50 protein-coding genes (2 of these 50 cut by a window edge) are annotated in these 57,671 nt (G+C 67.1%); 28 read left to right on the top strand and 22 right to left on the bottom strand.

Features of this window, described 5'->3' with window-relative positions:
- Nucleotides 1–263, top strand: the 3' portion of a protein-coding gene (locus ACQP2D_RS34805) for a diacylglycerol kinase family protein (protein ID WP_433680175.1). Its footprint begins 697 nt before the window's first position; only the last 263 of its 960 coding nucleotides appear in the window; its start codon lies off the left edge, out of view; it ends in the stop codon at nucleotides 261–263.
- 24 nt (nucleotides 264–287) lie between these two features.
- Here the strand turns inward: ACQP2D_RS34805 and ACQP2D_RS34800 are convergent, their stop codons facing one another.
- Nucleotides 288–968, bottom strand: a complete 681-nt coding sequence (locus ACQP2D_RS34800) for an AAA family ATPase (RefSeq protein WP_433680174.1) — start codon at nucleotides 966–968, stop codon at nucleotides 288–290.
- Nucleotides 969–1,339: 371 nt separating this feature from the next.
- Between ACQP2D_RS34800 and ACQP2D_RS34795 the strand changes: the two genes are divergently transcribed.
- From ACQP2D_RS34795 to proB, 9 genes are all read left to right on the top strand, one after another.
- Nucleotides 1,340–4,018, top strand: a complete 2,679-nt coding sequence (locus tag ACQP2D_RS34795; RefSeq protein WP_433680173.1) for a valine--tRNA ligase — start codon at nucleotides 1,340–1,342, stop codon at nucleotides 4,016–4,018.
- Nucleotides 4,015–5,475: a bifunctional tetrahydrofolate synthase/dihydrofolate synthase gene (folC, locus tag ACQP2D_RS34790; protein ID WP_433680172.1), complete on the top strand. Its 1,461-nt coding sequence runs from the start codon at nucleotides 4,015–4,017 to the stop codon at nucleotides 5,473–5,475. The genes ACQP2D_RS34795 and folC overlap by 4 nt, the downstream gene beginning before the upstream one ends.
- A gap of 319 nt (nucleotides 5,476–5,794) precedes the next feature.
- Nucleotides 5,795–6,136, top strand: coding sequence for a DUF4233 domain-containing protein (locus tag ACQP2D_RS34785; RefSeq protein WP_433685853.1), 342 nt, complete (start codon nucleotides 5,795–5,797; stop codon nucleotides 6,134–6,136).
- Between the two features lie 44 nt (nucleotides 6,137–6,180).
- The gene (gene ndk / locus ACQP2D_RS34780; RefSeq protein WP_433680171.1) at nucleotides 6,181–6,597 is read left to right on the top strand and encodes a nucleoside-diphosphate kinase; all 417 of its coding nucleotides are present in this window, start codon (nucleotides 6,181–6,183) and stop codon (nucleotides 6,595–6,597) included.
- A 485-nt stretch (nucleotides 6,598–7,082) separates the two neighbouring features.
- A complete protein-coding gene (locus ACQP2D_RS34775) occupies nucleotides 7,083–10,286 on the top strand; it encodes a translation initiation factor IF-2 N-terminal domain-containing protein (protein ID WP_433680170.1) in 3,204 nt (1,067 codons plus the stop codon).
- Between the two features lie 343 nt (nucleotides 10,287–10,629).
- The gene (rplU, locus tag ACQP2D_RS34770; protein WP_040687720.1) at nucleotides 10,630–10,941 is read left to right on the top strand and encodes a 50S ribosomal protein L21; all 312 of its coding nucleotides are present in this window, start codon (nucleotides 10,630–10,632) and stop codon (nucleotides 10,939–10,941) included.
- Between the two features lie 40 nt (nucleotides 10,942–10,981).
- A complete protein-coding gene (gene rpmA / locus ACQP2D_RS34765) occupies nucleotides 10,982–11,248 on the top strand; it encodes a 50S ribosomal protein L27 (RefSeq protein WP_062992747.1) in 267 nt (88 codons plus the stop codon).
- Between the two features lie 119 nt (nucleotides 11,249–11,367).
- A complete protein-coding gene (obgE, locus tag ACQP2D_RS34760) occupies nucleotides 11,368–12,822 on the top strand; it encodes a GTPase ObgE (protein ID WP_433680169.1) in 1,455 nt (484 codons plus the stop codon).
- 321 nt (nucleotides 12,823–13,143) lie between these two features.
- Entirely contained in the window at nucleotides 13,144–14,259 is a 1,116-nt protein-coding gene (gene proB, locus ACQP2D_RS34755; protein ID WP_433685852.1) for a glutamate 5-kinase, read from the top strand.
- A 964-nt stretch (nucleotides 14,260–15,223) separates the two neighbouring features.
- Here the strand turns inward: proB and ACQP2D_RS34750 are convergent.
- Complete coding sequence (locus tag ACQP2D_RS34750) at nucleotides 15,224–16,543, bottom strand: hypothetical protein (RefSeq protein ID WP_433680168.1); 1,320 nt, start codon at nucleotides 16,541–16,543, stop codon at nucleotides 15,224–15,226.
- Between the two features lie 74 nt (nucleotides 16,544–16,617).
- Between ACQP2D_RS34750 and ACQP2D_RS34745 the strand changes: the two genes are divergently transcribed.
- Complete coding sequence (locus tag ACQP2D_RS34745; protein WP_433680167.1) at nucleotides 16,618–17,031, top strand: hypothetical protein; 414 nt, start codon at nucleotides 16,618–16,620, stop codon at nucleotides 17,029–17,031.
- Between the two features lie 52 nt (nucleotides 17,032–17,083).
- Here the strand turns inward: ACQP2D_RS34745 and ACQP2D_RS34740 are convergent, their stop codons facing one another.
- Both ACQP2D_RS34740 and ACQP2D_RS34735 read right to left on the bottom strand, forming a co-directional pair.
- Nucleotides 17,084–17,458, bottom strand: coding sequence for a hypothetical protein (locus ACQP2D_RS34740; RefSeq protein ID WP_433680166.1), 375 nt, complete (start codon nucleotides 17,456–17,458; stop codon nucleotides 17,084–17,086).
- A gap of 83 nt (nucleotides 17,459–17,541) precedes the next feature.
- Nucleotides 17,542–18,255, bottom strand: a complete 714-nt coding sequence (locus tag ACQP2D_RS34735; RefSeq protein ID WP_433680165.1) for an ESX secretion-associated protein EspG — start codon at nucleotides 18,253–18,255, stop codon at nucleotides 17,542–17,544.
- Nucleotides 18,256–18,508: 253 nt separating this feature from the next.
- Between ACQP2D_RS34735 and ACQP2D_RS34730 the strand changes: the two genes are divergently transcribed.
- The 10 genes from ACQP2D_RS34730 to ACQP2D_RS34685 all read left to right on the top strand — a co-directional run bounded on the left by ACQP2D_RS34730 (nucleotide 18,509) and on the right by ACQP2D_RS34685 (nucleotide 33,075).
- Nucleotides 18,509–21,238: a phosphoenolpyruvate synthase gene (locus ACQP2D_RS34730; protein WP_433680164.1), complete on the top strand. Its 2,730-nt coding sequence runs from the start codon at nucleotides 18,509–18,511 to the stop codon at nucleotides 21,236–21,238.
- Entirely contained in the window at nucleotides 21,228–24,629 is a 3,402-nt protein-coding gene (locus ACQP2D_RS34725; protein ID WP_433680163.1) for an AMP-binding protein, read from the top strand. The genes ACQP2D_RS34730 and ACQP2D_RS34725 overlap by 11 nt, the downstream gene beginning before the upstream one ends.
- Nucleotides 24,626–24,943: an acyl carrier protein gene (locus ACQP2D_RS34720; protein ID WP_433680162.1), complete on the top strand. Its 318-nt coding sequence runs from the start codon at nucleotides 24,626–24,628 to the stop codon at nucleotides 24,941–24,943. Before ACQP2D_RS34725 ends, ACQP2D_RS34720 begins: the two co-directional genes overlap by 4 nt.
- Entirely contained in the window at nucleotides 24,940–26,031 is a 1,092-nt protein-coding gene (locus tag ACQP2D_RS34715; protein WP_433680161.1) for an SDR family oxidoreductase, read from the top strand. Before ACQP2D_RS34720 ends, ACQP2D_RS34715 begins: the two co-directional genes overlap by 4 nt.
- The gene (locus ACQP2D_RS34710; RefSeq protein WP_433680160.1) at nucleotides 26,028–26,960 is read left to right on the top strand and encodes a nucleoside-diphosphate kinase; all 933 of its coding nucleotides are present in this window, start codon (nucleotides 26,028–26,030) and stop codon (nucleotides 26,958–26,960) included. The genes ACQP2D_RS34715 and ACQP2D_RS34710 overlap by 4 nt, the downstream gene beginning before the upstream one ends.
- Nucleotides 26,957–27,943, top strand: a complete 987-nt coding sequence (locus ACQP2D_RS34705) for a ScbA/BarX family gamma-butyrolactone biosynthesis protein (RefSeq protein ID WP_433680159.1) — start codon at nucleotides 26,957–26,959, stop codon at nucleotides 27,941–27,943. Before ACQP2D_RS34710 ends, ACQP2D_RS34705 begins: the two co-directional genes overlap by 4 nt.
- A complete protein-coding gene (locus ACQP2D_RS34700; protein ID WP_433680158.1) occupies nucleotides 27,943–28,575 on the top strand; it encodes a nitroreductase family protein in 633 nt (210 codons plus the stop codon). Before ACQP2D_RS34705 ends, ACQP2D_RS34700 begins: the two co-directional genes overlap by 1 nt.
- On the top strand, nucleotides 28,572–29,507 hold the full coding sequence (locus ACQP2D_RS34695) for a hypothetical protein (protein WP_433680157.1): 936 nt from the start codon (nucleotides 28,572–28,574) through the stop codon (nucleotides 29,505–29,507). Before ACQP2D_RS34700 ends, ACQP2D_RS34695 begins: the two co-directional genes overlap by 4 nt.
- Nucleotides 29,508–29,994: 487 nt before the next feature.
- A complete protein-coding gene (locus ACQP2D_RS34690; RefSeq protein ID WP_433680155.1) occupies nucleotides 29,995–30,279 on the top strand; it encodes a hypothetical protein in 285 nt (94 codons plus the stop codon).
- A gap of 57 nt (nucleotides 30,280–30,336) precedes the next feature.
- On the top strand, nucleotides 30,337–33,075 hold the full coding sequence (locus tag ACQP2D_RS34685; RefSeq protein ID WP_433680154.1) for an ATP-binding protein: 2,739 nt from the start codon (nucleotides 30,337–30,339) through the stop codon (nucleotides 33,073–33,075).
- Nucleotides 33,076–33,079: 4 nt separating this feature from the next.
- Here the strand turns inward: ACQP2D_RS34685 and ACQP2D_RS34680 are convergent, their stop codons facing one another.
- The gene (locus ACQP2D_RS34680; protein WP_433680153.1) at nucleotides 33,080–34,417 is read right to left on the bottom strand and encodes a cytochrome P450; all 1,338 of its coding nucleotides are present in this window, start codon (nucleotides 34,415–34,417) and stop codon (nucleotides 33,080–33,082) included.
- Nucleotides 34,418–34,613: 196 nt separating this feature from the next.
- On the opposite strand from ACQP2D_RS34680, the gene ACQP2D_RS34675 reads away from it, so the two are divergent.
- Nucleotides 34,614–34,781, top strand: coding sequence for a hypothetical protein (locus ACQP2D_RS34675; RefSeq protein WP_433680152.1), 168 nt, complete (start codon nucleotides 34,614–34,616; stop codon nucleotides 34,779–34,781).
- Nucleotides 34,782–34,880: 99 nt separating this feature from the next.
- Here the strand turns inward: ACQP2D_RS34675 and ACQP2D_RS34670 are convergent, their stop codons facing one another.
- The 7 genes from ACQP2D_RS34670 to ligD form a co-directional block, all read right to left on the bottom strand.
- Complete coding sequence (locus tag ACQP2D_RS34670) at nucleotides 34,881–35,651, bottom strand: MerR family transcriptional regulator (protein ID WP_433680151.1); 771 nt, start codon at nucleotides 35,649–35,651, stop codon at nucleotides 34,881–34,883.
- Between the two features lie 101 nt (nucleotides 35,652–35,752).
- Entirely contained in the window at nucleotides 35,753–37,270 is a 1,518-nt protein-coding gene (locus ACQP2D_RS34665; protein ID WP_433685851.1) for a flavin-containing monooxygenase, read from the bottom strand.
- Nucleotides 37,271–37,308: 38 nt separating this feature from the next.
- Complete coding sequence (locus ACQP2D_RS34660) at nucleotides 37,309–38,235, bottom strand: ferritin-like domain-containing protein (RefSeq protein ID WP_433680150.1); 927 nt, start codon at nucleotides 38,233–38,235, stop codon at nucleotides 37,309–37,311.
- Nucleotides 38,236–38,237: 2 nt separating this feature from the next.
- Nucleotides 38,238–39,143: an SDR family NAD(P)-dependent oxidoreductase gene (locus tag ACQP2D_RS34655; RefSeq protein ID WP_433680149.1), complete on the bottom strand. Its 906-nt coding sequence runs from the start codon at nucleotides 39,141–39,143 to the stop codon at nucleotides 38,238–38,240.
- A 1-nt stretch (nucleotide 39,144) separates the two neighbouring features.
- Entirely contained in the window at nucleotides 39,145–40,014 is an 870-nt protein-coding gene (locus ACQP2D_RS34650) for an alpha/beta hydrolase (RefSeq protein ID WP_433680148.1), read from the bottom strand.
- A 216-nt stretch (nucleotides 40,015–40,230) separates the two neighbouring features.
- The gene (locus ACQP2D_RS34645) at nucleotides 40,231–41,187 is read right to left on the bottom strand and encodes a D-isomer specific 2-hydroxyacid dehydrogenase family protein (protein ID WP_433680147.1); all 957 of its coding nucleotides are present in this window, start codon (nucleotides 41,185–41,187) and stop codon (nucleotides 40,231–40,233) included.
- An 89-nt stretch (nucleotides 41,188–41,276) separates the two neighbouring features.
- Nucleotides 41,277–42,236 carry a non-homologous end-joining DNA ligase gene (gene ligD / locus ACQP2D_RS34640; protein ID WP_433680146.1) on the bottom strand — a complete coding sequence of 320 codons (960 nt, stop codon included), beginning with the start codon at nucleotides 42,234–42,236 and terminating at the stop codon, nucleotides 41,277–41,279.
- 112 nt (nucleotides 42,237–42,348) lie between these two features.
- On the opposite strand from ligD, the gene ACQP2D_RS34635 reads away from it, so the two are divergent.
- The 4 genes from ACQP2D_RS34635 to ACQP2D_RS34620 all read left to right on the top strand — a co-directional run bounded on the left by ACQP2D_RS34635 (nucleotide 42,349) and on the right by ACQP2D_RS34620 (nucleotide 45,088).
- A complete protein-coding gene (locus ACQP2D_RS34635) occupies nucleotides 42,349–42,789 on the top strand; it encodes a MarR family winged helix-turn-helix transcriptional regulator (protein ID WP_354959475.1) in 441 nt (146 codons plus the stop codon).
- Nucleotides 42,786–44,192 (top strand): MFS transporter, encoded by a 1,407-nt coding sequence (locus ACQP2D_RS34630; protein WP_433680145.1) that lies wholly within the window; start codon nucleotides 42,786–42,788, stop codon nucleotides 44,190–44,192. The genes ACQP2D_RS34635 and ACQP2D_RS34630 overlap by 4 nt, the downstream gene beginning before the upstream one ends.
- Nucleotides 44,193–44,235: 43 nt before the next feature.
- Nucleotides 44,236–44,817 (top strand): hydrolase, encoded by a 582-nt coding sequence (locus tag ACQP2D_RS34625; protein WP_433680144.1) that lies wholly within the window; start codon nucleotides 44,236–44,238, stop codon nucleotides 44,815–44,817.
- Nucleotides 44,818–44,881: 64 nt separating this feature from the next.
- A complete protein-coding gene (locus ACQP2D_RS34620; RefSeq protein WP_354961144.1) occupies nucleotides 44,882–45,088 on the top strand; it encodes a hypothetical protein in 207 nt (68 codons plus the stop codon).
- A gap of 28 nt (nucleotides 45,089–45,116) precedes the next feature.
- Here the strand turns inward: ACQP2D_RS34620 and ACQP2D_RS34615 are convergent, their stop codons facing one another.
- Together ACQP2D_RS34615 and ACQP2D_RS34610 are read right to left on the bottom strand one after the other, a co-directional pair.
- On the bottom strand, nucleotides 45,117–45,263 hold the full coding sequence (locus tag ACQP2D_RS34615; RefSeq protein ID WP_433680143.1) for a hypothetical protein: 147 nt from the start codon (nucleotides 45,261–45,263) through the stop codon (nucleotides 45,117–45,119).
- Nucleotides 45,264–45,400: 137 nt separating this feature from the next.
- Nucleotides 45,401–47,566: a RecQ family ATP-dependent DNA helicase gene (locus ACQP2D_RS34610; RefSeq protein ID WP_433680142.1), complete on the bottom strand. Its 2,166-nt coding sequence runs from the start codon at nucleotides 47,564–47,566 to the stop codon at nucleotides 45,401–45,403.
- Between the two features lie 209 nt (nucleotides 47,567–47,775).
- Here ACQP2D_RS34610 and ACQP2D_RS34605 point away from each other — a divergent pair, with 209 nt between their 5' ends.
- Nucleotides 47,776–48,258 carry a hypothetical protein gene (locus ACQP2D_RS34605; protein WP_433680141.1) on the top strand — a complete coding sequence of 161 codons (483 nt, stop codon included), beginning with the start codon at nucleotides 47,776–47,778 and terminating at the stop codon, nucleotides 48,256–48,258.
- Between the two features lie 68 nt (nucleotides 48,259–48,326).
- Here the strand turns inward: ACQP2D_RS34605 and ACQP2D_RS34600 are convergent, their stop codons facing one another.
- Together ACQP2D_RS34600 and ACQP2D_RS34595 are read right to left on the bottom strand one after the other, a co-directional pair.
- The gene (locus ACQP2D_RS34600; protein ID WP_433680140.1) at nucleotides 48,327–49,550 is read right to left on the bottom strand and encodes an RtcB family protein; all 1,224 of its coding nucleotides are present in this window, start codon (nucleotides 49,548–49,550) and stop codon (nucleotides 48,327–48,329) included.
- Nucleotides 49,551–49,874: 324 nt separating this feature from the next.
- Nucleotides 49,875–50,327 (bottom strand): MarR family winged helix-turn-helix transcriptional regulator, encoded by a 453-nt coding sequence (locus tag ACQP2D_RS34595; RefSeq protein WP_433680139.1) that lies wholly within the window; start codon nucleotides 50,325–50,327, stop codon nucleotides 49,875–49,877.
- A 61-nt stretch (nucleotides 50,328–50,388) separates the two neighbouring features.
- Between ACQP2D_RS34595 and ACQP2D_RS34590 the strand changes: the two genes are divergently transcribed.
- The gene (locus ACQP2D_RS34590) at nucleotides 50,389–50,757 is read left to right on the top strand and encodes a VOC family protein (RefSeq protein WP_433680138.1); all 369 of its coding nucleotides are present in this window, start codon (nucleotides 50,389–50,391) and stop codon (nucleotides 50,755–50,757) included.
- Nucleotides 50,758–50,859: 102 nt separating this feature from the next.
- Here ACQP2D_RS34590 and ACQP2D_RS34585 read toward each other — a convergent pair whose 3' ends face one another.
- The 6 genes from ACQP2D_RS34585 to ACQP2D_RS34560 all read right to left on the bottom strand — a co-directional run.
- On the bottom strand, nucleotides 50,860–51,918 hold the full coding sequence (locus ACQP2D_RS34585; RefSeq protein ID WP_433680137.1) for an amidohydrolase family protein: 1,059 nt from the start codon (nucleotides 51,916–51,918) through the stop codon (nucleotides 50,860–50,862).
- Between the two features lies 1 nt (nucleotide 51,919).
- On the bottom strand, nucleotides 51,920–53,293 hold the full coding sequence (locus ACQP2D_RS34580) for a glutamine synthetase (protein WP_433680135.1): 1,374 nt from the start codon (nucleotides 53,291–53,293) through the stop codon (nucleotides 51,920–51,922).
- A 73-nt stretch (nucleotides 53,294–53,366) separates the two neighbouring features.
- Nucleotides 53,367–55,331: a hypothetical protein gene (locus ACQP2D_RS34575; RefSeq protein ID WP_433680134.1), complete on the bottom strand. Its 1,965-nt coding sequence runs from the start codon at nucleotides 55,329–55,331 to the stop codon at nucleotides 53,367–53,369.
- Nucleotide 55,332: 1 nt separating this feature from the next.
- Entirely contained in the window at nucleotides 55,333–57,198 is a 1,866-nt protein-coding gene (locus ACQP2D_RS34570; RefSeq protein ID WP_433680133.1) for an HSP90 family protein, read from the bottom strand.
- A gap of 54 nt (nucleotides 57,199–57,252) precedes the next feature.
- The gene (locus ACQP2D_RS34565; RefSeq protein WP_433680132.1) at nucleotides 57,253–57,564 is read right to left on the bottom strand and encodes an MmcQ/YjbR family DNA-binding protein; all 312 of its coding nucleotides are present in this window, start codon (nucleotides 57,562–57,564) and stop codon (nucleotides 57,253–57,255) included.
- A 38-nt stretch (nucleotides 57,565–57,602) separates the two neighbouring features.
- Nucleotides 57,603–57,671 carry the end of a vWA domain-containing protein gene (locus ACQP2D_RS34560; RefSeq protein ID WP_433680131.1) on the bottom strand. It continues 1,356 nt past the right edge of the window, so only the last 69 of its 1,425 coding nucleotides appear in the window; its start codon lies off the right edge, out of view; it ends in the stop codon at nucleotides 57,603–57,605.

The following is a 57,671-nucleotide window of genomic DNA, read 5'->3' as shown; positions in this document are numbered from 1 at the left end:
TGGTCTGTCCCGATGCGGTGATGGACGACGGTTTCTTGGACCTCACGGTGGTCGGCGCGGTTTCGCGACTGGATATGCTCCGCCTGCTGCCCGCGCTATCGGCCGGTAAGCGGATCGATCATCCGAAATCCAAGCAGTACCGGGTCGCGCAGGTCACGCTCACCGCCTCCGGCGCCCCGGCGACCGCCGACGGTGAGCCCGCCGGCGCGCTCCCGATCACATTGCGCGCGGTGCCCAGCGCACTGACCGTGCTGGTCCCATGATCACGAGAACGACGCCCGCGCTCGTCACGCCGCGAAGCTGACCCGACCCAGCCGGTCGACGGTGGTCCGATCGGCGATCACCATCGACGCGGGCGCTGGCCGCGGGAGATGTCCCGTGCCGATCGCGTGCATGAGGCGGTCCCACCGGCGGCAATGCAGTGTGAAGAAGAACGGATTGATCCGCCGCCCGCGTGCGTGCTGACCGGCGCGCGCCGTACCGGCGGGCACGTCGAGCAGGATGAAGTGCACTTCCCTGCCGTATCGCGCCGCCCACCGGCCGATCAAACGTCTGGCCCACCCGAAAGTGGCGCAATCGTGGATGACGACCGGTCCGGCGCCGTCCCGCAGCGCGGCTCTGATCCCGCGGTAATGCGCGATGTGCACCACCGGCCGCCACAACGGGTACGGCAGCCGACCGAGCCTGCGCCGCCAGCGATTTCGCGAATGGTTCGAGTCGAGTACCACCGAATCCGCTGGCCCGCGCGGCGGTCGCTCTGCATCGGCCGCGGCGCCGAAGAACAGCCGCAACGCCGTACTCTTACCTGCCCCCGGCACTCCGGCCACTACCAATGCCGCCGTCGCGGGATACCGCAACTCCTCGATGGTGCGTCCGCGCAGATCGTGTACGGAGTTCGGTGCGAAGACCCGCATCTCGGGTGGTCGCGGTTGTGAACCCGGATGGGGCGAATCGAACTTAGGGTCCACCTGTTCCAGGCTCCTCAGCCGACGCCGACGCCACAACCGGGAAAACCCTGATTTTCTCGCTGTGTATTTCCTGAGCGGAGTGGGCGGGCGAGGCTCGGTTCCGCCGCGCGGTGTCCGCCTTGCCATAAGGCCGCTGCCTGCGCGTTCAATGGCGACCTCGAATCGGCGGAGGCGCCAGTCGCGTCGCCCGCGCATGGCAAGCGTGATGAAGCTGAGAATTACTTGTGGATTCGGAGCTCGGGCCGTTTTGGGCGGTAAGCTCTCCAGGTGTAGGCGGAGTGTTCGGTGTCCCTCATCCACCGAAGACTCCGCCTTTTTCTGTGCGCTGGCCCTTTTAGGAGCTCAGCGGGCACCACCACTAGAATGCCGGGGTGACCAGCGCAGCCTCTGACAACCCGCGTAATCGTGCCGATGCCCTCCCCAAGAGCTGGAACCCCAGCGAGGTGGAGGCCGAGATGTACGAGCGCTGGGTAGCGGCTGGCTACTTCGGCGCCGACACCGCCAGCGCCAAGCCCGGCTACTCCATAGTGCTGCCGCCGCCGAACGTCACCGGCAGCCTGCACATGGGCCATGCGCTCGACCACACCCTGATGGACACCCTCTCGCGCCGCAAGCGCATGCAGGGCTATGAGGTGCTGTGGCTGCCCGGTATGGACCACGCGGGCATCGCCACCCAGACCATTGTGGAAAAGCAGCTCGCGGTGGACGGCAAGACCAAGGAAGACTTCGGCCGCGAACTGTTCATCGATAAGGTCTGGGACTGGAAGCGCGAATCCGGCGGCTCGATCCAGTGGCAGATGCGCGCGCTCGGCGACGGCGTCGACTGGAGCCGTGACCGGTTCACCATGGACGATGGGCTCTCGCGCGCCGTGCAGACCATCTTCAAGCGGCTGTATGACGCTGGCCTGATCTACCGCGCCGAGCGCCTGGTCAACTGGTCGCCGGAACTGCGCACCGCCATCTCCGATATCGAGGTCAAATTCGAGGATGTCGAAGGCGAACTGGTTTCACTGCGCTATGGCTCGCTCGACGATGATGAGCCCCATGTGATCGTGGCCACCACCCGGGTGGAGACGATGCTCGGCGATACCGCGGTCGCGGTGCATCCGGAGGATCCGCGCTATAAGGATCTGATCGGCACCACCCTCGAGCATCCGATCACCGGACGTCAGATCCCGATCATCGCCGACGATTACGTCGATCCCGAATTCGGCACCGGTGCGGTGAAGATCACTCCCGCACACGACCCCAACGACTTCGAGATGGGCCTGCGGCACAACCTGCCCATGCCGAACATCATGGACGAGCGCGGCCGGATCACCGGCACCGGAACCGAATTCGATGGTTTGGACCGGTTCGAGGCGCGGGTCAAGGTGCGCGAGCGGCTCGCCAGCGAAGGCCGGATCGCCGCCGAGAAGCGGCCCTACCTGCACAGCGTCGGACATTCCGAGCGCAGCGGCGAGGCGATCGAGCCGCGGCTTTCGATGCAGTGGTGGGTCAAGGTGGAATCGCTGGCCAAGGCGGCCGGTGACGCGGTTCGCAACGGCGACACCGTGATCCACCCGACCAGCCAGGAGCCGCGCTGGTTCGAATGGGTCGACAATATGCACGACTGGTGCATCTCCCGGCAGCTGTGGTGGGGCCACCGCATCCCGATCTGGTACGGCCCCGAGGGCGAGGTCGTCTGCGTCGGTCCGGATGAGACCGCGCCCGAGGGCTGGGTGCAGGATCCGGACGTGCTCGACACCTGGTTCTCCTCCGGCCTGTGGCCGTTCTCCACCATGGGCTGGCCGGACTCCACCGAGGAACTCCAGAAGTTCTATCCCACAAGCGTTCTCGTCACCGGCTACGACATCCTGTTCTTCTGGGTGGCCCGGATGATGATGTTCGGCACCTTCGTCTCCGACGATCACGTGCTCACCGCGGGCAAGGGCGGCGCGAAGCAGGTGCCGTTCAAGGATGTGTTCCTGCACGGCCTGATTCGCGACCAGTACGGCAAGAAGATGTCGAAGTCGCGCGGCAACGGTATCGACCCGCTGGACTGGATCAACGCCTACGGCGCGGACGCGCTGCGCTTCACCCTGGCGCGCGGCGCGCAGCCCGGCGGTGACCTCTCGGTCGGCGAATCGCACGCACTCGCCTCGCGCAGCTTCGTGACAAAGCTGTTCAACGCCACCAAGTTCGCGCTCATGAACGGTGCGAAGCCGGGCGTGCTGCCCGACCGCACCGAACTCACCGACGCCGATCGCTGGATCGTCGACCGGCTCGAACAGGTTCGCGCCGAGGTGGATTCGGCCTTCGACGCCTACGAGTTCGGTAAGGCCTGCGAGGCGCTGTACCACTTCGCCTGGGATGAACTGTGCGACTGGTACCTCGAGCTGTCCAAGGTGCAGTTCGCGGGCGACGGTGCGCGGGCCGAGTCGACCAGCATCGTGCTCGGCAATGTGCTCGACTCGGTGTTGCGGCTGTTGCACCCGGTCATCCCGTTCGTCACCGAAGCGCTGTGGCGGGCACTGACCGGCGGCGAATCGGTTGTCATCGCCACGTGGCCGGCCGCCACCGGTGTGGCCGCGGATGCGGCCGCCGCGCAACGGGTTTCGGACGGACAGCGGTTGATCACCGAGATCCGCCGCTTCCGCAGTGACCAGGGGCTGGCCGATAAGCAGAAGGTGGCGGCCAAGCTGATCGGTCTGGACGCCGCTGGCCTCACCGAACTGCACGATTCGGTGGCCAACCTGGCCCGGCTCACCGAGCCCGGCGCCGATTTCGCCGCGACGGCCTCGGTCGAGGTCCGGCTGAGCGGGGCCACCGTGACGGTGGAACTCGACACCTCCGGCGCGGTCGACCTGGATGCCGAACGCCGTCGTCTGGAGAAGGATCTCGCCGCGGCCGAGAAGGAACTGGCGACCACCGCGGCCAAACTCGGTAACGAGGCCTTCCTGGCCAAGGCGCCGGATCAGGTGGTCGACAAGATCAAGGGACGTCGCGATGTCGCCGAGACCGAGGTGGCCCGCATCGGTGCCCGGCTCGCGGAACTGGGTGGCAAGTGAACGACGAACCGGAGCGGCAGTACGCGGACGACGAGCACCCCAAGGCTCGCCTCGGCTCCGGGCCGTCGCCGGTGGATCTGGCCGAAATGGCATTGGTCGAGGCGGAATTGGACCAGCGCTGGCCGGAGACCAAGATCGAGCCGTCGCTGACCCGCATCGCCACGCTGATGGATCTGCTCGGCTCACCGCAGCAGAGCTATCCGGCCATCCACATCGCGGGCACCAACGGCAAGACCTCGGTGACCCGCATGATCGATGCGCTGCTCACCGCGCTGCACCGGCGCACCGGCCGGATCACCAGCCCGCATCTGCAGTTGGCCACCGAGCGGATCAGCATCGATAACGTGCCGATCACCCCGGCCAAGTACGTCGAGACCTACCGCGAACTGCTGCCGTATGTCGAGATGATCGACAAGCAGTCCGCCGCCGCCGACGGTCCGGCCATGAGCAAATTCGAGGTGCTCACCGGTATGGCCTATGCCGCCTTCGCGGAGGCGCCGGTGGATGTGGCGGTCGTCGAGACGGGGATGGGCGGCCGCTGGGACGCGACCAATGTCATCGACGGACAGGTCGCGGTGATCACCCCGATCGGCCTGGACCACACCGACTACCTCGGCGACGATCTCGCCTCGATCGCGGCGGAGAAGGCCGGAATCATCAAACGCGCGCCCGAGAGCCTGGTTCCGCGCGATACCGTCGTCATCATCGCCGAGCAGGCGCCGGAGGCCATGGAGGTGCTGCTGCGCCGGGCCGTCGAGGTCGACGCCGCGGTGGCGCGTGAGGGCTCGGAGTTCCGGGTGCTGGCCCGCCAGATCGCGGTCGGCGGCCAGCAGCTGGAATTGCAGGGCCTCGGTGGTGTCTACGACGAGATCTTCCTGCCGCTGCACGGTGAGCACCAAGCGCGCAATGCGGTGCTCGCACTGGCGGCGGTGGAGGCGTTCTTCGGTGCGGGTGCCGAGCGGCAGCTCGATATCACCGCCGTCCGTGCGGGTTTCGCCAGCGTCACCAGTCCGGGCCGGATGGAGCGCATGCGCAACGCCCCGACCATCTTCATCGACGCCGCGCACAATCCGGCGGGTGCGCAGGCGCTGGCCGCGACGCTGACCGCGGAATTCGATTTCCGCAAGCTGGTCGGCGTCGTCGCCGTGCTCGGCGACAAGGATGCGGCGGGCATTCTGGAGGCGCTGGAGCCGGTGCTGGACGAGATCGTGGTCACCAGCAATGGCTCGCCGCGCGCCATGGATATCGAGCGCCTCGCCGACCTCGCCGTACAGCGCTTCGGCGATGAGCGGGTGGTTACCGCCGAAACCCTGCCCGACGCGCTGGAAACGGCCATCGCCATTGCCGAGGAGGTCGGCGATGCGGGCGAAATGGTCTCGGGCGCGGGTGTGGTGGTGACCGGATCGGTGGTCACGGCGGGCGCGGCGCGCGCCCTGTTCGGGAAGAGCCCGGCATGAGCATCAGGCCCGGAGGAGGCAGCGCGCGTAACCACGCAGGGCCCCGCGAATGCCGCGATGAACACAGCATGAGCATCAGGCCCGGAGGAGGCAGCGCGCGTAACCACGCAGGGCCCCGCGAATGCCGCGATGAGCACAGCGTGGGCGTCGGGCCGGGGTCCGGATGGGGCAGCATGGGTGAGAACGTGGGGCCCGTGAATGCCGAGAAGGAGACAGCGTGAGCGAGACAACCGGCGACGCCGCCGAGCCCGAGGGGACCGACGGCGCACCGCAGGTCCCACCGCCCGCCACCGATCCGTGGAAGGGGCTGCGCGGTGTCATGGCGGGCACCTTGATCCTCGAGGCGATCACGGTGCTGCTCGCACTGCCCGTCGTGGCGTCCGTCGGCGGGGGAGTCGGCTGGTTCTCGGGCAGCTACCTCGTGATCCTCGCCCTGGTGATGATCGTCGGCGCCGGACTCCAACGCCGCCCGTGGGCCATCCCGTTCAACCTGGCCCTGCAGGTGCTGCTGATCCTCGGCGTCTTCGTCCATCTGTCGATCGGCGTCATGGGCGTCTTCTTCGCCGTGGTGTGGGGCTTCATCCTGGTCCTGCGTGCCGACGTCAAGCGCCGAATGGAACTCGGTCTGCTCCCCAGCCAGCGCATCGAAGGCTCTTCGTAGCTCCGGTTCGGTGACCGGGGGTAGTGCCCATTAGGCTGTGCGCCGTGACTGAGCAGACGTTGGTACTCATCAAACCGGACGGTGTGGCCCGTGGCCTCGTCGGTGAGGTGCTGGCCCGGATCGAGCGCAAGGGGCTGAAGATCGCCGCCCTGGAGCTGAAGCAGGTATCCGAAGCGGTGGCGCGTGGCCACTACGCCGAGCACGCCGAGAAGCCGTTCTTCGGCTCCTTGATCGAGTTCATCACCTCCGGCCCGGTCGTCGCGGCCATCCTGGAGGGCCCGCGCGCCATTGCCGCGTTCCGTCAGATCGCCGGCGGCACCGATCCGGTCGAGAAGGCCGTCCCGGGCAGCATTCGCGGTGACTTCGCGCTGGAGACCCAGGAGAACCTGGTGCACGGCTCGGATTCGCCGGAATCGGCCAAGCGGGAAATCGCGCTCTGGTTCCCGGAGTTCCCGGCCTGATCCAGAGCTACGCGTGAGCTGCGCGAACTGAGGGCACAGCCGGCGTCGCCGCGCGACAGAGCCGAGCGCAGCGAGGTGTAGTCGTGCGGCGATGGCAAGGCGTCGCCGCACTGTGTGGGATACTGGCATTGGTTACCGACGATGCCGACTGTTCGCGCAGGTACGCGAACGATCGGTGCCGGATGGTAACCGGATGACACTGCGGTTCGATGCCGATCATCGCTGCCACGAACAACTGGCCCGTTGCTGGGACCGGAGGTTCGCGTCGGCACGCTGGATGAGCGCTCGCACCGTGGAGTTCAGCCAATAGCCAGGCGCCGCGTGACCAGTTAGCCCGACCGACGAACAAAACATGGTGTTAACCGGGCATGCGGGGCGAGACCACTTGACCTTGCGCCAACCGCGTGAGGTGAACGGACAGTGCCCCCGCGTCGGCCGCGTCACTCCTGCCAGGAGGGACGCGCCCGGGGACCCGAGGAGACTTCGTGGCCGATCAAGAGCCGCTGGAAACAACATCACAGGATGCCGAACAATTGCCGGAGCGAATCCGAGTTCACGCGCTTGCCAAGCGGCTGGGGGTAACCAGCAAACGTATCCTGGCCAAGCTCGCCGAGTTGGGTGCCGATGCGCGTAGTGCGCAGTCGAACGTCGATCGAGCGGTAGCGGAATCGGTCCGCGAGGCGCTCGTCACCGTCGAGCCGGACGCCGAGGCGTCGCCGGACGCCGAGGCGTCGCCGCCGGATGCCGAGGTCGCGCCGGACCAACAGCCGGCTCCCGAGGAGCCCGGCCTCATCTTTTCCGCCTCGGACCAGGCGGTAGACCAGTCCGGATCGCTGCCATCGGGGGAGCAGCCCGCGGCGCACCAGCCGTCGGTGCAGTTGTTCACCCATTCGGTTCCGCAGCAGCCGCACGTCGCGACGCCGGTCGTCTTCGAGGCCGCCGCCGCGGTCTCCGCGCCGCTGTTCCTGCCGCCGGACGCCCAGGCGGCCGAAGAGGCGCGTAGACAGCGTCGGGCCGAGCGGGAGACCCGCCGGGCCGAGGAGCCGGTGGTCGAGGACGAGGTCGAGACCATCGAGGACGAACAGGAATCGACCGAACAGCAGGGCGATGCGGACCAGCCGCGGCGTCGGCGTCGCGGCCGTCGCGGCCGCGGTCGTGGTCGCGGTGAACAGCACAGCGAATCCGATACCGAAGGTGACGAGAGCGACGTCACCGAGGAGAGCACCGAGGACGAGCAGCCCGCCGCGCGCAAGACCGAGGCCGAGCCCACCGAAACCGCCGAGGACACCGAGGGCGAGGACGAGGAAGCCGGTCTGCCGGAGGGTTCGAGCCGCCGTCGCCGTCGCCGTCGGCGCCGCAAGGTGGCCGGCGAGGGCGCCGAGGCCGAGGTCGGTTCCGAGGACGATCCGCCCAACACCGTGGTGCACGAGCGCGAGCCGCGCAATAAGAGCCGCAGCCGCGCCACGGTCGACGAGGTGCAGGGCATCACCGGCTCCACCCGGCTCGAGGCCAAGCGGCAGCGTCGGCGCGACGGTCGCGAGGCCGGTCGCCGCCGCCCGCCGATCCTGACCGAGTCGGAGTTCCTGGCTCGCCGCGAGGCGGTGGACCGGGTGATGGTGGTGCGCGAGAAGACCTTCTCCGATCACCCGACCGCCACCCAGGTCGCGGTGCTCGAGGACAGCATCCTGGTCGAGCACTTCGTCACCAATACCGGCTCCGCGTCGATGGTCGGCAATGTCTACCTCGGCAAGGTGCAGAACGTACTGCCCTCGATGGAGGCCGCGTTCGTCGATATCGGCCGTGGCCGCAACGGCGTGCTCTACGCCGGTGAGGTGAACTGGGAGGCCGCCGGTCTCGGCGGTAAGGAGCGCAAGATCGAGCAGGCGCTCAAGCCGGGCGATCAGGTGCTGGTCCAGGTGAGCAAGGATCCGGTCGGGCACAAGGGTGCGCGGCTGACCACCCAGATCAGCCTGGCCGGACGCTTCCTGGTGTACGTGCCGGGTGGTTCGTCCACCGGCATCAGCCGCAAGCTGCCCGATACCGAGCGCAAGCGGCTCAAGGAGATCCTGCGCGATATCGTGCCCGCCGACGCCGGGGTGATCATCCGCACCGCATCGGAGGGTGTCAGCGAGGCCGAGCTGGCCCGCGACGTGGAGCGGCTACAAGCGACGTGGCGCACCATCGAGAAGGCCTCCGAGGCCAAGGACAGCGGCTCGCCCAAGACGCTGTACGAAGAGCCGGACCTGCTGGTCAAGGTCATCCGCGACCTGTTCAACGAGGACTTCTCCAAGCTGGTCATCGAGGGTGAGCGGTCCTGGAGCACCGTCGAGAGCTACATCCGCACGGTCGCACCCGACATGCTGGCCAGGGTCTCCCGGCACGAGAACAACGGTGTCGACGTATTCGAGACCTACCGGATCGATGAACAACTCGCCAAGGCGCTCGATCGCAAGGTGTGGCTGCCCTCGGGCGGCACCCTGGTGATCGACCGGACCGAGGCGATGACGGTCATCGACGTCAACACCGGCAAGTTCACCGGTGCGGGCGGCAGCAACCTGGAAGAGACGGTCACCCGCAACAATCTGGAGGCGGCCGAGGAGATCGTGCGCCAGATGCGGCTGCGCGATATCGGCGGCATGATCGTCGTCGACTTCATCGACATGGTGCTGGAGTCGAACCGGGATCTGGTGCTGCGGCGGCTGACCGAGGCATTGGGCCGCGACCGCACCCGCCATCAGGTCTCCGAGGTGACCTCGCTGGGCCTGGTGCAGATGACCCGCAAGAAGCTGGGCACCGGTCTGGTCGAAGCGTTCTCGTCGACCTGTGAGCATTGCCATGGCCGGGGCATCGTCGTGCACACCTATCCGGTGGAGCTCACCGCGACCGAGGATGCCGCGCGTGGTGGCCGGGAGACCGGATCGCGGCGGCGTCGTGGCCGGGACAAGAGTGCGGCGGCCACTGCGCCTGCCGCTGCCAGCAATGGCACCGGACCTGTCGCGGAGGCGGACGAGGCGGAGATCGCGGTCAAGCGGGCGCATCCGGTCGCGCTGGCAATGGCGGCACATCAGTCCGAGGAGGCCGCGCACGGCGAGGAGTCCGAGGCACCGGGTGAGGTCGCCGCGGCCGAAACCGTTGCGGCCGAGGCTGTCGCGACTGAGGCGGTTGTGACCGAAGCCGCTGCCGACGCTGTCTCGGCTGCTGGCGTGGTCGAGGAAGTCGTGGTCGACGAAGCCGTTGCGGCGCTGGCCGAGGAAGTCGCGGAAGCGGTAGCCGAGGAGGTTGCCGAAGCGTTGGCGGAGGAAGGCGCCAAGGCAGCGCCCGAGGAAGTCGTGGCCGCTGAGCCGGTTGTCGAGCCCGTCGCTACCACCGAGGCAGCGGCGCCCGTCGCGGTCACCGAGCCCGCGGCCGAGCAGGCTGTGACTGCAGCGGCATCCGCCGTCTCGGCCAACGGTGCGCCGGAACCGGCTGCGCCCCGTTCGGCCGGCCGCAGGCGCCGCGTGGCGCGTTCGGCTGCCGCACCGGCCGCGGATAGTGCGGGCGCGGTGTTCGTGCTGCCGACGGCTGATCAGGCATCCGCAACGCCCGTGGTGGATTACACGGCGGATGTGCCGGTCGTGGTGCCGACGCGCAAGCCGCGTCGCCGGGCCGTCGGTCGTCCCGCCGGACCGCCGGTGGACGACGCGAACTGATCGCACGATCGGATCCGAGCTCGGGACCCCCGCCGCACTTCGCGACGGGGGTCTCGTCGTCCGTCGGCCGAGTCCGACCGGCGGCGGGACCGTGACCTGGTGTGGGGCACCGGTTTGGTCGGCGTGGTATCCGTCCTGTAATCTTGGACAGTCGCTGCCCGGCGACAGCGCTCATCTGCGCTGTGTTCGTGACTCGGCTCGAAGCCGAGAGCCATCAGGTTGCTGAGGCGGCGGTGACTACCAGACCAGAGTGCTGTGGTTTCCAAGCGGAGTCATCCGGGCGGGAACACGCAGCCGCGCGAGCACGAGCCGCGCGCATGACAGGAAGAAGGGCAGCCGACCGATGGCAACGTACGCGATCGTCAAGACCGGCGGAAAGCAGTACAAGGTCGCGGTCGGTGACCTGGTGAAGGTCGAGAAGATCGAGGGTGCGCCGGGTTCGTCCGTGGCGCTGGCCCCGGTTCTCGTGGTGAACGGCGCCGAGCTGACCACCGATGCGGACAAGCTGGCCAAGGTCTCCGTGGCCGCTGAGGTCGTCGAGCACACCAAGGGCCCGAAGATCCGCATCCACAAGTTCAAGAACAAGACCGGCTACCACAAGCGTCAGGGTCACCGTCAGCCGCTGACGGTCCTCAAGGTCACCGGCATCAAGTAAGCCTCCGCGCTTTCTCGAATTACTTCACAGGAGTTCAGAAATGGCACATAAGAAGGGTGCATCCAGCTCGCGCAATGGTCGCGACTCGAATGCCCAGCGACTCGGCGTCAAGCGTTTCGGTGGCCAGACCGTTTCGGCGGGCGAGATCCTGGTTCGCCAGCGCGGCACGCACTTCCACCCCGGCGTGCTCGTCGGCCGTGGCGGCGACGACACCCTGTTCGCCTTGGCCGCGGGCAAGGTCGAATTCGGCACCAAGCGTGGCCGCAAGACCGTGAACATCGTTGTCCAGGAGCCGGTCGAGGCCTGAGCGCCTTAAGCCACTCCGGAAACAGCTGAGCGGGTCAGGGTGCATTCCCTGGCCCGCTTTTCGCGTTCTCGAAAGATCGCGTTCCTTCAGTACTGACCACCGAGGAGGATGATTCGGACATGTCCAAATTCATCGACCGTGTTGTATTGCACGTGCGTGCGGGCAAGGGTGGTCACGGCTGTGCCTCCGTGCGCCGGGAGAAGTTCATGCCGCTCGGCGGTCCGGACGGCGGCAATGGCGGACGCGGCGGGGATGTGGTCCTCGAGGTCGACCCGAATGTGCACACCCTGTTGGACTTCCACTTCCATCCGCACGCCAAGGCGAGCAACGGGAAACCCGGTGAGGGCAGCAACCGCGACGGTAAGCAGGGCACCGATCTGGTGCTGAAGGTGCCCGACGGCACCGTGGTGCTCGATGACGACGGCAAGGTGCTCGTCGACCTGGTCGGCGCGGGCAATAAGTTCATCGTCGCGCGCGGCGGACGCGGCGGGCTCGGTAATGCCGCGCTGGCCTCCAGGGCGCGTAAGGCTCCCGGTTTCGCGCTGCTGGGTGAGGACGGTGACGAGGGCGATCTCGTCCTCGAGTTGAAGTCCGTGGCCGATGTCGGCCTGGTCGGATACCCGTCGGCGGGTAAGTCCTCGCTGGTGTCGGTGCTCTCGGCGGCCAAACCGAAGATCGCGGACTACCCGTTCACCACGCTGGTGCCCAATCTCGGTGTGGTGTCCAGCGGTGAGACCACCTTCACCATCGCCGATGTGCCGGGTCTGATTCCCGGTGCGAGTGAGGGGCGTGGGCTCGGTCTGGATTTCCTGCGGCATCTCGAGCGCTGTGCGGTACTCGCGCACGTCGTCGACTGTGCGACATTGGAGCCGGGACGCGATCCGGTCTCCGATGTCGATGCGCTCGAGGCCGAACTGGCGGCCTACAAACCGGCATTGGATGCCGATACCGGGTTGGGTGATCTGGCCGATCGGCCGCGCGTGGTGATCCTCAACAAGGTCGACGTGCCCGATGCCGCCGAGTTGGCGGAGATGGTCACGGCCGAGTTCACCGCCCGTGGCTGGCCGGTCTTCGAGATCTCGGCGGTGAGCCGAGCCGGTCTGCGCCCCTTGACATTCGCACTCGCGGATATGGTCGAGCAGTATCGCGCGGCGCATCCGAAGGCCGCGCCGAAGCGTCCGGTGATCCGCCCGATCGCGGTGAACGAGACCGGTTTCAGCGTGATCGCCGATCCCGAAGAGCCGGGCGGTTTCATCGTGCGCGGCCCGCAACCTGAGCGCTGGGTGCGCCAGACCCAGTTCGACAACGACGAGGCCGTCGGCTACCTCGCCGACCGCTTGGCCCGTCTCGGTGTGGAAGAGGAACTGGTGAAGCAGGGTGCCGAGCCGGGAGCCCCGGTCACCATCGGTGACGTCACCTTCGAATGGGAGCCGCAGATCTCCGCGGGCGTCGATATGGTGCCCACTGGCCGCGGCACCGATATCCGCCTGGAGCAGAACGACCGGATCAGTGCCGCCGAACGCAAGCACGCCTCGCGGGTGCGGCGTGGTCTGGTCAAGGACGACGAGGAATAGCGTGGACGCCGTGGGCTTGTGGTGTGCGCCGAAGTCTGACACGGCGGTGCTCGGTCCGGGCTTGCGGCGGGTATCGGAATTCAATGGTGGCCCCCACGGTGCGGTGTTGCTCCGGAAGTTCAGCGCGGCGTCGAGTTCGGCTGTATCGGCGGACATGACCAGTTCGGTTGAATCAGCTGGTATGGCTGAGGCGTTCGGTGCGGCGGGGTCGGTTGAGTCGAGCGGTACGACCGGCACGGTTGAATCGATCAATACGGTGGGTTCTGTTGCGGTACAGGGAGTTCTGTTGCGATGCAGGTGAGTTCGGGGATCGCGGAGGCGATGTCGCAGTCCGGTCTGAGTGAGGCCAGGACGGCGATCGCGGCGGCGCGCAGTGTGGTGGTGAAGATCGGGTCGTCGGCGCTCACCAGTTTGAAGGGTGGGCTGGATACGGCGCGGCTGGATCGGCTCGCCGATGCGGTGGAGGCGCGGATGCGGGCCGGATCCGATGTGGTCGTGGTTTCCTCCGGTGCCATCGGTGCCGGTATCGCTCCGCTCGGATTGACAAGCCGCCCAAGGGATCTGGCGACCAAACAGGCCGCGGCGAGTGTCGGCCAGTTGGCGTTGGCGCATGCCTGGGGCACCTCGTTCGCGCGGTACGGGCGCACGGTCGGACAGGTGCTGTTGAGCGCCGACGACTTCTCCCGGCGCGAACACCATCGCAATGCGCAGCGCACCCTGGATCGGCTGCGCTCGCTCGGCGCGGTCGCCGTGGTGAACGAAAACGACACTGTCGCAACGGAAGAGATCCGCTTCGGGGACAATGACCGGCTCGCCGCGCTGGTCGCGCACCTGGTCGGTGCCGATGCGCTGGTGCTGCTCTCCGATGTCGAGGGCCTCTACGACGGCGACCCGCGCAAGGGCGCCGCGAAGTTCATCCCCGAAGTCCGCAGCAGCGCCGACCTCGACGGCGTCATCGCGGGTAGCGGCGGCGCACTCGGCACCGGCGGCATGGCCTCGAAACTCTCCGCGGCCCGCTTGGCCGCCGACGCGGGTGTCCCCGTCCTGCTCGCGGCCGCGACCGAGGCCGATATCGCGCTCAGCGCGGGCACCGTCGGCACCGCCTTCGCCGCCCGCCCGGTTCGCCTGTCCGCCCGCAAGTTCTGGGTCCGCCACGCCGCCGACAGCCGCGGCGCCATTCTCATCGACGAGGGCGCCGTCCAAGCCGTAGCCCACCGCCGCCGATCCCTGCTGGCCGCTGGCATCACCGGCGTCCGCGGCCGCTTCCATGGCGGCGATGTGGTCGACCTCATCGCCCCCGACAACCGCATCGTCGCCCGCGGCGTCGTCGAATACGACAGCGCCGAACTGTCCGGCATGCTCGGCCGCTCGACCACCGAACTCCCGGATACCATGCAGCGCCCGGTAATTCACGCCGACGACCTGGTCAAAGTCTGACCGGCCTGCCGGGCCGCCCGGGCAGTGCCTGCTCGGCGTCTGAAGCACTCGCTGGGACGGCAGTTGTGCGACCGGATGCTGTAGCCGGTTTCCGGCCGCCAACTATGCAGGGGTACAGGACAATCCGCAGACCTGTACGGATGCGGCCGGTCCGGCATCGACCACCGTGCCCGATGTCTTCGCTGGCGTGACCGCCGAGGATGCTGCGCTGCTGGAGGGCTGAGAGGAGCAGGTCGAATACACCCCGGCCATCGTGGCAGCCTAGTCGGGTTCTGCTCGGCGCCCCGTAGCAGGCGTCGCCGCTCGAAGCATCGGGTGGGGTTCCCGCGGATACCGATTAGGCCGGGGTGAGCGGATGCCGTTCGGCGGCCGGGGTGAGCGGATGCCGTCCAGGACTGGGTCAGCGGGGTCGTCGGGGTCGGGATGACGCCGCGTTGATGTAGGGCCGAACAAGCCCTGGCCATCGCGATCGGCCTTGGTCGGTTCCCTGCTCGCCGCCCCGAGCAGGCGTCGCCCGCAGCATCGAGTGGGCCTCCCGCTCATACCAATTCGACGGCGGAGCGGTCCGCCTCGGGATCGGTGTCGGCTAGCGGCAGTGGGGTGCCGTTGGGGGGTGGTATGACGCCGTCCTGTTGCAGGGGCTGGAGTTCACTGCGAACACGCCCTGCCCACGGCGATCGGCCTTGGTCGGGTTCCTGCTCGGCCCCGCGGCGGCGTCGGGCGGGGTGGCCGCGCATATCGATTCGTGCCTGGTCGGCCTCGGGATCGGTGCGCGCTGATCAGCGGTTGCGGTCGGGGCTTGGATGGCACCGCACTGTTGGAGGGTGGAGGGCAGGCCGAGCATGCCCTGGCCGTCGCGACCGGCTCGGCCGCGTTCGTACTGAACTCCGAGTAGTCGTCGACGACCGCTGTATCGGGCGGGGTGCCAGCGCGTACGCCGGGTTCGACGGCCGCCCGGCACGGGTTAGCGGGTGCCGTCGGGGGTTGGGATGACGCCGGGTTGGTTGGTGGTGGATGGGGGTTGGGACTGGCCGGAGTCTTCGGGGATCGGGCCGGTGATGCCGGGTTGGCCGCCTGGGTCGGGGAGCGGTGGGGTTGGGCCGGGAACCGGGGGTACTGGTGCTTGGGGTGCCGGTGTGGGCGGGGGTGCCTGCTGGGGTGGTGGTGCGGGCGTGTGCTGGGTTGTCGGTGGTGGTGTTGGTTCCGGGCTCGGCTGCGGAGGGGGTGGAGGGGCCTGCTGGGGTGTTGGTTCCGGCGTTGAGGTTTGCGGTGCGTGGGGTGGTGTCGGCTCGGGGGACGGAGCTGGCTGGGGGGTCGTTGGTGCCGGGGTCGGTGTCGGCTGTGGGTCGGGGGTGGGGTGCGGAGTGGTTGGTGCTGGGGTGGGTTGTGGTGCTGGGGATTCCGGGGTGGGCGGTGTCGGCTGTGGGTCCGGGGTGGAGTGAGGAGTGGTTGGTGCTGGAGTGGGTTGTGGTGCTCGGGATTCCGGTGTGGGTGCGGTTGGCGCCGGAGTCGGCTGTGGCGCTTCCGATTCCGGCGTGGATGGGGTGGGTTGTGGCGGTTGGGATTCTGGTGTCGACGGTGTCGGTTCGGGGACCTGCACGCCGGGCTGGGTTGGCTGCGGTGTTGGTGCTTGATCGCTGGGATCGGTGTACGGCTGCTGGGGTGCCGATGGTGCCGAGTTCGGTGTGCCGGGCAGTGCGGGGGGTGCGGGGAGGGCGGGGATTGCGGTGCCTGCCATTTGGTAGGCCGGTTTGTAGATCATGTTCATGGCGAGGACGGCCTCTTGGCGCAGTGCCTCGTCCGCCATCTGCGCATTGATCACATTGGCGGCCTCGAGCAGGCGCGCGATGGTGCCGATCGGACCCGAATTGCCCGGTGGCACAACGGCTATCTTCACGGCTTCGGCGGCCGCGGCGACGGCACCGAGGCGGGCACCGACCTGGCCCATGATGGCGGCGAGTTCATCGACCGAATCGGCGTAGCTGCGGGCGCTGGCATAGGCGGCCTCGGCCGCGGCGCCCTCCCAGGCCATCGAATTCATCACCCGATCCGAGCTCGCCCGGGTCAGCGGGAACGAACTGGCAAGTGTCCCAGCGACTTCCAGCCAGGTTACCGAGGCATTGAGGATCTGGGCCGCATCGATCTGCTGGGTCTTGGCATAGATCTCCTCGTGCTTCATCGACTCGAAGTGCTCCATCGAGCTGATGTAATCGGGATCATGCCCACCCGTCGTCCGACCGCCACCGCCGACGGAATCGTTACGCGACGCGCTATTCCCCGTCATCTGACCCCACCTCCGATGGTGTCGCTGGGTGGTGGGGTATTCCAGTCGTCCGACTGGCACCGTCGACGGAATCGTTGCGCGACGCGCTATTCCCCGTCGCTCGACTGGCACCGTCGACGGAATCGTTGCGCGGTGCGGTATTCCCCGTCGTCCGGCGGGCACCGTCGACGGAATCGTTGCGCGGTGCGGTATTCCCCGTCGTCCGGCGGGCACCGTCGACGGAATCGTTGCGCGGTGCGGTATTCCCCGTCGTCCGGCGGGCACCGTCGACGGAATCGTTGCGCGGTGCGGTATTCCCCGTCGTCCGGCGGGCACCGTCGACGGAATCGTTGCGCGGTGCGGTATTCCCCGTCGTCCGGCGGGCACCGTCGACGGAATCGTTGCGCGGAGCGGTATTCCCCGTCGCCCGACCGCCACCGTCGGTGGAATCGCTAGGTGGTGGGGTATTCCCCGTCATCTGCCCCACCTGCCACGGACACGCGACGTGATGCGGTATTTCCGGACGTCCGACTCGCACGGAACCGCTGGGCGATGCGACGTTCATCGCGGCACCCGCGATGCGATCGCCCGCAGCGCCGCGGCGTTCGCGGCGTCGGCCTCCTCGAACAGTCCGCCGCTGATCAGGAACGCCTCCTTCATCCGGTAGGCGGCCTCGATGTAATGGTCGAGCAGGGTGGCGGCGTCGCGGGCCTTGTGTGCGAATCCGGCCTGCAACTGCTGTGCGGAGATGAATCCGCCGAATCCGGCCAGCTCACCGGCCGATTCGAGGCGCTGTCGCAGATAGATGAGCCGATCGGCTTGGTGGTCGTACATTTCGGCGCAACGCCGCGCCGCGTCCGGATCGAATTTGACGGTGCCCGCCTGTGCCTCCTGTTTGAAGCGGGCAATATCGGCTCGGCTGCTCTCGATCGTCATGCACACCCCCGGGGATCGGTCGGTCCGCCTCAGACTAACCGTTGGCTATGCGTCCGGTTGAAATTGTTCAGGTCGGTGACGGTTTATCGGGCCGGTGCGGGAATGCGTTTCTGCAGCTGGGTCGCGAGCTGTTCGGCCGAGGCGGGCACGACGTGCACGGTATCGCCCGCCTTGATCAGATAGCGCCCGTCGCCCTTGACGTCGATCCAGGTGTAGTGGACCGGCGGCGGTGGCGTCGGATGGTCCAGTCGACCCTCGATCCGGATATGCCCCTCGGCGGTATGCGGCTTCAGCAGCAGCCGCCGAATAGATGGCACCGAACGCTGCGCGACGACGACGACTTCCTCGTCGCGGATCGCCTCGGCCGCGGCGGCCCGCGGTGGTTCGTGACCGGCCGGGACCGCGGGCAGCAGCGCCGCGATCCGAGCGCCGAGCTTGGCACTGAGTCCGATCGAAAGACGTACGCGCCCACCGAAATCCGCGCCGGGGCCAGGCTCCTGGACGGCGAGTACGGCGCGGTCGTAGATCGCGCAGGCCAGCAGCCGGATCTCGGTGCCGGGACCATGTCCGCCGCCGATCGCCACGATCCGGGTCTGTGGGTTCGCCATGATCCGCAGACATGCCGATAGGTCGGGATCGCTGCGCGGTGGCAGCCGCTCGTTCAGCTGGGCGCGCAACTTCTCGGCCTCGGTCTCGGTGCGCGGCGTCTCCAGGATCCGCAGCGGATACGGGTGACGATCCAATTCGGTTTCGCGCCAGATATGGGCGAACTCGTCCGGGGTGAAGGTCCAACTCACGCCGAATCACTCCTCACAACCCACGAACGTCATGCCGCCCGCCCGCGACCGCGTGCAGGTCGCTCGAGGGATCAGCTTAGCGGTGGCTCGAGGCGTTCGAACCACCGTCTTTTGGGAAGCAGTACCACAGGATTGCGGGCTAACGTGAGATTGAAATCTCGGATATATCCAAACAGCCCCTTCGGTTCGCTCTGCCTTGTTGTGCCGGAGCGCCTGCTCTGGTGCGGTGAACGGGGGTGATGGGAGTGATGACTTGCAGGTTCTTGGACCGTGGACCGACCCAGCGACATTTGCCGCGCTGGCCGGGGGTAAAGCGCGTGGGTTGTACACCTTGCACAATGGTGGCTTTCGCGTCCCGGACTGGGCGGTGCTCGGCACCGACGTCTTCAACCGGTTCCTTGTCGAAACCGACACGGACGCCGATTTGGCAGCCCTGGTGGTAAAAGTCACATCATCGGATGACTTGGTGCCGGCGCTGGCCGCCGGTGCGGAATTGCGCGCCGCGATCGTCGCCGCACCGCTGCCGCCGACGGTCCTCGAGTTGATCGGCGACGCGTACGACCGTCTCGGCGCGAGCGCGATCGCGGTGCGATCCTCGGCACTCGTCGAGGACGGACCCGGTCACTCCTATGCGGGCCAGTTCGATTCGTTCCTCAACGTCAACGGTGTCGACGCGGTCGCGGACCGCGTGCGCGACTGCTGGGCTTCGGCGTTCTCGGACAGATCGATCCGCTACGCCTTCGCGCACGGACAGCCGCGTGCCGCGACCATAGCCGTTGTCCTGCAACGCCTTATCGCCGCACGCGCCAGTGGCGTGATGTTCACCGCGAACCCGATCACCGGTGCCACCGACGAATTGGTGGTCAGCGCGGTGTACGGCCTCGGTGAGGGGCTGGTGTCCGGCGCGGTGGACGCCGACTCGGTGGTGGTCGACAAATCCTCGGGCACGGTGCTGGAAACGACTGTGGGGGACAAGGATCGGACCTACGCACCGATCGGGGAGCAGGGCTACGCGGTGCTGGAGGTCGAGCAGCAGCAGCGCGAGAGCACCGTGCTCACCGATGCCGAACTGGCCGAGCTGGTGGAGTGGGGACGCAAGCTGGAGGCCGATATCGGTGCGCCACAGGACATCGAGTGGGCCATCGATGCCGACGGGCTCTGGTTGCTGCAGTCGCGGCCGATCACCACCGCGGTCGGCGAGGGTGCGGTGCGCGACGCGGTGCTGCGCGGCGCAGGTGAGGTCGTCGCCGACGATGAACAGCGAATCTGGGACAACTCCAACATCATCGAGAGCTTCAGCGGCATAACCTCGCCGCTGACGTATACGACGGCGGCAGATATCTACGGCCGCGTGTATCACGGCTACGCGAAATCGCTGCGGGTGCCCGCTGAACAACTGCGCCAGACCGATCGCTGGACTCCGGTGCTGCTCGGCTACTTTCACGGCCGGGTCTACTACAACCTGCTGCACTGGTACCGGATGGTCGGCATCGCGCCGGGATATCCGCTGAACCGAAAGGTGCTCGAGGCGGCGCTCGGCGTCGATGAACCGCTGCCCGACGAGATCGCGAAGACCCTGCGCCCGTTCACCTTCCGCACCCCGCCGGCTCGACTCCGCTCGCGCGCGGTCACCACGGTCACCTATGTACGGCGGCTGTTCGGCATCGACGATATGGTCGAGCGCTTCATGGCCGGGTTCTACCGCGTCTACGACGAATACGACGCCCTCGATTATTCGACGCTGACCGGTGAGCAGGCCTATGCGGCCTATCGCAAGGTCGACCGCGACCTGGTCGACCGCTGGGGCCCGCTGATGGTCCTCGACGCCATCCTGCTGACCTGCACCGGTCTGATGTATCTGCTGACCAAGCTGCTGCTGCCGAAGGCGCCGGAATGGTTCCTCTACGCCGTGGTCGGCCCCGGCGCGGATGTCGAATCCGCCGAACCGGCCCGCGCCATGACCGAGCTGGCACAGTTCGTCCGCACCGATCCCGAGCTGGTGTCGTTGATCAATTCGACACCGCCGGAACAGATTTACGATGCGCTGGGTGATCACGCCGAACTGCGTGGCCGGGTCGAGGACTACATCGACCGCTACGGCTATCGCAGCCTGGACGAGCTCAAACTCGAGACACCGGATCTGCGTGAGGATCCCGCGAGCCTGTTCATCATGTTGCGCAGTGCGATCGGGCGCGTCGGCGAGGCCGCGCAGCACAGCCGCGGTGCCGAGGCCGATGAATACCTCGATGCCAATCTGCGCGGCTTGCGGCGCCGGATCTATGAACGCATGCGCGGCAAGGTGAATCGCTGCGCCGCCCATCGCGAGCGGCTGCGGTTCTGTCGCACCAGGGCCTTCGGCATGGTCAAGCGGATGATCCGAGTGATGGGCCGAGATCTGGTCGCCCGCGACGTCATCGATGAATTCGGCGACGTCTTCTCGCTGACCGTCCAGGAGTTGCGCGGCTGCTACGAGGGCGCCGATACCGCCGGTCTGCGTGAGCTGGTCGCCGCACGGAAAGCCCAGCGTGCCAGGGACGCCGAGTTGGTAGCTCCGGCACGCTTCGTCACCACCGGCGCGACCTTCGGGCGCGCCGAACTCGCGACTCAGGGCTGGGTGCCGGTCGCGGATACGCCGGCAGCGACCGTCGGCACCGTGCTGCCCGGTACGCCATCGGCATCCGGGCTCGTCGAGGGCAATGCGGTCGTCGTCGACGAGCCGCGCGATGTCGCGGGCGGCATTCTGGTGGCATACCGCACCGATCCCGGCTGGGTGGCCGCCCTGCCATCGGCATCGGCGCTGGTCATCGAGCGCGGCAGCCCCCTGACCCATGTCGCGATCGTGGCACGGGAACTGGGCGTGCCGACGGTGGTTCAGGTCAAGGATCTGACCAAAAAGATACGAGCCGGTATGCGAATTCGGGTCGATGGTACAAACGGAACAGTGACTGTGCTGTCCGAAGGAGATCTGCGGAATGAAACCTGACGAAAACGTTGCCGCAGTTCGCAATTGGCTCGCACACCCGGCGCAGGAAACCGGCATCTATCTGGCCGATGAGTCCGACGGCTGGGACTACCGCAGCTACGCCGATCTCGCCGAGCTGACCTGGTCGATCGCGGCAAGCATGCGCGCGCACGGTATGGGCAGCGGTGACGGCGCGTGCGTGATCATGCCGACCGGATTCCCCTGTGCCGCGGCGTTCTACGCCGTGTGGGCGTGCGGCGGGGTGTTCACGCCGGTCGCGCCGCCGATGTTCGGCGACCTCGATCAGATCATCGCCCATATCGCGGCCATTCTGGAGCAGGCCCGGCCGAGACTGGTGGTGACCTCGACCGAATTCGAGGAGTTGGTACGCAGGGCCGCGATCGCGGCGGGCCGCACCGATGAGCCGCTGGTGATCGATGCCGCCAAGCTGGGTCCGGCGCCCGAGGTCCGTGAATTCGGGGAGCCGGACGAATGCGCCCTGCTGCAATTCACCTCCGGATCCACTGGTACGCCGCGCGGGGTGCGGGTCAGCTGGCACAACCTGGCCAATAACATCGCGATGATCTCCGCGCTGATCGACTGGCGGCCCGGCGAGACCATGGTCTCCTGGCTGCCGCTCTATCACGATATGGGTCTGGTCGGCGCATTCCTCACCACCGTGACCAATCAGGGCGATCTGTATCTGATGCGCCCTGACCAGTTCGTCCGTGACCCCGCGCGCTGGCTGCGCGCCATGACGCAGGCCCAGCACACCCCGTCGCCGTCCTTCGCGCTCGGCTATGTGGCGCATCGGGTCGCGCCGGAGGAAATCGCGGACCTGGATCTGTCCGGATGGCGCACGCTGGCCGTCGGGTCCGAACCGGTCGAGGTGGCCGATCTCCAGTCGTTCGCGAATCTCACCAGCAGCCAGGGGTTTTCGACCAACGCCTACACTCTCGCCTACGGTTTGGCCGAGGCGACGCTGATGGTGACCTCCTCCGCGCGCAACCGGCCCATCACCGCGCTGCGGCTGGACAATCCGAATCTGCGCTTCGGCGAACCGATTACGCTTCTGGCCGAAGAGTTGCTGGACGATACCCACCGCGTCGAGGGGTCCGGCTGGATCACCGGACTCGGGTACTCGACGCCCGAATCGACGGTGCGGGTGGTGGACGAAGACGGCCGCGAGCTACCGGACGGCACCCTCGGCGAGATGATCGTGGTCGGCGATTCGGTCGCACTGGGCTACTCCGGTGAACCGACCGGTGGTTCGTCCACGCGGATCGTCGAAAGCGTGCTGTTCACCGGTGATGCCGGATTCCTGCACAACGGTGAGGTCTTCGTACTCGGCCGGATGGGGTCGAGCCTGAAGGTGCGCGGCCGGTCGGTGTTCATGGAGGACATCGAATCCCGGGTGGCTCAGGAAACCGGGATCACCAAGGGCAAACTCGCGGCCGTCGCGATCACCGAGGCCGGTGCCCAGGGCATCGCATTGTTCGCCGAATCGGCACCCGGTGACTGGATCATCGAGGCGCGCAGGATCATTCGCGGTGAACTCGGTCCCGCGCAGACAGTGACCATCGTGACCGGACCGCGTGGGGTCATTCGCCGCACGTCCAGTGGCAAGCCACGCCGTCGGCACATGTGGCAGCTGTTCGTCGACGGCGCGTTGGCGGACGCGGTGGTGCACGCGGCCGACGGTGCCGCGGAATCGAAGGCGCGCGCGGAGCGGGCCGATACCGATGAGGCCGGGCCCGAGCCCGCCCTGCCCGCCGAGCGGGTGCGCCAGCTGCTCGATCGTGCGCTGGAAAGTGTTGCAGTGCCGCGTGATTCGGCTGTTCTGTTCGAAGGGTCGCTGGCGGAGGGGTTCGGCAATGCCGGATCCGATATCGACTTCCTGGTCGTCGCACCGGGTGATGAAGACCTGCCGACACTGCCGACGGTGTTGTTCATCGACGGTCGCCGTGTAGAAGTGCGGACCAGGTCCGAGGCGCAGCTGCGCGATCAATTGACGCAGGCGGGTGATCCGGACCGGCTCGACGAGGATCTGCTCAACCGGTGTCAGCGCTTCCTGCGCGCGACCCTGGTCGAGTCCGGCACGCCCGATATCGCGGAACTGCGTGCGCTGCTACCGCATTCGAACTTCACCACGGTGATCGCGGACTGGTGGACCCGGCGCGCAACGCAGGCACTGCGCTACGCGGTCGCATTGCGGGCATTGCGAGCGGAGGACGAGGCCGGGGAGTGGGCGCGTGACGGACTGCTGCAGGCCATGAAGGGCTGGGCGGCCCGCAGGGGCGAAAGCTATCTGGAGACCAAGTGGCTGCCGCACCAACTCGACCGCATCGGCGACCACGAGCTGATCGATCGCTACCGCGAGCTCAGCACCCCTGCTGAACATATTGTGTGGGAAGAGGTTTGGGAGCTGGCCGCCGCGCTCGGCGTATCCGAGCTCGCCGACGATCCGCATCAGCTCCTGTTCGCGCGAACACCCCGGGTGACAACCTGGACGATCGGCGGTCGGGTGCATGTGATCCGTGACGACCGGGACGTGTTCGCGCTCTCCGACTCCGCCGCCCGCGCCTGGCGCTCGGTGGTGTTCCGGCACTCACTGCGCGATGTCCTGGCCCGTGCCGAGCACGAGATCGCCGCGGACCTTATCGAATTCCTCAGGCTCGGTCTGGTCGGATTGCAGTGGCGCGGTGGCGAACTCGTCCAACCCGCGCTGGCCATGTGCAAGTCGGTCAAGCCGTATACGCCGGTGCCGAGTTCGGCCGCGCCGGCGCTCGGCCTGACCGGCGCGGCTCGCGACGATGTGATCGCGACGCTATCGCCGCTGCCCGCGATCAGATTCACCGAATGTGCGCTGAATCTGGTGTGGTCCAATATCGTCCTGGAGAACGCCAGGGAGGATCTGGCGGGTGCGGTCAAGAATTCTCAGGGGGCGGTCGCCGATATCGCCGCCCATCGGCTGATCGCGATGGCGGTGCGTGTCCTGTTGTCCGCATTCGGGATTCACCCGCTGCCCGCCGATGTCGCGCCCGTGTCGACGGTGCGGCGGCTGTTGCCGGTGCACGCGGGGCGCCGCGATGAGCTGCTGGCCCAGCTGGAATCGGCGCGGCGGGTGCGTTTCTCGGAGATCATCGGTACCGGCGGCGATACCATTGCCGGACTGGCGATGCTCGATGATTTCGTCACCCTGGTTCGATCGGTGGCCGCGGGTTCCGATGCGACAACGCGATTCCCGGCCTCCTTCGATTCGCGTGAGCAATGGCGGCGCACCCTGGCGATCGGTTACGACTGGCTGCGCATCGCCGGCTACCTGAACACCGACCTGCCCCTCGACGAGGCCCGCGATCTGCTGACCTCCGGTGGCCAACAACCCCATCTCCGGGAAGGAGAGTCCGCATGACGGCAGCATCGCGCGGCGATTCGATCGGCGGTGATACCCGGGTGCCGGACGGACCGGCCGATAAGGTGCGCAGACTCGTCCTGGCCATGGCCCCCGAACCACCGGCCGAGCTGGCCGACGACCACCGCCTCATAGAGGACCTCGGTTTCGATTCGCTGCGTCTGATGGAGCTCACGGTCGTGCTGGAGCGAGCATTCGCGCTACCGCGCTACCGGCCGGAGGAACTGGTCGGAGTCCGCCGGGTCGATGCGGTGATCGCCCTGGTCTCCGGCACCTTGGCGGCGGCCGAGAAGGTTGGCGAGGTGAACGGGTGAGCCTCGGCGATACCGTTCTGGTCACCGGCGCGGCGGGTCTGGTCGGCGCGGAGGTGGTGGCACGGCTGGCGGCCGCGAGTCGGCCCGTTGCCGCTGTGCTGCACAGTAATTCGACCATTGTGCGCAATGACGGCACGCTCATCGAGGCCGGGACGGCGGTCGCGGGTGATGTGCGGGTGCCCGGATTCGGCCTGGCCGCAGGTGTCGCCGCGGATCTGGCCGAGCGGGTCGGCATCATCGTGCACTGCGCGGCGACAACGGCATTCGACGCGTCGGCGGCGGACTACGAGGACCTCAATGTGCGCGGCACCGCGAATGCCATCGCGCTCGCCCGCCAATGGGATGTGCCGCTGGTGCACGTGAGCACCGCCTACGTCTGCGGTATGCGCGGCGGCACCATTTCCGAGGATGAACTCGATGCGGGCCAGAGCTTCGGAAACGGCTACGAGGACAGCAAGTTTCGGGCCGAGCAGCTGGTTCGGGCGGCGGGCGCGGAGGGCCTGCAGTGGGTGATCGTGCGCCCGGGCATTGTGACCGGAGCCAGCGATACCGGCGCGATCCGGGAGTACAAGAACCTCTACACCGTGGTGAAACTCATGGTCGAGGGCAAGCTCCGGGCGCTACCCGGCCGCTACGACGCGACGCTGTCGCTGGCGCCGGTCGATCATGTCGCCGATGTGATCGCCGCTGCCGTGCTGGATTTCGACTCCGCGTGCAACCGCACACTGCACGCCGTCGGCCGCGACACCTTGTCCCTGCGCGAGGTGTCCGATGTGCTCGCCGAATACCCGTCGTTCGAGGTCGCCACCTTCGTACCGGAGGCGACCTTCTCCGAGGACGACCTCGAGCCGATCGAGCGGGAGTACTACCGCCGCATCGGCTCGCTGTACACCAGCTACTTCCGGCGGCGGTTGGTCTTCGACACCACCCACGCCGACGTGCTGCTCGGCCAGTTGTCCCCAGCGACGGGTAAGGAGTATCTGCGGCTGCTGTTGGACTATTGCCTGGAATCCGGATATCTGGGAATACCGCTGCCTTCGATCGAGGATATCTTGGCCAGCAACGACTTCGACGGAGCCGCGCAATGAGTGCCATTACGCCCGAGCCGCTGCGGCAGCTGCTGAGCACGCTGACGCCGTCGCCGGAGAAGGTCGAGGCCTACATCGCCGACACCTACGTCCAGGAATCGGTCGACCAGCTCGACCGGCTCGGCGTGGACGCGGCCAAATTCGCCAGGGAACATTCGCTGCTGCTGCTCAAGCCGGACGCGATCGTCGCCCGTTCCGTCGAGCCGACACTGAACTGGCTGGCCGACAACGGATTTCGCGTCGTCGGGGCGTGCCGCATACCGGTGGACCGGCATCTGGCCCGTGCGCTGTGGTACTTCGCCTGGAATATCGCCTCACCCGAACGCCGCCGCCTCGCCGATCTGCTGGTCGGCATTTCGGATGTGCTGGTACTCGTGGTGCACGGAGCCGACGGCGCCTTGCCGGTTCCGGTGCGGCTCACCGAGGCGAAGGGTGCCACCGATCCCCGCAAGCGCCGTCCGGGCGAGTTGCGGTATCTGCTCGGCCGCCACAACTATCTGCTGAATCTGGTGCATTCCCCCGACGATCCCGCCGATGTCCTGCGGGAACTCGCCATCTACCTGGACGAGTGGAGCCGAGCCGGGACGATCGCGCAGGCGTGTGCGGGCGAGGACCGCGCGGCGGACGCGACCACGATCGCGCAGGACCTCTACGCGGGCACACCGGCGCGCAGCTTCGAGCGGGCGGACGCGCTCGACCGGGTGCTGCGCGATCTCGAACGGGACGGCCGGACGGTCCCGCCCGACTTCGATCCGACCTCGGACGCGGATTGCGCACAGCTGCTGTATCAGGCCTGGGCCGACGGCCGCGATCTGGATGCATGGTCGGCGATCGTGCTCGGATCCTATGTACTTCCCATGCGGACCGGCACCGAGCCGCAGATGTTACGGCCGGTGTCGGCCGAGGAATGGTTGGAGGGTCGACCGTGACCACTGAAGCGGCCGCCGTACAGACGGCAAGCCATATCCGCACGATCTCCCGGGAACTCGCGCACCGGTGCGCGGTCTCGGAGGTGTTCGTCACCTCGCTGGACACCGTAGGCGAACACACCTTCGTCGTCGGTGCCCAACTACCCAGAATGCATGCCTATTACGGCGACCACGTCGGATCGCTCGCGGTGCGCCACGATCCACTGGTGGTCATGGAGGCGGCGCGACAGGCCGCGATCGCATTGACGCACAAGTTCTATGGGGTGCCGTCCGAAATGGGGTTCGTGGTGCGCACTTTCAACGGCACCGGCTCCGACACCGCGGCCTGGGAGGTCCGCACCGCGCCGGCGGATCTGGTCATGCGGGTGCGAGTTCCGCAGCGTCACCAGCGCGGTGGCGTGCTGCAAGGTCTGGATATGGTGCTCGAAATCGAAGCCGATGGCGAGCCGATGCTGACGGTCGACGGATCCTTCTCCTGGGTGACCCCACGGCAGTGGTCGGCACTGCGCAGTGGATTCCGGGAAAGCCTGGGGCTCGGAGCGTTTCGCGGTGCCTCGGCCCTCACCGAACGGGCCGCACCGGCCGCGGTGGGCCGGGAGAACTGGCGCAATGTGGTGATCAGTGCGCCGGTGCGCACCGGCGCGGTCGCGCGGGCGACGCTGGTGCCCGACCTCGGCCACCCGTTCCTCTTCGACCACCAGCTCGACCATGTGCCCGGCAGCCTGCTCATCGAGGCCTGCCGGCAGACCGCGCTGTCGATGATCGTGCGCGATCTGCCCCAACTCGAATGTGTGGCAAGCGCTTTCGACCGATTCGTCGAATTGGACCTCCCGGCGGAATGCACCGCCGAGATCACCGATCAAGGTGCGGGCACTATCGTGATCCACTGCGAGATCCACCAGGCCGATGCCGTCGCCGCCGAGATCGATCTCGAATTCGCCGAGGACACACTGGTTTCCGAGGCCGATACCGAAGGACTCTGATGGGCGAGGACTTCAAGGGCACCGACCTGCTGACCACCACCCGCGCCTTCCGCCGCCGCCTCGATCCGACCCGACCGGTCGCGCGCCAGGATCTGCTGGACTGCCTCGATATCGCGGTGCACGCCCCCAGCGGCACCAACCGTCAGCCGTGGCGTTTTCTCGTGGTCGAGGATCCGGCGCTCAAGCAGCAGATCGGCGACTACTACCGAAAGGGTTTCGCCGCTTATCTTTCCGCACGCACGCCCCGCCCCGACCAGCTCGGCGATCTGGCCTCCGGCCAGCACCTCGCCGCGCACCTGCACGAGGTGCCCGCGCTGGTCATCGTCTGCTCACTGGGGCGTCCGCCGGCGAACGCGTCTGCGCTGCTGCTCGCCAGCTTTTACGGCTCCATCTACCCGGCGGTGTGGAATTTCATGCTCGCCCTGCACGAACGTGGACTCGGGACCACCATGACGACCGCGCATCTGGCCTACGAGCGCGAGATCGCCGATCTGCTCGGGATTCCGTTCGACCAGGTCACCCAGGTCGCGATGCTGCCGGTCGCGCATCTGCTGCCCGGTACTCGGGGCCCCGGCCTGCGGCGCACGCCGGCCGTGGAGGTGACCATGTGGGACCGGTGGAGTGCCGGATGAGCGATCGCGTCGCGTCCTCGCCCGGTCTCCTGGACTCGGTCGTTCGCATCGGTCGCTTCACGGCGGTGATGTACAAGCCGCACTACGTGCTCTACGGCGTGCTCTGGGTGCTGGCACTGGAGGGCACCGCGGCCGTGGTGTCGCAACCGGATTCGCCGTGGCGGCCGACCGGGTCCACGGTATTGCGGATCGTCGTGGTCGCCGTCGTCCTGCTGTACCTGCGCATGGTCGACGAACAGAAGGACCTCGACTACGACCGCGTCCACAACCCGGATCGTCCCCTCGTCACCGGCGCGATCACCGCCACCGAACTCCGTGCCGCCATGACCGTCATCGCCATCGGCGCGATAGCCGCCAGCCTTACCCTGTCGGCGATCTCGGCGCTCATGATCGCCGCCGTGCTCGCCTATGGTCTGGTCCTGTGGGGTCTCGAGCGGCTGTCGGTCACCATCCGAACCGACATCCTGGTGAACCTGGCCGTCACCTACCCGGTCCAACTCCTGGTCACCGCCTACGTCATCCTCTCCGCCGCCGATGCCGGTGCAGTCCGCGCCACCTGGAAGACCGCCGCCGTCGCGCTGATCTTCGCGGGCGCGTTCCTGCAATTCGAATTCGCCCGCAAGACTTCCCGAACGCCACGTCCCGACGAGCACTACTACTCCAACGCCCTCGGCCCGATCGGCAGCACCGCCTTCGGACTGCTGTGCGCCGCCGTCGCCGTGCTCACCGATATCGTCCTCGTCCAACCGTGGACGTATCCATTGGCTCAGGCGGTTGTCGCCGGGCTTCCCTTGGCGCTCTTACTGCTTCCGATTTGGGGCGCACTGAAGTTCCTGCGCGGCACGCGGGCGGACTATCCGGTGCTCCCGGCGGTCCTGTTCATCCTGACGTCGTACATCGTGCTCATAGTTCAGGCGTTCACACTGACGTAAGTTCGATCCCCGCAGCTGATTTCGGCCGCATCCGTCAGCCGATCGGCCCCGCCGACCCGAGACCAGATGCCGACGCCGACCGGGACCGAACCCTCCGACTCAGGCGTGTAATTTGCCGCCGACGTACTTCGCGAGCACCACATGATCGCCGGTCGTCGCGGGCTTTCCAATCGAATTGGGCGATGAGCACGACTCCGGTCGTCGGGGCTTGTTCACCGTCGCACCGAGATACGACGAACAGCCGCACCAAGCTTTGCGACGGCCACCTGGGCCTCCTGCGCTCGCGAAGCCGATCGACCGGTCCAGTGTCGATACAGTCCGGGTGCGTCGAGACTTCGGCGAGCCGCTGCGGTCGCCCTTGTAGTGCGGCCGCCCGGAACGGATGAGTAGCTGGAATGAGTAGTTCGGCGGACGTCGGACCTACTGGTCCATTCGTAGTCTCGCAGCCACCACCACAGTCGGTGGTGGGTTCTTGGTAGGAGGCACCATGCCGTACATCAACATCACGCGCACGCCCGGTGTGGGCTTGCCGGAGTATCGAGCGGTCGTCGCCGAACTGGGGGATCAGCCGATCGCGGGGCAATTGCTGCATATCGTCGGGGTCTCCGACGGCGCATTGCACATCGTCGATGTCTGGGAGTCGGCGGCCGCCGCCGACCGGTACGCGGCGGAGCGACTGTTTCCGGCATTCGAACGCGCCGGAGTTCGCCCCGGTCCGGATTCCAGCGTCCACGCCTTCGAAGGCGATGTGATCTCCGAGGGGGAGGTCTGATCAGGCGACCTCCTCCGCGCCACCGCGCGAGTAATGTCAACCTCTCGGAGGTGGCGCGTGTCGACCGAGCTGATCGGGCGGGGAGACGAACTTGCCGATCTGCTGCGCTGGCTCGACGCGGCGATCAACGGGCAACCGCAGTTGGTCGTGTGTTCCGGCGAGGCGGGTATCGGCAAGACCCGATTGATGTCCGAATTGGCCCAGCGCGCGCAGGCGAGGGGTGTGCGCACGCTCTGGACCCGGGCGCTGGAACTCCCCGACGCACCCCCGTTCTGGCTGTGGCGGCAGGCGCTCGACGATCTACCGGCCGTCGATGCCGTACCGGTCGAACGCGCCGCGCTGTTCGAAAGCTTCGCTGATCGGCTCGACGGCACGGCGGCTCTGTTCGTCATCGATGACATCCACTGGGCCGACGAACCGTCGCTGCAGGCGCTGCTGCATCTGATCCGAAACCTGCGGGGTAAGCGAATCCTGGTGTGCGCCACCGAACGTGATGCGGTGTCCGATGCCGCGACGGGCTGGCGGGCGATCAAACCGGATCTGCTGCGCGAGCCGGTGACCAGGACGCTCGGCCTGACCGGTCTGTCGGAGCGGAGTTCGGCACTGTGTCTGCGGGCCGAGGCCGGCCGGATGGTCCCGGACCAGATCGCCTTCGACGCCTACACCATGACCGGCGGCAACCCCTTCTACCTGCGTGAACTCGGACGATCCCTGCAGGAGACCGGTGCGCTGCGGTTACCGGACACCCTCCGGGAGGTGGTGCGCGGTCGGCTGGTGCCGCTCGCGGCACGGACACAGGAGTTGCTGCGAGCGTCCTCGATTCTCGGCGAGGAGTTTCCGATCGCGGTGGCGTCGAGATTGATCGGCAGACCCGCATTGGACTGTTTGGCCTCGGTGGATGAGGCCGCCGAGGCCGGACTACTGGTGGTCGGCGCGGAACCGGGCGCGGTGCGATTCGGGCACGCCCTGGTGCGGACCGCTTTGCAGGAAAGCCTGTCGCTGCAGCAGCGGGTACTGCTGCACGCCAGGGCGGCGCAGGCCATCGAGGAACTGTATCCCGATGCGCTGGAACACTATTCGGCGGCGCTGGCCCGGCATTGGGCGAGTGCGGCCGTGACCGGCGAACACGGTCCCGCCGTGCACTGGGCCCGTCGCGCGGGCGATGCGGCATTGCGGGAGTTGGCCTTCGAGGAGGCCGTCCGGCTCTACGGGCTGGCACTCGATCATGCCGGGGGATCGGCGGCCGCCGATCGCGGCAGATTGCTGCTGGCGCGGGCGACGGCGAGTTTGCGCGCGGGCGCCCTGGGGGCGGCCCGCGCGGATTGTGTTGCCGCGCTGACCATTGGCCGCCGGATCGGCGATGCCGTCCTGATCGCCGAGTGTGCGCTGGTGCTCGAGCCGATCGGCGATCGTGCCTGGGACCGCGACATCCGAGAATGGTGCACGGACGCACTGGAATTCGACGATCTCTCGGATCTGCTGCGGGTTCGACTGCTGGCGCGCGCGACGGAGGCCTCGGTCTATCTCGGTCTACTCGACCATGTCGACGAGACGAGCCGGGCGGCACTGGAACTCGCCGACATGTGCGGCGATCAAGATGTCGTTGTCGCCGCCTTGCGCGCCCGGCAACTCGCCTGTGCCGCACCGGAATACCGCGACGAGCGAAAGGAACTCGCCGCCCGCATGACCGCCGCTGGAATCGGCATGCGCAGCCCATCGATCGAGCTGTGGGGCAGGCTGTGGACGATAGATTCCCAGTGGGAGCGCGGTGACCTCGCGGCGATCGGCAGCGAGCTGTCCCGTTTGCGCTGGTGCGTGCGGCATACCGGTGGCCCGATGGCGCGCTGGCATCTGCTGGTGGCCGAAGCGGCACTCGCACAGGGACACGGCGATTTGGACGATGCGCTGCGGCTCGGTGGGCAGGCACGCGAAGTGGCGGAATCGCTCAACCATCCGGCGGGCTATGGCGCGCATCGGGCACTGGTGGCCAATATCGGTCACCATCGCGGCCACCTCGACCTCAGCTTCGAATTGCCGCCCTTATCCACCCGCAGTGAAGTCCGCAACGAGATCTTCGCTCGACTCGGCACCGCGTTTCCACTCGTCGAAAGCGGTCGTGCCGCCGAGGCCGAACCGCTGTACCGCAGCCTCGGTCCGCCGGCGGAATGGGTGATCCCGCCGTACTTCCTGCTCAATGCGCTGGTGGTCGGCGGGGCCGTCGCGCTGGCCCTGGGCTTGGACGACGATATCCGCTACTTCGCCCAGCGCCTCGGCGCTTATCGCGACGGCCATGTGGTCGGCGGCAGCGGTAACGGACACTACTTCGGCCCGGTTACCCTGTGGCTCGGTAAATTCGCCGCCGCCCTCGGCGACTTAGCGACCGCCGAAGCCGATCTCGGAGACGCGCGAAAGGTCTGTCGCGAGGTCGGTGCCCGCTGCTTCGCGGTGGAGGCCGATTGCGAACTGGCCGACCTCTTGATCCGGTGCGGTGCCACCGAGGACGGCGTAACCATGGCCAAATCCGCACTGGCACTGGCGGCGTCCTACGGTATGCGGCCGTGGGTGGACCGCCTGCGCGCCCTCGCCGCGACACCGCTGGACCGTCCGGCACTCTCACCACGGGAACGCGAGGTCGCCGCCCTCATCGCCGCTGGTAAGAGCAACCGCGAAATCGCTACCGCCCTGGTGCTTTCCGAACGCACCGCGCAGAATCACGTCCAACACATCCTGACCAAGCTGGGATTCAGCAACCGCAGCCAGATCGCGGCCTGGGTGAGCAAGAACCGCGAGCATTGACCGGTCAGCGGGGGCTCAGGACCACCGGGAGCCGCGATGGGGCCGCGACGAAATCGCGGTTGGCGGGTTTCACCCGGTAGGCCGGGTCCGGGGTGGGCTCCCAGCGGGAGCAGAGGGCCGCGGTGGCGAGGGTGATGGTCATCAGGGCGAAGCTACTGCCGGGGCAGTGGCGGGCACCGATGCCGAAGGGCAGGATCGCCTTCTGGTCGATCTCCGCGACGCGGCTCGGAAACCAGCGGTCCGGATCGAACTTCTCCGGGGCCGGATAGTAGTGCTGGTCGTGGTGGATCAGGTAGGGGCTGAATACGATCAGCGAGCCGTCGGGGAGGGTGGTGCCGCCGATGGTGACCTCGCCGTCGGCGGTCTGGGCGCTGACCCACGGGCCCCAGAAGCGCAGCGTTTCGAGGATCACCTGGTGTAGATACGGCAGCGCGGTAACGTGTTCGGGCTGGACCGGGCCGGCCCCGACGAAATCGTCGAGTTCGCGACGGAGTTCGGCGGCGATCTCCGGATTCCGCATGATCTCGTGCCAGACCCAGCCGAGGATCGAGGCGGTGGATCCGACACCGGCGGCGAGCATGAGGATCAGCTCGTCGACGATCTCGGCATCGGAGAGCCGCGTCCCCGTCTCCGGATCGGTATGGCGGACCAGGGCCGAGAGCACATCGTGGAAATCGCGGTCGGTGCGGCGGTATTCGGCGACAACGCGACCGATATCGGCGCGCAGGCGAGCGGATTTGCGGGCGAATCGACGGTTGGCGAACAGGCGCAGGCGGCGGATCGGCCGCGGGAGGGCGGCGCGCTGCACCACCTGACCCAGCAGCCACGGAATATTCTGCTGGACTTCACGTTTCGCGTCCGCACCGAATTCGGCGGTGAACAAGGTGGTGCAGATGATGTCCAGTACCAGGCGATGCGCCTCGTCCATCAGATCCAGCCGCTGCCGAGCCGGCAATGCCGCAGTCCACGAATTCGCGAGATCGGCCGCGACGACGGCGTATGCGTTGATGCGAGGTTGGCGCAGCGCGGGGGCGATCATCCGGCGCCGCAGTTCGTGCGGCTTACCGCTGAGCACATTGGACGCGTCCCGAATAGCGTCCTGAATCGCCTCGCGCAGGTCCTCGCGGTGGAATTCACCCGCCTCGCCGAGGCTCACCTCGCGGATCAGATCGACGCTGGTGAGCACGTAGGCCGGTCGCGGCCCGAGATAGATCCGCACGATGGGGCCGATCTCGGCCAGCGACATGACGAAGTCCAGTCCATGGCGCAGCGCGACCACACTGTGGCCGAGCAGCGGTATCCGGCCCGGGGCGGTCGGCACGTTCGGATCTGGTTGCCGCATGAGGGGATCAGGTCCCGAGGGCGATGACACCGTGCATGCGCACCACCGTAGTTACCCAGGATGTCCGATGAGCCGCGGACACGCGTCGGGCCCCGTGCCGAAGTAACGGTTGTGTTGCCATGGGCTCACCTGGCGTTGATTCCGCCGGAATTGGGAACTCCTGCTCACACGTCCCGTGAGCGGAATGAGGTGCCACATGAACAACGTGGTATGCGGCGATTGCTGGCGACGCGAAAACTTGACGTTCGCACAGCGACTGGACCCGGCATTCATCCGGCCCGAATTCGCCTATCTGTGCGCGGAGCACCGGGCCTGTCGGGCCGAAACGCTCGGCCGCACCGACTTGCGGCAATCGGCGGCGTGAGCACTCGAAACCTACCGCCCGCGATCGCGGCAAGCGCACACCCGCCGCGCCGATTCGGTCGGCAACCGTCCCATGCCGCCCAGCGAATGTCGCTGGCGGTCAGGGCGCGTCGGGCAATGAGCCGGTGCGCCCACGCTCGCGCTCCGCGGCGGTGGCGAGGTAATCGCCCAACTCGCGCCGCAGCGTGACATCGAGGGACCGGGCCAGGGTGGCATGCACCGAGGCCACGGCCAGTTCGCGCATTTTGTTGAGCATCGTTGTGGTGTCGGCGATCTCGCTGTTGGTCTCCGGAAGCCAGCCGGGTCCGTGTTCGTCGACGATGTGCTGTTTGGCGGCCGTGATCATGATGTGGGTGATGTCATCGATGTGGTCGGCCACCTTGGCGTAGATCTCGATGAGCGTGCGCAGTTCCAAGCCGTATTCGTGCAATTCGGCGAAGGAGGTGAGCAGTGCGGTATCGGTGAAGGCGACGGTATCGCCGTCGATCCGCACCAGTTTCATCTCCGCGAGCCGGTCGACGAGTTCATCGGTATCGGTGCCGAGGATGGTGCCGATGAGTTCGCGGGGGACCTCGAAGGTTTCATCCTTGCCCCAGGGGGCCGTCACCGCGTGCTGGAGGCCGAGCACCTCGGTGAGGTCTTTGCCGGTCTCCCAGCTGGTGATGAAATCGGCGATGTGCGCGGTGGTGAAGCCACGCTGCAACAGCGCGTCGATGAGCCGCAGCCGCTCCAGATGCGAATCGTCGTAGATGCTCGCGCGCCCATCCTTGCCGACCGGCGGTGGCAGCAGCCCGCGTTCCTGGTAGGCGCGCACATTTCGGGTCGTGGTGCCCGCGGCGCGGGCGAGATCATCGATCCGGTACTCCGGCACCGATATCACCTCCCATAGCGACTGTGCCGCGCTGCACCGGCGGCCTGGACACGGTCTTCGAACCGACCGAGTCTAACGTTATGGTCGCCGGTGCTCGGCGCCTAGGAAACCGCCGCGATCCGTGGCTTCGTGCGCGCGCTCACCGGCACGACGTGGTAGTCATCGAGGTTAACCGTCCGCAGTTGACCGATGTACTGGGTGGCGAAACCCGGATACATGGTCGCGTTGAACCCGTCCTCGGTGAGATACCAGCTGCGGCAGCCGGAGTTCCAGGTGGTGCTGCCCAGCCGCCGCTGGATCGCGGCGTTGTAGCGGTCCTGCCGGTCCCGGCGCACATCGAGCATGCGCAGACTCCGGTCGAGGATGATGCCGATCGCGTGGACCAGATAGTCGATCTGGGCCTCCATGTACACCAGCGCCGAATTGTGTCCCGGCCCCGAGTTCGGGCCGAAGGTGAGGAACAGATTCGGGTACCCGGATACCGCGATGCTCTTATAGGCAAAGGCGCCGCGCCGCCACTCCTCGGCGAGCACCCGCCCGTCCCGGCCGACGACCGGAATGGGCGAGCCGGTCTTGGAGACATCGAATCCGGTGGCGAAGACGATGCAATCGGCCCGGTGCTCGACACCTTCCGCGGTGCGGATGCCGTGTTCGGCGATACGGGCGATCGGCCAGGTGATCAGCTTGCAGTTATCGCGTTGCAGCGCCGGATAGTAGTCGTCGGTCATCAGCAGCCGTTTACATCCGGCGCGGAAGTCGGGGGTGAGCTGGCGGCGCAGCCATGGATCGCTGACCTGCCTGCGCAATTGGGCCCGCCCGACGAGTTCGACCACCCGGGTCAGCGGGGTATTCCAGACGACGCCGAGCGCCACCGATTCGTGCCCGTAGAACCAGGCCAGGCGCGAGAGCGATGCGGCGGCGGGCACCCGGCGGTAGAGCTGTTTGGTCAGCGGTGTGGTGCGCCGATTGATCCGGGGCAGTACCCATCCCGGCGTCCGCTGGAACACCTTGACCGAGGCCGCCCGCTCGACCAGTTCCGGAATGATCTGCACCGCACTGGCTCCGGTGCCGATGACCGCGACCTTCTTGCCGGTGAAGTCGTAGTCGTGATCCCAACGGGCACTGTGGATCTTGTGTCCCCGGTAGTCCTCGATACCCGGAATATTCGGCAGACTGGCATTGGCCAGCGGTCCCGAGGCCAGCACCACGGTCCGCGCGCGAACGGTCTCGGCTCGGCCTTCGATCGTGATATCCCAGACCCCGGCATCCTCGTCGAAGGCGAGTCCGGTGACATTGTGGCCGAAGCGAAAATGCTGGTGCAGGCCGAACTGGGCGGCCATCGATTCGATATAGCCGAGGATTTCACTGCTGCCGGAATAGGTGTGCGACCAGTTCGGGTTCGGCGCGAAACTGTAGGAGTACAGCCGCGACGGAATATCGCACGCCGCACCCGGATAGGTGTTGTCGCGCCAGGTCCCGCCGATCGCGGTCCCGCGTTCGAAGATGGCGAAGTCGCCGATTCCCTTTTGCTTCAGTCGAATCGCGGCACCGATACCGGCAAACCCGCCGCCGATAATCGCGACGTCCAATGCCCTCGTCGCCCGGCCGCCACCCCTCATCGAATCGCTGCGCGATGCGGTATCCATCTGTTCGCTCCTCATGCCGCGGGCTCGTAGGTGAGTTCCTTGGACCAGGTGGGGTCCTTGCGCAAGAGCGCTTTCGGCACGCGGGCGGTGATCTTCACCAGTGTGTCGGCCAGCAGGTGATAGGGGTGGCCCCGGTTGATCACCCAGCCGCCGTGCATCTTCACGATCTGGTACATCGGCAGCCTGCGCGCGAATTCGCTGCGCTCGCCGACATTGGCGTAGCGCTTGAGCGCGGCGTAGAGCTTCTCCTCGTCGACGCCCATCTCGACGATGTTGTCGCGCATCTTGTTCAGCAGCGGCACATAGCTCAGCACGCCGATGATGAAGGAGGGCTTGGCCCAGCCACCGACCAGATCAATGAGCAGTTTGCGCATCTGTGCGTGTCCGAGCAGATCCATCACCGCGAAATCCACGGCCAGATGCCGGGATTCGTCGGCATTGATCTTCTTGAAGGCCTGCTGGCAGATCGGATCCTCGATCTCGTCCATGATGAACTTGATCAGCGCGCCGTCCAGGGCGACCTCGAGCATCGGGATCACCGTGCCGAGGAACGACAGCGACATATCGTCGGAGTACTGGTCCAGGAAGTCGATGACCAGTTTGACGTTCACATTCGGCTGCGGAATCTCATCGCCGTCGAGCATGCCCCAGCGCCGCATCAGCGCGAGTTCGGCATTGGCGTGCTTCTGCTCCTCGGCGTGGAAGTAGCGGTAGATCTCGCGCAGCGTCTCAGTGGGCGCCTTCTTCGCCATGGCGGCGAAGCCGCGCGCGCCGACATTCTCGATCCACATCAGATCGGCCATGAACGGCTTCAGTTTGGCGTGCAGGTCGGGCGAAATCGTCTCCGCGCCGGGGGCGTCCCAGTCGATATCGGCCAGCGCCCACTGCCGGTCCTTGATCTTGCGGAGCATGTCGTCGAAGTCCATACCGTTGGCCATGATCAGACTCCCGTTTTGTCGGAGACCGCGGAGCGGTCCGTGGTGGTCGAGTTCTCCTGTGGCAGTAGCCGATCCAGGAGGCCGAGGGCATAGGTGTACTGGGCGGGGAAGTAGCGCTTGAGCCGCCAGATGAGGTGGGCGTCCAGCTGCGGCAGCACATACAGCTGGCCGCGGTCATGGGCGTCGAGGGTGCTGCGCGCGACCCGGTCGGGGGAGAAGCCGGTCAGGCGCATGAGGGTGTCGGCCAGCCGGGCCGACTGCTCGGTAATGCGGCCGTCGCGTGCCACATTGGTCTTGACGAAGGTCGGGCACAGCACGGTGACCGCGACCCCGGTGCCGCTCATTTCGGCGGCCATGGTCTCCGACAGCGACAGCACCGCCGCCTTGGACGCGTTGTAGACCGCCATCGATGGCGCGGCGGCGAAGGCCGCCGCCGACGCGACATTGATGATCCCGCCGCGACGGGCGGCACGCAGTTGCGGTGCGAAGATCTCGCAGCCGTGCACCACACCCCACAGGTTGATGCCGAGCGCCCATTCCCAGTTGTCGAAACCGATCTCGCCGACATGCTTTCCGCCGATGCCGACGCCGGCATTGTTGACCACCAGCGTGACCGGGCGTTCGAACAGCGTTTCGGCGAAGCGCGCGAGCACTTCCACGTCCTCGCGCCGGGAGACATCGCAGCGGAACGCGTGCGCCGCGCCGGGGTGGTTGCGTTCGATGAGCGCGACGGTAGCGTCGGCGCGGGATTCATCGATATCGGCGCAGATCACCTGCCCGCCGCGGGCGGCGATTTCGAGTGCGAAGGCCCGGCCGATGCCGCTGCCGGCGCCGGTCACCACCGCGCGTGCGCCGTGGCTGCGGCGCGGACGGATCCCGACCGGAATGAGCCTTTCCAGTCCGAACATATCAGCTCACCTTCTCCGTGACGGTGTGGGAATTCAGTGCGGTACAAAGGAATTCGGCGGCGCGACGCAATGCCCTCTCCGCCTCCGGCACCAGCAGCGGCAGCGCCTGGAAGACGTGCACCTGGCCCGGCCAGATCTCGAGTTCGCACGTGCCGCCCGCATCCCGCACCATCTCGTGCAGGTGTCGTGCGTCGGCACTGAGCATTTCCGCGCCGCCCGCCTGGACCAGCATCCGCGGCAGGGCCATACCCGGTGGTACGCGCAGTCGCAGGCGCGGTGCGTCGGCGGGCAGACCGCGGGTGTAGGCGTACGGGAGTCGGCTGGCCGCGCGGGCCGAGATGACCGGATCCCGTTGCCGCCGTTCCTGTTCGGCGGCCAGCCCCAGGGTCAGATCGAGCAGCGGGGAGAACATCGCGACGGCGGCGGGTTGCGGCCGGTTGTGGCGTTGGTTCTCGAGCAGCAGATCCAATGCCAGATGTCCGCCCGCCGAATCGCAGGCGATCGCCAGATCGCGTGCGGCGAAACCGCGGTCGAGCAGCCAGCGGTACCCGGCCTCGACATCATCGGCGGCGGCCGGAAACCGATGCTCCGGCGCGAGCCGGTAGTCGATGAGGAAGACCGGCAGCCCGGTCCTGCGCGACAGTTGCGCGGCGAGTCCGCGATGGGTGCGGGCCGAGCAGAGCACATAGCCGCTGCCGTGGATGTAGTAGATGGCGCGCGATCCGAAATCCACACCGGGGCCACGGACCCATTCGCCGCGGATATTGCCGGCTCTGACCTGGGTGACGGCCGTGCCCCGCGGTGCTGGGCCCGCCGTGGCCATGATCGTCGCGATCAGCTTGCGTGCGAACCACACTCCCGGTGCGTTCATGGGGACCGCATTATTCAGCGGCCGCAGCCCGATCTCGCATGCCGTGGCAGCGAGCCTGGACCGCGCCGACGGCACCGTCGGAACGCCGGGGACCGAGGTCCTCGTTGACCTTGTCATGTCCCTAGCGTCATCGATAAATGTGCCAGTTGTCAATGGCACATTTAAAACAGGCTGATCACGTTCGCGTCATGGCCAGGCCTCGAGCCGGTCGTGGCCTCAGTACCCGCGGTGCGGGTCGATCGGCGCGAGGAGATCGCGGCCATCGATGAAGCGGAGCACGTTCTCGCTCACGTGGTCGGCGAAGGCGGCGAGTCGTAGTTGCGGGGGATTCGAATCATGCGGGGTGACAATGGCATTCGGCAGCACCCAGAGCGGGTGACCGTCGGGTAGGGGTTCCGGGTCGGTGACGTCGAGGCCCGCACCGGCGATCGCGCCCGAGGCCAGCGCGGCCACCAGCGCGTCGGTATCGATCAGGCTGCCGCGGGCGACATTGACGATCCAGGATGTCGGCTTGAGTCGGGCGAGCTCCTCGGCGCCGACCAGATGGCGGGTGGCGGCAGTGGCCGGAGCGGCGATGACGACGTGGTCGGTGCGGGGCCAGACCCGGGCGAGCTGATCGGCCGAAATCGTCTCGACGGTGTCGGGGATGCCGGGGCCGGTCACCGGTGTTCCCGAGCGGTTGACCGCGATGACGTGCACACCGAGTGGAATGAGCATGGGGATCAGGGCGCGCCCGATTCCGCCCGCGCCGACGATCGCGACGGTCTTACCGTGCAGCGTGTCGACATGGGGAAAGTACTCCTGCTGCCGCCAGCTCCCGGCGTGTAGATGTTCGGGCAGATAGCGCACCCCGGCGAGCAACAGCATCAGTGCGTGTTCGGCCACGCTGGCGGCGAAGGCGCCTGCGGCGGAGGTGAATCGAATGTCGGGATGGCGGGCGAAGATGCCCGCGGTGAACCAGTCCTCGACACCGGCCGCCGGGAGCTGCACCCATTCGATGGTGTCCGGCAGTTCGTCCGGGAATTCGCCGGGACCACCGGCCCAGATCAGTGCCCTGGCCTCCGCCAGATCCACCACGTTCGCACCGGTCTCGACCACCGCCTTGCGCAGCAATGTCGGAGCGGGCATGGCCGGGCCGATCGCGATCGGAACCGGAACCTCGGCGGGGCTCATGGACGACCTCCTATCGCGGGCGAGACCAGGGAGCCGCGGCTGACTCCGAAGCGAACGGTAGCACCGGTAGCCGCGATAGCCGCTCGTTGTCAGTCCTGCTCGTCGAGGTCGACCTCCACGTTGTCGCGATCGGCCCATTCCAGCAGTCGGTCGATGCGGAATACCGCGTCGTCGATGCCCGCGTGCAGATCGCCGAATTCGGCGAAGCGAGCGGGGACGGTCTTCATGGTGAAATCCTGCGGTTCGATATCGGGTATCTCGTCCCAGCGGACGGGGGTGGATACCGTCGCCTCCGGTACGCCGCGCACCGAATAGGCGGCCGCGATGGTGTGGTCGCGGGCGTTCTGGTTGTAGTCGACGAACAGCAGGTTCGGATCGCGGTCCTTGCGCCACCAAGTGGTGGTCACATCCTCGGGCGCGCGCCGCTCGACCTCGCGCGCGAAGGCCAGTGCCGCGCGACGCACCTCGGTGAAACCCCACTCCGGTGCGATGCGGACGTAGATGTGCAGGCCCTTGCCGCCGGAGGTCTTCGGCCAGCCGACCGCACCCAACTCATCGAGCACCTCATGGGCGACCCCCGCCACCCGCTGCACCCGCGACCACGGACAATCCGGCATCGGATCCAGATCGATCCGCCATTCGTCGGGTCGTTCGGTGTCGGCGCGGCGGGAGTTCCAGGGATGGAATTCGACGGTCGACATCTGCACCGCCCAGATGACATCGGCCAGCTTGTCCACGCAGAGTTCGTCCGCATGCCTGCTGTAGCGCGGGAAGAAGACCCGCACCGTCGGAATCCAGTCGGGCGCGCCCGCGGGCAGCCGCTTCTGGTGCACCTTGTCGCCCGCGAGTCCCTTGGGAAACCGGTGCAGCATGCAGGGCCGGTCCCGCAGCGCCCGGACGATGCCGTCGCCGACGCTCAGGTAGTACTGCACCAGGTCGAGCTTGGTCGCGCCGGACTCCGGGAAGTAGATCCGGTCCGGGTTGGAGATGCGGACGGTGCGGTCGTCGATATCGAGTTCGACAGCGGGCGACGCGGACTTACTGGCCACCCGTCCGACGATAACGGCTGCCCGGTCCGATCGCGCGCAACCGCGTGATATTCAGCTCGAACTGAGCAGTCAGAACTGTACAGTTCAGACTGAATAAATTAGAGTCGTCGGCATGGCCGAGAAGATCTCCGAATCCGCCGTCCGGGCCGCTGCCGAGGTTCGGGTCGTCTTCGGCAGGCTGCGCCGGCGCATGCGCGAACTGGCCGCCGATGACGACCTGACCCCGTCGCAGGCCGCGGTGCTCAGCCGCTTGGACAAGGACGGCGCGGCATCGACCAGCGACCTGGCCGCGGCCGAACGCGTGCGGCCGCAGTCGATGGCGATGACGGTCGCGGCGCTGGATCGGTACGGATTCGTCGAGCGCCGCCCGGATCCCGCGGACGGGCGCAGGCAATTGCTGTCGTTGACGGCGGCGGGGCGCGAGCGGCTGCGGGGTGACCGGCAGGTACGCCAGGAGTGGTTGGCTCGGACCCTGCAGCAGCGGTGTACCGAGGCACAGCGGCGCACCATCCTCGAGGCACTCGCATTACTGGACGATGTGGCGCAATCATGACGGCCGTCGAGCAGCGACACGCTGGACCATCCACTGGCGCAGCGGGATTCGATCGCGGGCTGATCGCACCGATGATCCTCGGCTCGATTCTGAACCCGATCAACTCCTCGATGCTCGCGGTGGCGCTGGTGCCGATCGGGAAGGCATTCGGCGCACCGCCGTCGCGGACCATCTGGCTGGTCTCGGCCCTCTACCTGGCGACCGCGGTCGGGCAGCCGGTGCTCGGGCGGCTCGTCGACCGGTATGGGCCACGCACGCTCTATCTGATCGGCACCGCTCTGGTCGGTATCGCGGGTGCGCTCGGTGCGCTCGCACCCGGGCTCGGTGTGCTGATCCTGTCCAGGGTGCTGCTCGGATTCGGCACCTCGGCGGCCTATCCGGCCTCGATGTTCCTATTGCGCAGCGAATCCGAGCGGACCGGAGCGCAGAGCCCGGCCGGGGTCCTCGCCGTATTGTCGATGGCCAACCAGGTGATGGCGGTGGTCGGGCCCACGCTGGGCGGGGTGCTGATCGGCGCGGGCGGTTGGCATCTGATCTTCACCATCAATGTGCCGTTATCGCTGGCGTGCCTGGTGCTCGGGCGGATGCGCCTGCCCAAGGTGGCCGAATTGCCCGCGGCGGTGCGGGCGCGGCAGGACGGCGGTGTGGATATCGCCGGCATGGTGTTGTTCGCGGGCGCGCTGGTCTCATCGATGCTGTTTCTGATGGAACCGGCCCTCGCGCACTGGTATCTGCTGGTGATCGCCGGTGTGGTCGGGCTGGTATTCGTGCTGCGGGAGTTGCGTGCCGAGGCGCCGTTCATCGATCTGCGGGTGCTCGGCGGTAATGCGCCGCTGTTGGCCACCTACGGCCGTCAGGTGCTCGCCTTTGTCACCGCCTATGCCTTCCTCTATGGCTTTACCCAATGGTTGGAGGAGGGGCGGTCGCTGAGTGCGTCCGTGGCGGGACTGGTGCTGCTGCCGATGTCGTTGAGCGCCATAGTGATCACCGCCATTACCGGACGGCGTCGCCAGGTCCGCGGCAAGCTCATCGCGGGTGGGCTGTTGCAGGTCGCCGCGTGCGCGTGCCTGCTGCTGCTCGGTCCGCACACCGGGATTTGGCTATTGGTGGCGCTCGGTGTGCTGATCGGGCTGCCGCAGGGGCTCAATGGGCTGGCCAATCAGAACGCGCTGTACGACCAGGCCGATCCGGCGCGAATGGCGTCGTCGGCCGGCTTGTTGCGCACCGGAATGTATCTCGGTGCGTTGATCGCGGCGGCGGCCGATGCGGCCGTATTCCCGCATGCCGCCGATAGCGCCGGGGTACACGAGTTGGCGGCGATGCTGCTCGTCGTGTCGGTGCTGCTGGTGATCGCCACGCTCGCGGATCGCTCACTCGCGCGCGTGGGGCGCGCGGCAACCTGAGCTTCCTATATCCCAAGACAATTCACCTCGGAAAGGTCGCAATATGCCGGTTACCACACTCGACGAGCGCACCGCACTGGTCGTCATCGACCTGCAGCACGGCATCGTCGCCGCACCGCGCCAACCGCATTCGGCCGCGGCCGTCATCGAGAACTCCGCCGCGCTCGCCCACGCCTTCCGCGCGCACGGCCTGCCGGTGGTGCTGGTGCGTGTCTCGTTCTCGGCCGATCGCGCCGATCAGGTGAAGGGGCGCAATGAATTTCCGTTCCCGGCCGGTAATCCGCCGGAGGGCTGGGACCGGATCGTGGACGATCTCACCGGCCATCCCGAGGATATCCACGTCACCAAACGCAACTGGGGCGCGTTCTACGGCACCGACCTCGATCTGCAACTGCGCCGCCGCGGCATCACCCAGATCGTGCTGGCCGGGATCGCGACCAGCATCGGCGTCGAATCGACCGCCCGCGCCGCGCACGAACACGGCTACCACGTCACCCTGGCTGTCGATGCCATGACCGACTCCGATGCCGAGGCCCACCAGCACAGCATCACCAAGATCTTCCCGCGCCTCGGCGAAACCGGCACCACCGCCGAGATCGTCGAACTGGTCGCCGCAACCCGCTGACCCGCGGCTTCGCCGGTCGTGAACATCGGTGTCAACCGGGGTCGAAGGGGCGCACACTGGCGAGATGATGACCAAGCTGATGCGAGCGATTCGTCGACTGTTCGGACGCGGGGTGCCCGCCGGTGGCGGCCGGGGTCCCGGCGAAGCCGGTGGCGGGGCCGCGGGCGTCCGCGAGCCGCGCAGGCCGATCTTGCCCGACGACCGACTCAGCGATACCAAGCGAATGGAACCGGATCCACCGACGCTTCGGCTACCGGACGCGCGCCAGTGAGGCGTGACCGGTAGCCGACCGCGGCGGCTCAGTTGTGTCCGTGCAGTTCCGGCATGGGCGGTAGCTCGATGGTGTCGGCGAGCGGGTCGATGCGCAATTTTTCCAAGACTTCGAAGAACGCCTCGGCCGAGCCATACCGCGCGGTGACCTCTCTGAGCAGCCTTTCTGCGGGCATGTTCGAGTTCATGTGGATATCGTGACCTACCGAACCCGGTCTGAAACGCGCGTTCGCTAAATATTCGCTAGGTTGTCAGTTATTGAGCGGTCAACGACGGGTTCGCGGATGCATCGGCCTGCCCTGAGCTGGGCCGACTACGTCTGGGTCGCCAGCGCGAATGGCAGAACCGCCGGTGCACCGGCGTTCCGGAGCGCATGGGCGGCGACCGTGAGCGTCCAGCCGGTATCGGAGCGGGCGTCGACCAGCAGAATCGGCCCGTCGACCGAAATCGGGTCCGGGATCAGCCAGGAGTCGAACAGCCCGGCCACCCGGTGCGCGGAGTTCGCCGCCGACACCGGCGGCCGGTCCGGACGCAACCGCAGGGTGCCGAGGTCGCGGAGGCGACCGACCTCGGCGAGGCGGGCCGCGAGGGTGGCGGTGAGCACCGGATGACGGTGCGATTCGAGGGCCATGACCGCGGTCGGGCGAGTTGCCCAATTCCACTCGCGCAATACGGCGATGCAGGCATCGAAGACCGCATCCGGAACCGGATCGTCCGGGGCGTCGAGGAGGGCGCGCAGGCGCTGGCCCCACCCCAGGTCGGTGAGCCTGCCGAGTGCTCGTCCGGTCTCGGCGCCCTTGGTGATCTTGCCGGACAATGGGATGCCGAGCTTCGCCATCCCGGTCGGCCACTGTTTGCGCGGGGCCAGGTCGAGACCGGGACGGTCGAGTCGGGCCCGGGTCGCGGCGATGGCCGAGGAATCGATGGTGGTATCGAGCCGGGTGCCGGTGCAGTTGTCGCAGCGACCGCAGCCGGGCGCATCGCCGTCGAGCGCGGACAGTGCCGGGTCGTCGAGCTGGCGGCGCAGGAAACGCATCCGGCAGCCGGTGGTGCGCTGATAGTCGATCATCGCCTGCTGTTCGACCTCGCGGGCCGCGGCCAGGCGTTCGTAGCGTTCGGTGTCGTAGGTCCACGGCTGTCCGGTGGCGATCCAGCCGCCGCGGACCCGCCGCACCGCGCCGTCCACATCCAGCACCTTGAGCACCATCTCCAGCCGCGAGCGGTTCAGCTCGACCAGCGGTTCCAGTGCGGCCGTCGACATGGCCCGGTCGAAATCCAATGCGTCGAGTACTGAGCGCACTATGTGTTCGCGCGGAAAGGCCACGGAGGCAAAGTAACTCCAGATCCTGGTGTCCTCGGGTCCGGGCAACAGCACCACCTCGGCGCGATCGGTGCCGCGGCCCGCGCGCCCCACCTGCTGGTAGTAGGCGATGGGGGAGGACGGCGCGCCGACGTGCACCACGAATCCCAGATCGGGTTTGTCGAAGCCCATGCCGAGTGCCGAGGTGGCGATGAGCGCCTTGACCTCGTTGTTGAGCAGCGCCGCCTCCAGCGCCTCGCGTTCGGCGGTATCGGTCTGCCCGGTGTAGGCGGCGACATTGTGTCCGTGCGCAGTCAGCACATCGGCGAGATCGTGGGCGGCGGCGACGGTGAGGGTGTAGACGATGCCGGAGCCGGCCAGCTCGCCGAGGTGCCCGCTCAGCCAGGCGGTGCGCTCGACCGCGTCGTCGAAGTGGACCACCGACAGATGCAGCGATTCACGATCCAGGGTGCCGCGCAGTACCAACGGGGGTGGCAGGCCGATGGAGTCGGTGGGGTGGGTGGACGCGGCGTCCGTGCCGATCTGCGTCGCGACATCGGTGACCACCCGGTCGTTGGCTGTCGCGGTGGTGGCCAGCACCGGCACATCGGAGCCGAGATCGGCGATCAGCGTGCGGATGCGGCGGTAGTCGGGCCGGAAATCGTGACCCCAGTCGGAGACGCAGTGCGCTTCGTCGATCACGACCAGTCCGGCGTCGGCGGCCAGCTTGGGCAGCACCTGGTCGCGGAAATCCGGATTGTTCAGCCGTTCCGGGCTGACCAGCAGCACGTCCACCTCGCCAGCGGCCACCCGATCGTGGATCTCGTCCCATTCGGTGACATTGCCGGAATTGATGGTCGCCGCGACGACACCCGCGCGTTCGGCGGCCGCGACCTGGTTGCGCATCAGCGCCAGCAGCGGCGACACGATCACTGTCGGACCGCGACCCGCCCGCCGCAACAGCTTCGCGGCGATGAAATACACCGCCGACTTGCCCCAGCCGGTGCGCTGCACCACCAGCGCCCGCCGTCGCCGAACGATCAGCGCCTCGATTGCCGTCCACTGATCCTCGCGCAGCCTCGCTTCCGGTCCCGCCAGATCGCGCAGCAGCTCCTCGGCCCGCTCGCGCAGGTCGGGAGCTGTGAGGTCGATCGCTGACGTACCGGCCGCCGTGGTCATGCGCTCCATCGTGCCCGATGCCACCGACAGCGCTGCCGACCACCTTTGGTCCGGCGGATTGTTGATCTGGGAAAGGCACGGCATATCGACTGCCTCGCGCTACCCGATCGTCACGAGTTCGTTCCGCACAGAACGGTGAAATACCCCCGGGGAACGGACAATAGGGTGAGACGATAGCTCGGCACCGTGGGACCGCGCAGGAGGTAGCCATGACCAACTACGAGCCGCCGCCGGGTTGGTCTCCGCCCGGCTCCCAGTTCCGCAGCACCGGTGGGTTCGGGCGGACGCTGGTCGGCATTCTGGTCGGTCTGGTGGTGACACCGGTCGGGATCGGGCTGGCCGCGCACGCGGCGCTGGACACCCGGCAGTGGGTCATTCTCGGATCCGCGGCCAATCGGGCCGGATCGACCTTCCAGATCGTCGGTGGGGCGCTGCTCTTGCTGCTGGTCGCGGCGCTGGCCGCGTACTCACCTGCCGGGCCGGTGCTGGCCGGACTGGTCTGGGGTGTGGTGCCGGGATTCGTGTACTTCCTTTTTCCGGACGACACCTGGCGGATCATCCACGACGATCTGCCGGTGCTGTCCGATGAAATGCGGTTAGCGCTGATCACCTGGGTGACGAGCGGCTACGCATTCATCCTCGGCGTACTGCTGATCGGCGCTGGGGTAGCTGGCACATTGCGGCGACGCTGAAGAATTCAGGGCCGAATTGCGGTTGTGCGTACCGTCATTCGGCCCTGTGTCATCGGATCCGGGCTATTTCACCCCTTCACGCACAGGACCTGATGCAACGTCGCGACGATATCCACCAGATCGCTCTGTGCCGCGATCACCTCGTCGATGTCCTTGTATGCGGCCGGGATCTCATCGACCACACCCGCGTCCTTACGCGACTCCACCCCTTCGGTCTGTGCGATCAGATCGGCGACGGTGAACTGCCGCTTCGCCGCATTCCGGCTCATCCGCCGACCCGCGCCGTGCGATGCCGACTGGAACGAGGCCGGATTGCCCTTGCCGCGCACCACATATGAGCGCGTGCCCATCGAACCCGGAATCAACGCCAGATCGCCGGCACCCGCCCGCACCGCACCTTTACGGGTCACCAGCATCGGCACACCGTCGATCTCTTCCTCCGCCACATAGTTGTGATGGCATGAAATCGGATCGTCGAAACGCACCTCGCGTCCGGCGAATTCCGCACGCACCGCACCGCAGACCAGCGACAGCATGACCGCGCGGTTGCGGGCGGCGTATTCCTGTGCCCACGTGAGATCGCGCCGGTAGGCTTCCATTTCCGGTGTGCCGGAAAGGAATACGGCCAGATCGCGATCGGGGATATCCTGGTTGTGCGGCAGTGCGCGCGCGATGGTCATATGCCGTTCGGCGAGTTCCTTGCCGATATTGCGGCTACCGGAGTGCAGCAGAATCCAGACCGAATCGTGCTCGTCCAGGCAGATCTCGATGAAGTGATTTCCGCCGCCGAGCGAGCCGATCTGCTTGTGCGCCTTGGACTCCAATGCCTGCACGCCCGAATGCAATGAGCCGAATTCGGACCAGAAACGGTTCCAGCCGGTGTTGTGCCGCGCCAGCTCGCCGTGTGAGGTGGCGAACTGCGCCCCCAGCTCGGCGACATCGACCGCATTCTTATGCGCCTGGAAACCCACCGGTACCGCCGCTTCGATGCGCGAGCGCAACGAATGCAGATTGTCCGGCAGGTCGGCGGCGGTGAGGTCGGTCTTGACGCTTTCCATGCCGCAGCCGATATCCACGCCGACGGCCGCTGGCGCGACGGCATCGCGCATCGCGATCACCGAACCGACCGTCGCTCCCTTGCCGAGGTGCACATCCGGCATGACGCGGACGCCGTGGACCCATGGTAGTTGCGCGATATTTCGCAGTTGCCGCAGCGCGGACTGCTCGATGTCGTGCTCGTTGGCCCACATGAGCGTCTGCGCCCTCGCACCGCGCAGCTCGACGGGAAACATGGGGAACTTCCTTTCTCGTTCGGTGTGTTCCCCTTCAACGCTAGTTTCTCCGCACAGCCATCCGCACATCATTTTTCGCCGGTTACGGCTCTACGAAATCGGCGGCCAGGCTGCACAGTTTCCATGCCCCGCCGCGGATGCCACTGTCCCGGTGTAGTCGATGTCCTTGAAGTACTGCCGATATTTCGCGGGCACATCGGTGAAGGATTCGTGGCTTATCGCGGAAGAGGGTGTAGTCCGGTCTGTCGGTTTCGAGGTTGCCTGCACGGATTGCATGCTCGGCTGCACTCCTATCCGGGCGGCGAGACGTGCGCCGGGGACGAGCTATGCACCGTCGTTGCCATCGCGCAGGGAATGGATCATGCTCCGCAGGATCCGGAACGCGTCTGACTGCTCGGTCTCGGTCATGCCGGCCAGCATTCTGACCTCGACGGACCGGACCGCTACGGTCGCCTTCTCGAGGCTCCGTCGGCCGCGAGGCGTGAGGCGTGTGGGAAGAACCTTCCCGACGGGTGCCTCCGCGGGCCTGGTCACGTAGCCGTCTCGCTCCAGGGCTTGGAGCAGCACGTTCATCGTCTGCCGTGTCACGAACGCGCCCCGTGCGAGCTCGGAGTTCGACAAGCCCGGTCGTTGAGCCAGCAGCTCGAGGCAGGAGTAGTGCGTCACGCTCATCCCGAGTGGCCGCAGCACCTCCTCCATGGCTATGCGGAGGGCGCTCGACGCCTCTTTCAGCAGGTAGCCCAGTGACGTCTCCAGGTCGACACCGTCTTGACTCATGTCAGTATTCTGACATACATTGCGCATGTCAGAAAACTGACACAGACTAAGGAGCATCATCATGCCCGTCACCGGCCCCGACTTCATCTCACTCCAGGCACGCGACCTCGACGCTTCGCAGGCGTTCTATGAGCGGTACCTCGGCCTCGTCCGCTCGCAGGCCGGACCTCCGCACGCCGTCGTCTTCGAAACGAAGCCGATCGCGTTCGCACTCCGCGACGTCGTTCCCGGCACCGATCTCGCATCCGTTGCTCGGCCCGGCATCGGTGCCGCGATCTGGCTCCACGCCACAGACGTCCAGGCCATTCACGATGCTCTCGTCGCCGACGGGCACACCATCGTCTCCGCACCGATCGACGGCCCCTTCGGTCGGACATTCACCTTCGCCGACCCCGACGGCTACCAGGTCACTCTCCACGACCGCGCCTGATAGGCCCGCAATTGTCGCTGATCACGCGGCACAGTCGGGAGACGATTGTGCGAAACCGTTCGCTTTTCGAGATCTGGATACTGATGAGCGTCCGACGGCTTTTCAGTTCGGGTAGGTACGCGCGGCGTTTCCGTTCGCGATCGCGATGACGAGCCGCTCGGCGTCGCCGGACGTAATGACGTCTTCGGCGATCCACTCGTCGAGCAGACGGCCGAGACCGCGGCGCCACAGCACCGCGCCGAGGTAGTGCAGTTCCGGAAGTCCGTAGCCGTCCGAGGAGTAGAGCATCGAACGGAACGGGGCGAGCTCGAGTGTTTCCGCGAGCACTGCCGCGGCCCGCTGCCCCACATAGGGAATCGTCAGACCGAGGTCGAGATGCACGTGGTCGAAGGCGTGCGCGAGATAGGCCGCGTTGCGGTGGAAGGGCCAGCAGTGCAGCAGTACGACCGATGTTCCCGAGCCCGCCGTGGCCCGCAGGAAGTCGGTCAGCAGCAATGGATCCGCGTGCCGCAGTCGCAGATCGGCATCCCCGAAACCGGTGTGGAACTGCAGGGGCAGGCCGAATTCCCCGCTGATGCGGGCACCGAGTCCGACCAGCCAGCCCAGGGTCGCCGGATCGGTGAGGCGGCGTTCGAGGGTGACTTCATCGGGCGGGGTATCGGTGCGCGGGAAGTCGAGTCCGCAGCGGTAGGCCGCGATTGTCTTGAGGCCGACGGCATTTCGGACCCGCCCACGCAGGGCGGTCTCGATATCCTCGAACGGCGTCGTCTCCACCCCGACTTCGGCGATCACCTGTTCGGCGAGGTGTTCGAGTCGGACGATCTCGCGCACCTCACCGTCGGCAACCGCCGCGAATTCCGCTCGTCCGCCGCCGAATCCGGTGTCGAGGAACCAGCGGGTGACGCCGGTGGCGCGCAGTAGCCGGGTGGTGGTTTCACGCCAGCCGAGTTCGGCGCGGCGGCCCAGATACCGCTCCGGATCCGCATGCGGTTCCAGATCGAGAACCGGCGCGCACCAACGCCTTACCGCGAGACCGAGCGCCGAATCGAAACTGCCGCGTTGCCCTTCGCCGAGCAGCCGCTCGAAACCGGGCCGGTCCAGATCGGCGGCCACAACGCCGTGACAGTGGTGATCGGTGAGCGCGATGCCATCGGTGAGCACGCTAGAACCGCCACCGGGTCAGCTCGACCACCTTGGCCGGGCTGATATCCCGATAGCGTTCGGCCTCTGCGCGGCGCACGGTGAGCAGGGCATCGTGCAATTCGACGCCGAGCGCCTCGGCGAGCACCTTGGAATCCGCGAGTGCGTCGGCGGCTTCCATGGAGCTGGTCGGCAGCCGCCGCACACCGGAGAGCATGAGTTGTTCCGCATCGAATCCCACCGGATCGCCAGTGATCTCGGCGGGCAGCCGCAGTTCTTCGGCGACGCCGGCGAGCCCGGCGGCAATGACCGTGCCGACGATCAGATACGGATTACCGGTCGCGTCGAAACATTTGATCTCGGCATTGGCCGCCCATTCCTCGGTGCCCTGCACGCCGGTGATGAAGCGCAGGGCGGACTCCCTGGTCTCCCGGCCCCAGCATTGCCAGATCCCGGCCCAGCGCGAGGGCTGCAGCCGCAGGAAGCTCGCCGGATTGCCCGCCCCGATCGCCACCAGTGCGGGCAGTTCGCGTAGCACACCGGCCAGGAATGCCTCGCCGACGCCCCGCATGCCGTACGGCCCGTCGCCACCGGCGAACAGCGGCCCCTGCTCGTCCTGGAGCGAAAAATGCAGGTGCGCACCGGAACCCGCACCGCCGGGCTCGATACACGGCGCCAGCAGCGCGCGCCAGCCGTATTGCGCGCTCACCTGCCGGATGGTGTGCCGGAGCAGGACCACGTCATCGGCCGCGGCCACCGGATCGTTGGGTGCGACCGACAGCTCCATTTGCGCGAGCGCGTATTCCGGATGGAACTGATCGACCGCGATCTCCTGGCGTTCCAATGCCGCGACCAGATCGCTGGCGTACTCGGCCACCTGGCTCAAGCGGATCATGCCGTAGGCGGGTCCGTATACCGCTGGGACGAAATCGTTTTCGGCATCCGCGCGCCCGAGCGCCCATTCCGTCTCGAAGGACATCGATAGCCGCAGGCCCGACTCCTGCGCCGCCTGGGTCTGCCGGGTCGCGAACGCGCGCTGGCAGGCGACGAAGCGGGTGCCGTCCTGGGTGTACTTATCGGCGGGCGCCCAGGCCCAGCCCGGCTGACAGGCCAGTTCGGTCAGCCGGGACAGGTCCGGGATCAGGCGCAGATCGCCGTCGGGTCCGCCGAGATATCGGCCGACCGACATCAGATCGTCGAAGGTGAAGGTCTCGAAACAGGGGGAGACGCCGATCCCATATTTGGCGGCCTGCGCCAGCCGCCCCTTCGGGACCGTCTTCACCCTGGTTATTCCGGCATTGTCGACGAAGGAAAGCACGACCATATGGGCCTCGAGGTGTCCGATCAGCGCATCGTGGGCACCTTCGGCCGGTATCCGATCCGGCATGGTGGGCATAGTCCCAAGATAATCCGCTCGCGCCCGCAGATGGCGTGATAGCGCCGACAAGATCCCGGGAGGTCATTGATGGTCACTCGTCCGGTTCCTCGACCTCGTCGCGCTCCATATCGGCCAGCTGGCTGCGGGTGTTGAGGAGTTCGGTGGCTACCTCGCTGGACGGGGCCGTTTCGGCCAGTTCTTCCAGTTCCGCGAGTAGTCCGCGCATCGTCGCCAGCCATGGCCGATCGGATGCCGAACCGCTGCCGTAGAGCTGTAGCCAGGCCGCCGAGCGCAGGCATTTGGCTCGGGGGCCGATGCGACCGAGGCCGCCCCACAGGTGCGCGGCGCGCAGGAAGGCGGCGACCGCCTGTTCGTCCTCGCCGCAGTAGTCCAGCACCGAGGCCGCCGACCAGGCCAGATCGGCCTCGAGTTCGACGCGGTCGGGATCGTTGTGGACCAGCCTGGCCGCCTCGACGAATTGCTGTGCGGCATCACGGTATCGGTTGAGTTTGCGCAGCGATTCGCCGTATTGGCGACGCACGAGCGCCATTTCGGCGGGTGGATAGGGCATCTCCCCGGCCGCGAGTGGCTGTTCGAACAGTGCGGCCGCCTCACCGTGCCGTCCGGCCCGGTGCAGTGCACGCGCGGCGACGAAGATGAGGTGTATCGCGTCCGCGGGCGAAATCGGTTCCCAGCGGGCCGCGGCGGTGAGCGCCGCGTCGGCCAACTCGTATTCGCGGCCCCGCTGCCCGGACAACGCCATGACGAGTTGGGAGCTCAGGCGCGCGAGATGTTCGGCGGGCAGTGCGGTGGCGCCGATCGAGAGTGCCTGGCGCAGATACTGTTCGGCGTCCTGTGGATAGTCGACCAGTCGTACCGCGGCCAGTTCGGCCAGTTGCAGCGCGTCCTCGGCTTGTTCCTCGGATGTCGCGGTGACAGCCGGTACCACGGCGGCGACCTTGCGCGGCAAGGTATTGCGCACACCGAGTGGAAGACGCTCGACCAGCGGCTGTTGCGCGAGGCGGGCCGCGACCCGATCGCCGACCACGGTATTGCCATTGCGAGCATCGTAACGTGCGGTGAGCTCGCCGATTTCGACGGTGAGCTCGGCATACACCGAATCCACTGTGCCCCGCCCGATTTCGAGCGCGCCGAGATCCAACTCCGTCAGCCGCCGCAACAGCACACCGACACCCGATATGAAGGCCAGCCGGATGGCGGCGTCCGCGCCAGGATCGGTCAGCCACGCCGTGTGTTCGGACAGGATCTCCAGACCGCGCGCCTCGTTCCCGGTCAACGCGCAGAATTCGATGTGCTCACCCACCGAGCGCCGCAGATCCGGAACATGGCGCACCAGGGGATAACCCGTCAAATGCGCACCGCGCGCCTCGGCGATGCGACCGGCGCGCACCATCGGCAGCAATGCGTGCCCGAGCACCCGGTGCGGTTCCTCGGCGCAGCTGCGCGTTCCATCGATGACCGGGCGCCAGCACTCGAGTGCGGCCTCGTGGTCGCCGGCCTGGGCATAATTGGTGCCCCACTGGTTGCGTTCACAGGCATCGCAATCGGACATGCTGTCGCGCGCTGCCGCGCGGGCCGCGTCGAGCAGCTCCGCGGCCGCGTCGTGGTCACCGAGTTCGCGGGCCAGGTCCGAGCGCAGCGCGAGCACCGGACGAGCGCTGTATCCCCGCTGCCGATAGCGACTTTCGAGTTCGTCGAGCCAGCGGTAGGTGGTGTGCAGCGGTACGGCGGGATTGTCGATCAGACCCCAGGTCAGCCATTTCAGATACCAGTGCACCGAATGCGTCATCCCGCCGAGTTCGGCGGGGAAGTCATCGTAGATCCGCAGTAGCCTGCCATAGGCCACCGGAGCGAGATCTCGTTCACCCGCATAGGCATACGCCTTGGCCAGCTCCAAAAGGACACTGCCCTCCAGTGCCCGGTCCGGACCCGACTTCGCGGCGGCGGCCAGGGTTTCCAGGCGTTCGGCGCGGCCGCGACCGTGCGGCAGCGAACGGCTCTGCGCCAGCGCCGCCTGGATCTCGGAGGTCTCCATCTCAGGCCTCCTCCGCGGTCTCGCCCGCCGCGTGCCTGGTCGCCCAGGTGAGGAATTCGCCGAACGCGCGATTGAGCAGCGCGGTATCGGCCGGTCGCAGCGGCCGGTGCGTCATCAGCAACGCCTGGCCATAGAGGGATTCGATGGCCGTCTTCAGGAAGGCGGGATCGTCGATGCGGCTCAGCCTGCGCACCACCGGACTGTGGTGGTTCAACACCAACTGTGCCCGGGGCGCGCTCGCTTCCAGTGCACCGAGGATCTCGGTCCAGAGTTCGTCGGCGCCGACCGTGGTCTCGACCCGGGTTCGCTCATTGCGCGCGCCGCGACTGTCCAGATGCAGCGCGGGCACCGAAACCGGGTGGAACGCACGCAGAATCACATCGCAGGACAGCGGATCCAGGGCCGTGCGGGCGGCGGCGAGCACCGGGGCCAGCGCCAGTTCGTCGGGCGGATCCACCGGGTCGAGGGCGTTGGTGACCGCGGCCGCGTCCAGTTCGGTGACCGTGACGTCGGGCAGGATCGCGGGCAGCAGAGCGACGAGTTCGGCATCGTAGGTGTAGCCGCCGTTGACGACCCCGATGCCCTGTGCGGCCGCGATGGCGGCCACCTGGCGGAATTCCTCGACCGTTGCCGTCACCCGCACCGCGGGATGGTTGCGTGCGAATTCGGTCAGCGGGACCCGGCCATCGGTCGTCTCGAACAGCAAGTGCGGCACCATGATCCGCAGCATGTCAGGGGAGTGCCTGGCCATCGCCTTGACGCCGAGCGCGTGCACGGACAGGAACGCGGCCAGCCGCTCGGGCTGTTCGGCGGCGATTTCGGTGAGCCAGTCCCGAATTCGATTCCCGAGGGTGTCGCGAATGATCGCGAGGCGTTCGTCTTCGTAGAGTCCCTCGCGTGAGGCGGTTGGGCGCAGGCTGTCGGTATCGATCACACAGCGCACGAAGAAGGCCCAGTCCGGCAGCAGTCCGCGCACCGCGTCACCGAGCAGCATGCCCTTGAGATAGACCCGGTGGGCGCTGGGATCGGCCGGATTGCCCGGCTGCGACAGCACGAAGGCGACGCCGCTGACTCCGGCCAGTTCGGCATCGAGTTCGATCACATCCAACGGGGTGAAGCCGAGCGTGCGCTCGCCGTATTCGAACAGCGCAGCCCGTCGCTGCGCCGGGGACGCATAGCCGCGCCGCCACACCGGCGGCCCATCGGTCGCGCGCAGTCCGGTGCCGTTCGCCTCGACCGTCACCTCGTAGGGCAGCAGCGAACCGTATTCACGGACCAGGTCGAGCACCCGCCCGGGTGTGAACCATCCCTGCGCACCGGCTCGTGGCGTGAGATGCACCGTGGTGCCGGGCTCTTGACGCTCCGCCGGATCGAGCCGACGCAGCGAATAGGTGCCGTCGGCGGCGGCCAGCCATTCGACGGGCGCGGCGGTCGAATCAACGGCCGAGCGGGTGACCACCCGGATGGTCTCGGCGACGGTGAAGCAGGCCAGTAGCCCGATGCCGAACTGCCCGAGGAACTCTCGGCGCGCGCCCTCGATATCGTCGCGCTTGGACGAATGCCCGATGGTGGCGAGGAATCGATGCACATCCGCCTCGGTCAGACCGATGCCCGGATCGGTTATCCGCAGCCCCGATTCGTCGATGACCAGGCGAATCGCGGTGGGCGCCGAGGCATCGCGCTGGGTGCGCGCGGTGACGGCATCGACCGCGTTCTGCAAAAGCTCACGGATGTACACCCGAGGACTGGAATACAAGTGATGTGATAAGAGATCGACGATTCCGCGCAGATCGACCTGGAACGAGTAATTCCCATCACCAATGCGGTCCGACCCCGACCATGCACCACCCGGTGCGCTGTTCACCATGGACCGAATCCTGGTGCGCGCCGCCAACAGTTCTCTTAACGAACGCTGATGGTGTTAACAGCCCGGACGCTTCGACTTTGGGAGTTTGCTTACAATCGCGTCGTAGGACTGATCGACGAGTTCACGCAGTTCGTCGTCGGACACTGCACCGCCGAATTGTATGACATTCCAGCCGTAGCGGCCGATGTAGGCCGATGCCGAGACGTCGTCCGGGTAGATCCGGACCAGCTCGTCGGCCTCCTCCCGATTGCGCCCGCACTCGAGCCCGATCGACATCGATCCGAGGAAGGCGAAAATCTTGTCGCCGACCTTGGCGACGATATCGCCCTCCCACGGCTCGTCCTGCCAGGCACCGGGTTTCGCCAAGCAGTACTTCAGCAGCCGCGCGTCATTCGCTGTCGCTCCTACACCGGCAGCAGGCGGGACACGACCGCGGTCAGCTGTTTGGCCGAGCGGCATTCGTGCATCTCGAT

The organism is Nocardia sp. CA-119907 (assembly GCF_050955995.1).
Taxonomy (GTDB): domain Bacteria; phylum Actinomycetota; class Actinomycetes; order Mycobacteriales; family Mycobacteriaceae; genus Nocardia.
This window is presented reverse-complemented; position numbering and strand designations above follow the sequence as displayed.

Excerpts from the sequence above, each read along its gene's own strand:
- ACQP2D_RS34590 (WP_433680138.1), top strand. The coding sequence starts at position 50,389 with ATGCCCGTCACCGGCCCCGACTTCATCTCACTCCAGGCACGCGACCTC.
- ACQP2D_RS34610 (WP_433680142.1), bottom strand. The coding sequence starts at position 47,566 with ATGACCACGGCGGCCGGTACGTCAGCGATCGACCTCACAGCTCCCGAC.
- ACQP2D_RS34710 (WP_433680160.1), top strand. The coding sequence starts at position 26,028 with ATGAGTGCCATTACGCCCGAGCCGCTGCGGCAGCTGCTGAGCACGCTG.
- ACQP2D_RS34635 (WP_354959475.1), top strand. The coding sequence starts at position 42,349 with ATGGCCGAGAAGATCTCCGAATCCGCCGTCCGGGCCGCTGCCGAGGTT.
- rplU (WP_040687720.1), top strand. The coding sequence starts at position 10,630 with ATGGCAACGTACGCGATCGTCAAGACCGGCGGAAAGCAGTACAAGGTC.
- ACQP2D_RS34695 (WP_433680157.1), top strand. The coding sequence starts at position 28,572 with ATGAGCGATCGCGTCGCGTCCTCGCCCGGTCTCCTGGACTCGGTCGTT.
- ACQP2D_RS34720 (WP_433680162.1), top strand. The coding sequence starts at position 24,626 with ATGACGGCAGCATCGCGCGGCGATTCGATCGGCGGTGATACCCGGGTG.
- ACQP2D_RS34740 (WP_433680166.1), bottom strand. The coding sequence starts at position 17,458 with ATGACGATCGAGAGCAGCCGAGCCGATATTGCCCGCTTCAAACAGGAG.
- ACQP2D_RS34725 (WP_433680163.1), top strand. The coding sequence starts at position 21,228 with ATGAAACCTGACGAAAACGTTGCCGCAGTTCGCAATTGGCTCGCACAC.
- ACQP2D_RS34700 (WP_433680158.1), top strand. The coding sequence starts at position 27,943 with ATGGGCGAGGACTTCAAGGGCACCGACCTGCTGACCACCACCCGCGCC.
- ACQP2D_RS34675 (WP_433680152.1), top strand. The coding sequence starts at position 34,614 with ATGAACAACGTGGTATGCGGCGATTGCTGGCGACGCGAAAACTTGACG.
- ACQP2D_RS34680 (WP_433680153.1), bottom strand. The coding sequence starts at position 34,417 with ATGCGGCAACCAGATCCGAACGTGCCGACCGCCCCGGGCCGGATACCG.
- ACQP2D_RS34660 (WP_433680150.1), bottom strand. The coding sequence starts at position 38,235 with ATGGCCAACGGTATGGACTTCGACGACATGCTCCGCAAGATCAAGGAC.
- ACQP2D_RS34785 (WP_433685853.1), top strand. The coding sequence starts at position 5,795 with ATGGCGGGCACCTTGATCCTCGAGGCGATCACGGTGCTGCTCGCACTG.
- rpmA (WP_062992747.1), top strand. The coding sequence starts at position 10,982 with ATGGCACATAAGAAGGGTGCATCCAGCTCGCGCAATGGTCGCGACTCG.
- ACQP2D_RS34665 (WP_433685851.1), bottom strand. The coding sequence starts at position 37,270 with ATGAGGGGTGGCGGCCGGGCGACGAGGGCATTGGACGTCGCGATTATC.
- ACQP2D_RS34630 (WP_433680145.1), top strand. The coding sequence starts at position 42,786 with ATGACGGCCGTCGAGCAGCGACACGCTGGACCATCCACTGGCGCAGCG.
- ACQP2D_RS34750 (WP_433680168.1), bottom strand. The coding sequence starts at position 16,543 with ATGACGGGGAATAGCGCGTCGCGTAACGATTCCGTCGGCGGTGGCGGT.
- ACQP2D_RS34655 (WP_433680149.1), bottom strand. The coding sequence starts at position 39,143 with ATGTTCGGACTGGAAAGGCTCATTCCGGTCGGGATCCGTCCGCGCCGC.
- ACQP2D_RS34575 (WP_433680134.1), bottom strand. The coding sequence starts at position 55,331 with ATGGAGACCTCCGAGATCCAGGCGGCGCTGGCGCAGAGCCGTTCGCTG.
- ACQP2D_RS34625 (WP_433680144.1), top strand. The coding sequence starts at position 44,236 with ATGCCGGTTACCACACTCGACGAGCGCACCGCACTGGTCGTCATCGAC.
- ACQP2D_RS34650 (WP_433680148.1), bottom strand. The coding sequence starts at position 40,014 with ATGAACGCACCGGGAGTGTGGTTCGCACGCAAGCTGATCGCGACGATC.
- ACQP2D_RS34620 (WP_354961144.1), top strand. The coding sequence starts at position 44,882 with ATGATGACCAAGCTGATGCGAGCGATTCGTCGACTGTTCGGACGCGGG.
- obgE (WP_433680169.1), top strand. The coding sequence starts at position 11,368 with ATGTCCAAATTCATCGACCGTGTTGTATTGCACGTGCGTGCGGGCAAG.
- ACQP2D_RS34570 (WP_433680133.1), bottom strand. The coding sequence starts at position 57,198 with ATGGTGAACAGCGCACCGGGTGGTGCATGGTCGGGGTCGGACCGCATT.
- ACQP2D_RS34645 (WP_433680147.1), bottom strand. The coding sequence starts at position 41,187 with ATGAGCCCCGCCGAGGTTCCGGTTCCGATCGCGATCGGCCCGGCCATG.
- ACQP2D_RS34605 (WP_433680141.1), top strand. The coding sequence starts at position 47,776 with ATGACCAACTACGAGCCGCCGCCGGGTTGGTCTCCGCCCGGCTCCCAG.
- proB (WP_433685852.1), top strand. The coding sequence starts at position 13,144 with ATGTCGCAGTCCGGTCTGAGTGAGGCCAGGACGGCGATCGCGGCGGCG.
- ACQP2D_RS34595 (WP_433680139.1), bottom strand. The coding sequence starts at position 50,327 with ATGAGTCAAGACGGTGTCGACCTGGAGACGTCACTGGGCTACCTGCTG.
- ACQP2D_RS34690 (WP_433680155.1), top strand. The coding sequence starts at position 29,995 with ATGCCGTACATCAACATCACGCGCACGCCCGGTGTGGGCTTGCCGGAG.
- ACQP2D_RS34600 (WP_433680140.1), bottom strand. The coding sequence starts at position 49,550 with ATGTTTCCCGTCGAGCTGCGCGGTGCGAGGGCGCAGACGCTCATGTGG.
- ACQP2D_RS34615 (WP_433680143.1), bottom strand. The coding sequence starts at position 45,263 with ATGCCCGCAGAAAGGCTGCTCAGAGAGGTCACCGCGCGGTATGGCTCG.
- ACQP2D_RS34580 (WP_433680135.1), bottom strand. The coding sequence starts at position 53,293 with ATGCCCACCATGCCGGATCGGATACCGGCCGAAGGTGCCCACGATGCG.